We start from the raw sequence: 57671 nt of genomic DNA on the forward strand, positions 1-57671 counted from the left end.
TTTCAATATTGCTAAAAGGAACAACAGCACTTCCGTTTGTTGTCCTTTCATTAACAGTTATGTTTCTTGCCTTTATGCAAGGGTCAGTTGGACCGGTCACATGGCTTGTGCTTTCAGAGATTTTCCCAATGCGTTTACGGGGAGCCGGGATGGGGTTATGCGTATTTTGCCTTTGGATCATGAACTTCATTATTGGTCTTACTTTCCCGGTATTGCTTGCCAGCATTGGGCTGTCCACAACGTTCTTTGTCTTTGTAATTCTTGGAATAGCAGCTATCTTATTTGTAAAAAAATTCATGCCGGAAACCAGAGGTGTAACACTTGAACAGCTGGAGCATCATTTCCGAACCTACAATAGTCAAAGTGCCAGTCAAAATGCAACAATGTTGACAAAATAGAGTACTTATAGGGGAAAATGCTGAACAAGTTTTTCTAATTTGTTCAGCATTTTTATTTATAGTGAAAAGGCTAAGGTTAAGCTTTAAAGACATAGCAAGAGGGGGCGCTGAAGTTATGGCATATTTGCTCTGGCCTCATATTGTATTATATTTAAGGTATCAAGAGTTATAGTGTTAAAGCAATTAAAAGAGGAAAGTATGCTGCCTATTTTTTAAGAAGTTTTACTAATAAATGTGTACATAACTGAGGTTTAAAATTAAACAGGAAAGGAGCGGGAAAATGGAATCAAATATCACAATCGGTGTTGCGGGACATATTGATCATGGCAAAACTGCCTTAACAAAAGCTTTAACTCATATTGAAACAGACCGTTTAAAGGATGAAAAAGAACGCCATATTTCCATTGAGAATGGATTTGCCTATTTGAATTTTGACGCTGACCATCGTGCCGCTGTTATTGACGTACCCGGTCATGAGAAGTTCATTCGGCAAATGATCGCCGGCGTTGCCGGGATCGATATGGTCTTGATCGTTATTGCGGCAGACGAAGGAATAATGCCGCAAACAAAAGAACATATCGATATTTTAACATTACTGGGATTAAAAGATGCGTTTATTATTCTAACAAAAGTTGGTTTGGTCGATGAAGAATGGCTTACCCTTGTTGAGAGTGAAGTCAAAGAGGCTTTCTCTGAAACTCCTTTTTCCGGAGCGCAAATATTTAAGGTAGACAGTTTAACTAGAGAAGGGATTGATTCATTAAGACAAGCGATTACTAGAAAGTGTCAAACATTAAAACCAAAAAATATCAATGAACCATTTCGATTGCCTGTTGACGATGTATTCACCTTACATGGTTTCGGGACGATTGCCAGAGGCACTATTTTTAATGGCAATATCCAAGAAGGAGAAGAACTCATCCTTTTGCCAAAAAGAAAAAAGACAAAAGCAAGAAGCATTCAGGTTCACCATGAAGATAAGAAGATTGCTTTTGCAGGACAAAGGGCTGCTATTAATTTGTTAGGTCTTTCACGGGATGAACTGACAAGAGGAGATGTTCTTGTTTCCGATGAAAAGGTATACACACCGACAGACCGTATTGATGTCGATGTTCAAATACTGAAAGACATAGAATATCCTATTAAACAGCGGATGCCGGTTGTATGTCATATTGGTACGGCTGTTGCCATGGGTAAAGTTATCCTTTTTGACAGAAATAAAGCAGGTGCAGGGGAACGCTTTTACGCACAGCTGCAATTAGATAAGCCTATTGTAGCAAAAAAGGGCGACCGTTTTATATTAAGGCGTCCGACACCAGTTGAAACAATCGGCGGCGGTGTTGTGATTGATGTACAGGTTTCAAAGCATAAATTTGGTGAACAAACAGTCAGGCAGCTTGAACAGAAAGCAAAAGGCACACCTGATGAATTAGTTATCCAAGCGCTTTATGAACAAACGGTCCTTGATAAAGAAGGACTTATTCGAGTGACGGGGCTTACGGCAGATGAATGTGAAAAGGTAATTTATGATCAACTTGAAAAAAACATCATTGTTTCATTGGATAAAGGGCAATATGGATTAAAAGATACGCTTGAAAAAATAAAGACGAAACTCCTTCAAGCATTACAGCGCTACCACGAGACATTCACTATGAGAATGGGGCAGCAAAAAGCAGAATGGCTGAAAACAGTCAATGCGCCAAATTCGTTAGTTCAGAAATCCTTCAAGCAATTAAGGGATGAGCGTAAAATAATTGTTGATCAACATGTGATTCGCATTGCTGAATTTAAGCCTTATTTGCCAAAAGCATGGCGAACCAGAATGTCAAACGCTATCGACAGTCTGAATGAACAAGGATTACAAATTGACACATGGACAGCCATTTGCGAGTCACAGCAAATTCCAGATAACTATCAAAATGAATTAAGGCAATTTTTAATTAACACAGAGCAGGCCGTCTCGCTTGATAAAGACCACCTTGTAAAACATGAAGTTTTTTATAACCATGTTCATTTATTGAAGGACAATACCAATGATTTGTTTACAGTTCAAGAAGCTAAGGAAATTCTGGGTCTATCAAGAAAGTATCTGATACCATTCTTGGAGTGCTGTGACGCAATTGGTTGGACGAAGCGGGAAGGAAACAAAAGAAGTTGGCTAAGGTAAAAGAGGACTGGCTGGTTAGCAGGTCAGACAAACCCTCCATTAAAATAAATATCACGTTTTTTATTAAAAAAACGTGATATTTATAACAAAGAGTAACGCTTATAACCACTCCAAGAACAACTTAACTGCTTGTCTTTATGTTAATTTTTGAATTTGCTTAGTTAAAGAACAACTATTTATCATTTCCTTTAGCCATTTCCTCTAATTTCTGATAATTTGGTTTACCGCTATGAAGCAGCGGGACCTCATCAATATATTCAATTTTTTTAGGATAATATAATGATGATATTTTCTTTTGTTTGATGAATGTTTTAAACGCTTTCTCAGTAATGTCCTTTTCTGTGGTGAACATAATAATCTTTTCACCTTTTCGCTTCTCAGGGGTGCTCACAGTATAAAAGGAAGATGTTCCAAAACACTCTAATGCAAGTTCCTCAATCTTATTTAATGAAATCATTTCGCCGGCAATTTTGGCAAAGCGTTTTAATCTCGAGATAATAAAGATATAGCCTTCGTCATCAATGGTCACTATATCTCCAGTTTCAAACCACTCCCCGCATGGAATGAATCCCTTTCCATGAATAAGATAACCTTTCATGACATTTGGTCCCTTCAGTAACAAGTTACCGCCTTCATTAATCCCTTCAACTTGATCAATCTTACATTTCATTAAGGGGAGCGGTTTTCCGACTGATCCTTCCTTATTAAAATCAGGAGTATTTAATGCAATAATGGGAGATGTCTCAGTCGCCCCATATCCTTGTAAAATTGTAATGCCAAAGTCACGTTGGTATTTATCAAAGACATCCTTTTTAAGCTTTTCTCCTCCTGATACAACAATTCGAAGCGTCTCAAGGTTTTCCCTTGTTGCGTATTTGCCATAATGATCAAAAAAAGTATTGGTCGCTACAAAAATTGTGCTTTTGTCCTTCTGGATCATTTTTGGGATTTCTTTATAATGCAGAGGGGAGGAATATAAAAATGATTTGACATTAGCAACAAAAGGAAGGACAGCGCCCACTGTCAGTCCAAAAGCGTGAAACAATGGCAGCGGATTAAATATGCGGTCTTTTTCATTTATATCAACAACGGATAAAACTTGCCTGATATTTGCATAAATATTCCGATGCGTGAGAATAACACCTTTCGGCTTATTTTCAGTCCCTGAGGTAAATAAAATAATCTCTGTCGATTTTCCTTTTCTTGTTGAGGGCACGTCAACTCGTCTGGCAACTTTATGGCCTGAATCCATCCCTTCTTTTAAATCTTCCAGATAAATGATCTTGACGTTTTTTTGCATTTCTTCAACCACTAACGATAACTGAGCTTTTTCGACAAATTCCCTTGATGTAATAACCGTTTGCAAAGCTGTTGTTTCCATGCAATCAATAATATTTTGCGTTCCCATCGAAAAATTTAATAAACACGGCGTTTGGCCATTTTTAAACAGGGCAAACAAGGCAGTGACTTGGCCGATGACGTTCGGTAAAAATAAACCTACTCTTTCTTCGTGAGAGATGAATTCGTTTATTTTCTTACTTAAAGCATCTACTAAAAACAAAAATTGACTATATGAAAGTGAGCCGCCTTGATCTTCGATAATGATCTTATTTGGATTTAATTTGGATTGTTTTTCTATTTCATCATATAAATTGACTTGTTCTGGTATATTCAAGTTCATATAATATTGACCTCCTATAGTTATTCACTTTATTAATTCCATTGTAATTTTTTTACCCCAACCGATTTTTAAAAGGTATTTCATTATATACGTGTTAATTGTTAATCGATTTTTTTGGCTGGGCATTTATGGTTTGGTTTATCTTGGAGGAAAATTGATATTAACCAGCCCGGATTCAACCCAGGATATTTAATTTAATAACGTATATTTATATTATTATCTAGTCAGTCCAATTATCCTTTAATCATAATAATAAAATAGGAAATTAGTTAATAGTTCAAGAAGAGTAACTGGTTTATAATTGATTAATGAACTTTATAAAAATAAAAACATCGAACAAGACTTACTTCTTACAAAATATTAAATAAAGGTTGACTTATAAATGGGATTAGTATTAATACTTGCGGAGAAACCCAGCCAAGCAAGAGCGTATGCCGATGCCTTTCAGAAAACAGCCAAAAAAGACGGTTACATAGTGGTTACTGACCACCGGTATTTTCAAGACCATGCAATTATCACGTGGGGGTTCGGTCATTTAGTTGAACTTGTAAAACCTGGCGATTATAAAAAGGAATGGGGGAAATGGCGTTTAGATAATCTTCCTATTCTTCCGGATCACTTCAAGTTTGATGTGCCAAGGGATAAGAAAAAGCAATTTAATATTGTTAAAAATTTACTCAATCAGGCTGATGAAATCATTGTTGCAACAGACGCGGATCGGGAAGGGGAAAACATTGCCCGGAGCATTATTCGTCATGCGGGGGCTGAACATAAGCCAACAAAGCGTTTGTGGATTAATTCTTTAGAAGTTGCCGAGATTCAAAAGGGTTTTAAAAATTTGAAACCGGGCCATCAATATCTATCAATCTATGAAGAAGCCCAATCCCGGCAAATAGCAGACTGGCTGGTCGGCATGAACGCTTCTCCTCTGTATTCATTATTGTTACAGAAAAAAGGCATCAGTGCCGCCTTTAGTATAGGGAGAGTTCAGACGCCAACTTTGTATATGATTTATACCCGGCAGCAAGAAATCAACAATTTTAAGCCGGAGCCGTTTTTTGAACTATATGCTGATGTCAACGTTCAGAATGGGGTATTTAAAGCCAGATATAAAGAGCGTTTTACAAAAAAAGAGGATGTTCAAGCACTGTTAGTAAAACACGGCTTACAAGAACAGGAAAATGGGCATATTACTAAACTTACAAAGGAATTAAAACAAACAAAGTCTCCTAAGCTCCACAGTCTTTCAACCCTGCAATCCAAGGCCAATAAAAGATGGAAATATAGTCCGTCATCCGTCTTACAAACGGTGCAACGTTTGTATGAGAAAAAGTTATTGACGTATCCCAGAACGGACGCCAACTATATTACGAACAGCGAATTTGCTTATTTAAAAGGTCATTTGTCAGCTTATCAGTCTGTAGCTAACGTTTCTTTTGAGGTCGCTTATCCAGCAGCACGCAAACGATATGTAGACAGTTCGAAAGTCCAGGAACATTACGCCATTATTCCAACGAAAACAGTGCCATCGCAAAAAACACTGGCAGGCTTAAATGCTAAAGAAAAAAATATATATTTTGAAGTGCTTTTAAATACAATAGCGATGTTTGCGCCTGACTATCAATATGAAGAAACGAATGTTGAAGCAGATGTAAAAGGGATAGTCTTCCAAGCCAGTGGAAAGATTGAAAAAGTCAAGGGTTGGAAATCTCTATTCTTACATGAACATGAAGACAAAGAAAAAGAACAGGAGCCGAAGTTGCCTGCTATGCGTGAAGGTGAACCTGCCCTTGTGAAACCGGCAATCAAAGAGGATGTCACAAAACCGCCCAGACCATATACCGAAGGCCAGCTTATTAACATGATGAAAACGTGCGGCAGGGCAATTGAGGATGAGGACGCGCAGCAGATTCTTAAAGACATTGAAGGGATTGGTACAGAGGCTACCCGGGCAAGTATCATCGAAACGCTAAAAAACAGGGAATACATCGCCATTAAGAAAAATAAAGTCGAAGTCACTAAAAAAGGTGAAATCCTTTGTCAGTCAGTTGAAGGGAATCTATTGTCTAAGCCCGAAATGACAGCACAATGGGAAAAATTTTTACGATTAATTGGGGAAGGGAAAAAGACAAAAGAAGTCTTTTTAAAAAATATCAACAAATTTATCTGTCATTTAATTGAACAAACGCCAAGTCAATTAGCATCTATTTCCATCGAGCACAATATAGAAGAAGCGCAAAATGAAAAGATGATCGGCGCCTGTCCGTCATGTAAAAAAGGTTATATCGTTGACAAAGGGAAATTTTATGGCTGCAGCGGTTATCAAAATGGTTGCCGATTCACTTTGCCAAAGTTATTTTTAGGCAAAAAAATCAGCAAAACGAATTTAAAGAAATTACTATCGGCACAAAAGACAAATCTTATTAAAGGATTTAAAAGCAAAAGCGGGAAAACATTTAATGCTTATCTTCAACTTAAAGATGGCAAGATTGAAATGGATTTCGGGAACAAAAACTAAACGTATAATGAATAGTTGCAACCTTTTTTGTCTGGATAAGGTTTTCAATTGTTGTTATACGTAAAGTGCTCCGGGTACCACAAAAGGGAAAAGCCGAAAAGGCTGTGAATATCACTCAAAGGTGATATTCGCAGCCTTTTTAAAATACTTCAATTATCTTCTCGGATTTGTTTTTGACTTCACCGATAATGGCTGCGTCACTTATACCTTTATCATGCAAATCCATGACATATTGTTCAGCTTCCTGCTTAGGCAAACTAATAAGCAGTCCGCCGGAAGTAACTGCATCAGCTAAAATTAGTTTCCGATGATCAGGTATGTTTTGATCAAATGATGTGTTCAGGTCAAGCCAGGCCAAATTTTTCTTGCTTCCGCCTGGAATAACACCGTCTAAAGCCAATTCTTCGGTCCCATTCAATACAGGGACATTGCCTATATTGATAGACATTGATACATGGCTTCCTGACGCCATTTCGTAAGCATGTCCCAATAGCCCGAATCCGGTCACGTCAGTCACAGCATGAGGATGGTATTTTTTCAATGATTCTGCTGCCGTTTTATTCAGCATGGCCATCACTTGACTGACTTTGTGTATTGCTTCATCAGTCATGCGGTCACGCTTAATAGCAGACGTTTGAATACCGATCCCGATCGGTTTAGTGAGTACGATTGAGTCGCCGGGTTTAGCGCCGACATTTTGATAATATTTTTCCGGGTGGACGAGACCGGTGACTGCTAAGCCGAATTTTGGCTCCTGATCATCAATCGAATGACCGCCGACAGTAACAGCATCAGCTTCAGCAACTTTATCAGCTGCACCCTTTAATATCTCACTTAGCATGTCCGGACCTAAAACTTCCATAGGATAACCGACGATGTTTAATACCGTTTTCGGGGTTCCCCCCATAGCATATACATCGCTTAATGCATTGGCCGCCGCAATTTGGCCAAACATGTATGGATCATCAACAACCGGTGTAAAATAGTCGATTGTTTGAATAAGAGCAATGTCATCAGTTAATTTATAAACCCCGCCGTCATCAGAAGTATCTGTTCCGACAAGGAGGTTTGGATCTTCTTTTTGTTTTGGTAATTGACGCAAAACTTGCGCCAAGTCCTCAGGACCTAATTTGCATCCTCAGCCGCCTTTGGATGACATTTTGGTAAGTCTTCTTAGATCAGCCATAACTTGATCCTCCTGTCCTAGAGGTTGGGTCAGAGCCGGATTTTTTTTATGTACTTAGAGATTCCAGCTTCATTCGCCAACCAGACTTTATTAGGTTAAATAACCTGATATAATATAATAATAACAAATTATTAATAAAAACGTTAAACAGAGGGTTATATGGAAAATCAGCTCCGGCATTTGCCATCTATTAAAAAAATACAAGACAGCCAAGAATACCAATTATTAAGTCAAAAAGGAATTGGCGAAAAATATTTAACGCTGTTAGCTCAAGAAGCTGTTGATGAGGTCAGGCAACAGCTGCGAAATCAAACAGTAACAGGCAGCCAAAATGATATATACAACGAAGTCTGCCAAAGATTCACAAAGAAAGCCTCGATGCTTATAAACTCGCCTATACGGAAGGTGATTAACGGCACTGGCGTCATTTTACATACTAATTTGGGAAGGGCGCGAATGAGCGAGCAGGCCGCCAAACAGGTCTATTCAGCTGCAACAAACTATACCAATCTTGAGTTTAATTTAGAAACCGGCGAACGGGGCAGCCGTCACGATCATATTGAATGGCTGCTCACAAAACTGACAGGGGCTGAAGCAGCCGCAGTCGTTAATAACAATGCTGCAGCAGTCTTTTTGATTTTGCGGGCCTTTGCTAAAAATAAAGAAGTGATTGTCTCCCGCGGTGAACTCGTTGAAATCGGCGGTTCTTTTCGTGTGTCATCGATTATGGAAGAGAGTGATGCCGCGCTTGTTGAGGTAGGGACAACAAATAAGACACACATTGAAGATTTCGAACAAGCGATCACTGATGAGACCGCAATGGTTTTGAAAGTTCATCGCAGCAATTTTAATATCACAGGTTTTACGTCTTCTGTTTCCAGAGAAAGCCTGGCAGGGATTGCAGAAAAGCATGGCATTATTTTTTATGAAGATCTTGGCAGCGGCGCTTTTTTTGATTTTAATCAATACGGTATCGGCCGGGAGCCTGTCGTAGAAAATATTTTACAGGAAGGACCGGATTTAATATCGTGCAGCGGAGACAAGCTGTTTGGAGGTCCGCAGGCCGGAATTATATTAGGTAAGAAAGTTTTAATAGATCGATTAAAAAAGCACCAGCTGATGAGAACATTCCGCGTTGATAAAATGACGCTCGCGGCCCTTTCTGCGGCCATACAGTCATATTTTTCAGGTGACCATGGCGTTTCCGAAAATCCGACATTGAACCGGATTATGGAGAAAAGTTTACTTGTAAAAAGGCGCGCGCTGTTGCTTCTGCAAAAATTACAGAGGATTCACGGTTTTGCATGCCGTTTAGTGCCGCTTCGCTCTCCGATAGGAGGGGGCACAATGCCTGATATTGATTTAGAAAGTTACGGAATCGCTATCAAGCACAAGAAGCTGGCTTCTCAAACCTTAGCCTGGCAATTAAGAAAAGGTGACCCGCCTATTGTCGGCCGTATTCATGAAGACGATTTTCTAATTGATTGTCGAACCGTGACAGATACGGAATGTGAGGATATAGCGGCTGCGATTCGTAAGATAAGTTCCGCTTATGATGAATCATAACCTCATTGAATTTTACTTATGTATCATTTTGATTTATTATAGGAATGTAAGTTTTTCTACGATTTTGTGAAAACTGTCGTAAAAGGAGTGAATGGGATGCCAACTTCTACAAAAGATCAAGCGAAGCAAGATGTCTATCAAGCTCGCGATACGTTTTCTGCAAACGGTAAAACGTATCATTACTATAAGTTGGACGCATTAAAACAATTTGGTGACATTGAGAGACTTCCTTATTCTATTAAGGTTTTACTAGAGTCTGTATTGCGCCAATATGACGGAAGAGTTATTAAAAAAGAACACGTTGAAAACCTGGCAAAATGGGGAACAGAGGGACTAAATAAAGAGATAGATGTTCCTTTTAATCCTTCCCGTATTATCCTTCAAGACTTCACTGGCGTACCAGTTGTTGTTGACTTAGCTTCATTAAGAAAAGCTATGGCGGATATGGGCGGCGATTCTGATAAGATTAATCCTGAGAAACCGGTTGATCTTGTTGTTGACCACTCTGTTCAAGTTGACCGCTTTGCATCAAATGAAGCTTTAAAGTATAACATGGAGAAAGAATTCGAAAGAAATATTGAACGTTATAAATTCTTAAAATGGGCACAAAAATCATTCGAAAATTACCGTGCCGTTCCGCCTGCAACAGGCATCGTTCACCAAGTTAACCTAGAATACTTAGCTTCAGTCGTTCACGCGAATGAAGAAGAAAATGGTGAATATATCGCATTCCCTGATACATTAGTAGGTACAGACTCGCACACGACTATGATTAACGGTCTTGGCGTTCTTGGCTGGGGCGTCGGCGGTATTGAAGCTGAAGCCGGCATGCTTGGTCAGCCTTCTTACTTCCCGGTTCCTGAAGTTATCGGTGTTAAGCTGACTGGCGAACTTCCAGACGGTACAACTGCAACTGACTTAGCGCTAAAAGTGACTCAAGTGCTTCGTGCTGAAAGCGTTGTAGGCAAGTTTGTTGAATTCTTCGGTCCTGGTATGGCGACAATGTCTCTTGCCAACCGTGCGACAATTTCTAACATGTCACCTGAAAACGGTGCCACAGCAACATTCTTCCCTGTGGACGAAGAGACTTTAAATTACATGCGTCTTACTGGCCGCAGCGAAGAACAAATTAAGCTTGTCGAAGCCTACTGTAAAGCAAACGGTTTATTCTATATACCTGACGCAAAAGATCCTAGATTTACAAAAGTGATTGAACTTGATCTTTCAACTGTTGAACCTTCTTTATCAGGTCCTAAGCGTCCGCAAGACCTTATTCCTCTTTCTCAAATGAAAGATGAATTTAACAAAGCGCTTGTCAGTGAAGCAGGTAACCACGGCTTCGGCTTAGGTGAAGATGAAATTAAAAAAGAAGTCACTGTTAAGCATCCTGACGGCAAAGAAATCGCGCTTAAAACCGGTGCGGTTGTTATTGCGGCTATTACAAGCTGTACAAACACTTCAAACCCAAGCGTTATGCTCGGCGCCGGTCTTGTAGCTAAAAAAGCCGTTGAAAAAGGTTTGAAGGTGCCCAGTTATGTAAAAACAAGCTTAGCACCTGGTTCTAAAGTTGTTACAGATTACCTGGAAGATGCAGGATTAACACCTTATTTAAATGATCTTGGATTTAATACAGTCGGATATGGATGTACAACATGTATCGGTAACTCCGGTCCGCTTCCTGAAGAAGTTGAGAAAGCCATTACGGATGGAGACATGACTGTTGCTGCCGTTCTGTCTGGCAACCGTAACTTTGAAGGACGGATTCACCCGTTAGTCAGAGCAAACTATCTTGCTTCTCCGCCGTTAGTCGTTGCCTATGCATTAGCAGGTTCAGTCAACTTTGATTTGCAAAATGATTCATTCGGCAAAGATAAAGACGGCAATGATGTTTACTTCAAAGATATCTGGCCAACACCTGAAGAACTTGAAGAAGTGATGACTAAGTCAGTCAGCCCTGAAATGTTCAAGAAAGAATATGGACGTGTCTTCGAACAAAATAAACGCTGGAATGAAATTGATACGAGCGAAGGCAAGCTTTATGATTTTGATGAAAACTCAACATATATTCAAAATCCGCCATTCTTTGAGAACTTATCAGCTGAACCAGGAAAAATCGAACCCCTTAAAGGCTTGCGTGTCGTAGGCAAATTCGGTGATTCCGTGACAACTGACCACATTTCACCAGCAGGTGCGATTGCGAAAAACAGCCCAGCTGGCAAATACCTTATCGAAAAAGGCGTCAAACCTGCCGACTTTAACTCATACGGTTCACGCCGCGGCAACCATGAAGTCATGATGAGAGGTACTTTTGCAAACGTACGTATCCGCAACCAAATCGCACCGGGTACAGAAGGCGGCTATACGACTTATTGGCCTACTGATGAAGTAATGCCTATTTATGATGCATGCATGAAGTATAAAGAAGACGGCACAGGTCTTGTTGTTCTTGCCGGCAAAGATTACGGTATGGGAAGTTCCCGTGACTGGGCCGCAAAAGGTACAAACCTTCTTGGCATTAAGACAGTTATTGCTGAAAGCTACGAAAGAATTCACCGCAGCAACCTTGTTATGATGGGTGTTCTTCCGCTTCAATTCAAAGAAGGGGAAAATGCTGATAAGCTTGGTTTAAGCGGCAAAGAAACGATTACAGTTGATATTGATGAAAATGTTAAACCGCAGCAGCTTCTTAAAGCCACTGCGACTGATGAAAACGGCAAAACAACCAACTTTGAAGTCGTTGCCCGCTTTGACAGTGAAGTTGAAGTTGATTACTACCGCAACGGCGGTATCCTTCAAATGGTGCTTAGAAGAAAATTACAAGAAAATGCTTAATATAAAAAGCTGTCGAGATCTGATCTCGACAGCTTTTTTAATAGAAAAATTATTGTGCTTGACGATAATAACAGTCTTTTTTTACAGTTTCTTTTTTTTTCTAAAGCGAAACTGATGACTGTGAGTACAAACGATGCTGCAATAAGGACACTAATTAGTCCAACAATACCGCTCCAGCCAAAGATGCTCCAGAAGTAACCGCCAAAAGCGCCAACTAAACTTGATCCTGCGTAATAGAATAGCAAATATAATGATGAAGCTTGTGATTTATTCTGCTTAGCTCTATCGCCCACCCAGCCGCTGGCTACTGAATGGCAGCCAAAGAAGCCAAATGTAAATACAGCCATGGCGATTATTTTTATAATCAAGCTTGGAACTAAGGTTAGTAAAATTCCGGCCAACATGATAACGGCAGATATCATAATAACTTTTGCCCGTCCTTTTGTATCTGCCAAATGACCCATCCATGTTGAGCTGAATGTCCCCATGATATAGACAATAAATAATGAACCGATAACAGACTGGCTTAATGAATAAGGTTTTTCCGATAAAAGATAACCAATATAGTTAAACATGGTGACAAAACCGCCCATCAGCAAGAAAGCAATCGCAAAAATACAAACTAGTCCCGGATTTTTAAGATGTCCGCCAAGTGATTGCAAGAAAGAACTTACAGATACGCGTTTTGCAGTAAAATGGCGGGAATCGGGAAGGAATTTCCAAAACAAAAAGCTAATAATTAGACTAGTTATTCCAATAAACAAAAAAGCGATTTGCCAAGAAAAGAAATCAGTGATACCGCCAATAACGATACGTCCGTACATACCGCCGATTGAAGTACCGCTAACATAGAGTCCCATCACGTGCCCAAGACTTTTCGGGTGATATTCTTCATTAACATAAGTCATGGCAAGCGACGGGACACCGGCCGCAACGACCCCAAGCAGCGCTCTTAGTAAGAGTATGGTCGTAAAATTAGGACTGAAAGCTGTGATTATCGTTAAAATTGAAGAAGCAACCATTGAAAATATCATGATATGTTTTCTTCCTACAGCATCGGAAATAGCTGCAGCAATCAGCATAAAAATGGCTAATACGCCTGTCGAAAAAGAAAGACTAAGACTGGCAACAGATGGTGAAATACCGAAATGCTTAGAAAAAATCGGCATTAATGGCTGGGTTGTATAAAGAATCGAAAAAGTTACAAACCCGCCAAAGAATAAAGCCAGATTGGATTTCCAATAGTGCTTTGTTCCTCGTTCAATATAAGTCAATGTTCTTCACCTTCTAATATAGGGTTTCCACTTTTATGGTATCCCTATATTTTGCATAAGTCCAATTTATTATTTGCATTGTTTTAATGCATATACGTTATAATTAATATATGACGTGAAAATTAATTAAAGGGAGGGAATGTAGGGTGGAATGGTACCAGTTAGAGTATTTCAGAACAGTGGCTGACCTGGAACATATGACAAAGGCAGCTGACAAATTATCGGTCTCCCAGCCGGCACTCAGCCGGGCTATTTCTAAATTAGAAGTGGAATTAGGTGCTCCGTTATTTGACAGACAGGGCCGTTCAATTAAGCTGAATCGTTATGGGCAATTGTTTCGGGAAAAAGTCGAAAAAGCGATGGATGTTATTATAGAAGGAAAGCAAGAGGTACAAGATATGATATCGCCGGATAAAGGGGAAATTTCGGTTGGATTTTTACATACTCTTGGGAATGAATTAATCCCGGAATTATTGGCGGTTTATCGCAAAAAGTATCCGGACATACGTTTTCAGTTATTTCAAAATGCGCCGGAGATTTTACTGAAGAAATTATTAAAAGGAGAAGTTGATCTTTGCTTAACTTCACCGCCGATTCATCATCCGGACGTCAATTGGGACCACCTTTTGTTAGAGTCTCTTTATATATGTGTACCCAAAGGTCACCCATACGCTGATCAAGAATCAGTTTCTTTTTTTCAGCTTCAGGGAGAAGATTTTATCTGTATGAAAAAAGGATTTAGTTTGCGCTCTATTTTTGACAGGCTTTCTGATAAAGCTGGTTTTGATCCGGATATTGTATTTGAAGGCGAAGAGGTGGCAACATTAGCCGGACTGGTTGCCGCAGGTCTAGGGATTGCTCTGATTCCAAAAACTAAAGACATAGACCCGAACCGGATGGCACTGATTGAAATCAATGATTTAACGTGTCAAAGGAAAATTGGGTTAGCTTCAAGAAAAGCAAAATATATATCACCAGCTGTAGAGGGGTTTAAGAAGTTTGTGATTGACTATTGCAAAGCTGCTACTTGAGTCTTCCAATTTACAGCTTTACAATAAGAAGCGGCCATTTATATAGAATAGTTTCGGGCGCAGGAGAACATAGCTAATCATTACAAATAAATAAAACTTTAAACTAAATGATATAAAAATTAAGCTGCTGACGTATTTGTCAACAGCTTTAAATTTTTACTCCGCATATTCAAGTTCAAATAGGAAGTCAACAAGCGCCATTAAACCTTTATCAAAGTTTTCAAGATGAAAGTGCTCGTTTGGCGCATGGAAGTTTTCCTCATCAAGACCAAAGCCCATAAGTACAGCCGGCAGGCCGAGTTTTGTATTGAACGTTTCTACAATTGGAACAGATCCGCCCATACGAGCATATGTAGGATCAACATGATAAGCTTCTTTTAAAGCTTTTCCTGCAGCTTCAATGGCAGGGTGGTCATATGGTGTGATAAACGGCTTGGCTTGGTCAAACAAGGTTGTTTCAACAGTAACACCAGGCGGCAAATGTTTATCGATATGTTTAACGATAGCATCGGCGATTTCCTTAGGATCTTGGTCTGGAACGAGACGGCAAGTGATTTTAGCGTGTGCCTCAGAAGGAATAACGGTTTTAATGCCTTCACCTTGGAAGCCGCCGTAAATGCCATTGATTTCTAATGTCGGTCTGCCCCAAGTACGAGCAATTGATGAATATCCTTCTTCACCGAACAATTCCTTAACACCGAGCTGTTTTTTCATTTTTTCGTCGTTCGATAATTCTTCATAAGTTTGCATTTCTTCATCGGTTAATGGACGAACTTTGTCATAAAATCCTTCAACAGTAACTTGTCCTTTGTCATTATGCATTGTTGCTAACAGCTCAACGAGGGCATGAATAGAGTTTTGGACAGCGCCGCCGAATATACCCGAGTGAAGGTCGCCCTTTGCTCCTTTTAAATCGATTTGCAGGCCGCATAGACCTCTCAGTCCGTAACAAACAGACGGTTTTCCTTTTTCAAGCATACTTGTATCGGAAACAAGTAAGACGTCGGCAGATAATAAGTCATGGTGCTCGTCCACAAATGGGTCTAGATTAGGGCTGCCGATTTCTTCTTCGCCTTCAATGCAGAATTTTACATTAACAGGAAGTTCACCTTTAGTTTTTAGAATTGCCTCGATCATTTTAATATGCATAAATACTTGGCCTTTATCATCACTTGCACCGCGGGCATAGATTTTGTCATCACGGATCGCCGGTTCAAACGGCGGTGTTTCCCAAAGTTCGATTGGATCAACCGGCTGTACATCATAGTGGCCGTAAATTAAGACAGTAGGCTTTCCTTCTGCTTTAAGCCAATCACCGTAGACGACAGGGTGCCGTTTCGTTTCCATCACCTTAACGTTTTCAACACCTGCTTCTTTTAAGGCCATTGCCAGCCATTCAGCTGCCTTTTTAACATCTTCCTTGTGTTCAGAAAGAGAGCTGATGCTTGGAATTGATAATAATTCTTTCATTTGTTCCAGATGCGCATCACGATTTTCTTGCAAGTATTTTTTGACATCTTCATTCATTTGTAACGCCTCCTCACATGTTTATCCCGGAGCAACCATAAGCGGGGAAAAAGACCCCGCTTATGGAAGTCTTACTTTATTGTATATAGAAAACCAGACATTAGCAAAGTTTGCACGCTAATGTCTGGCGTATTTTTTAAAAGTTGAAGAAAGTATAAGTTTAAAGATTGCCAATCGGCCGGTTTTTTATGGTTTAAATTTTCGCTGCCTGAATTTAACAATGAGGAAGATGACAAACACAGCGATTATAACAATGGCAAATACGTCAATATAAGGTGCTGTGATCTCTTTAATTTTTCCCCAGTTTTGGCCAAGCTGTTCACCGATATAAATAAATAGAATCGACCAAGGGATAAGCGCTAAAATTGTAAAAACCATAAATTTATTAAGCGACATTTTAGAAATGCCGGCCGGAATGGAGATAGCTTGGCGGACGACCGGAACAAAACGGGCAAAAAATATCACGCCAACACCATACTTTCTGAACCACATTTCTGATATCTCGAGGTGTTTTTTATGTATTAATAAGTATTTTCCGTACCTTTCCAGGAAAGGCCTGCCGCCATAATAACCGATCCAGTAAAGGAAGAGTTGTTGAAAAGCGCCGCCAATGGTTCCGGCAATCACGGCACCAACAAAATTCAGGTGACCGGTCGAAACCATAAAACCGCCATAGGCTAATACGAGTTCACTAGGAATAATTTCTATCATCAAGGCTAAGGCGACGCCGAAATAGCCTAGACTGATGATATAATTCAATAATTCCATAATCAATTCTTTCATAATAGGTTACCTACTTTTCATTTATTGTTTTGCTTTCAACTAAACAACTGGATTTGCATTTGTTATAAACCATTTCCATTATAACGGAACTTGTCTATTCTATAAATATGACAAGCTAACAAAAGAAATGTTAAAAATAAAAAGTTATAATATTGACACAAGAAAAACGTAGAGTTATAATTTTATAAAAATAATGAATTTACCAGATACACTGAAAGATCTGAATGTGATACCTGCCAGTATCAATAACTCAGACATAGATGCCAGTGACTGTGCATACTGCAATTATGCCGGTTTCTGGCATTTTCAATTTTTAAACGCCGATATAAAGGAGGCGATTCATTTGAATGGCCCATTATCAGGTATTCGAGTCGTAGATTTATCAAGAGTGTTAGCCGGACCTTATTGCACAATGATATTAGGCGATTTGGGAGCCGAAGTGATCAAGATTGAAGCGCCTGGCGGCAATGATGATACACGAGGGTGGGGCCCGCCGTATGTTAAAGGCGAAAGCGCTTACTACTTGTGTACAAATCGTAATAAAAAAGGTTTAACACTCAATTTAAAATCTGAAAAGGGCAAAGATATTTTAAGAAGGTTAATTAAAGGAAGTGATGTATTAATACACAACTTTAAAACGGGAACAATGGAAAAATGGGGTCTTGACTATGAATCTCTTAAATCGGATCATCCTGAGCTGGTCTATTGCCATATCAGCGGATTTGGAGAAACCGGACCTTTAAGCAAACTTGCGGGATATGATTTTGCGATTCAAGCGATGAGCGGCTTTATGAGTATCACGGGTTCCGAGGATTCCGGCCCGACCAAAGTCGGAGTAGCCATAACCGATGTCCTGACGGGGTTATACGCAAACATTGCTGTACAATCCGCTTTATTAGAAAGGGCTAAATCAGGTCTGGGGCAGGCCATTGATATTTCCTTATATGATGCAGCCATCAGCGGTCTTGTGAATACTGCAAGTAATTATTTAGTATCTGGAAAAATTCCTAAAAGATTAGGAAACTATCATCCTAATATTACTCCGTATCAAACTTTTAAAACAAAAGACGGAGAAATGGTCGTTGCGGTTGGCAATGACCGCCAGTTTCAATTGTTTGCCGATTGTATTAATGCACCGGAGCTTAAAGAGGATCCGCGGTTTATCAAAAATTCCGATCGCATGTCTTATCGGGAAGAACTGGAAGCATTGATCCTTGAAAAGCTGACACAGGAAAATACAGATAAGTGGATCCGTTTATGCCGGGAAAAAGGCATCCCGTGCGCGCCGATCCAAGAGATTGATGAAGTCTTTCAAGATCCTCATGTCAGAGCGCGCGAGATGGTCATCGAGATGGATCATACAAACGGTGAAAAAATCTCTATGGTTGGAAGTCCATTGAAAATGTCAAGAACTAAAGTTTCATATGAACTGCCGCCGCCAATGGTCGGTGAGCATACAGATGAAATATTAAAACAATTAGGGATAACTGAGGAAGAATGTGAAATCTTAAAAAATCAAAAAATCATATAGGAGTTGATCTGAATGGATTTTAAATTATCTGAAGAACAAGAAATGTTAAGGAAAATGGTTAGACAATTTGTTGATAAAGAGATTATGCCGTACATAGGGGATTGGGATGCCAATCATCATGTGGAGAAAAATATTTATAAAAGACTGGCCGAATTGAATTTAATGGGCGTTTGTATTCCAGAAGAATACGGCGGCAGCGGCATGGATTACAATTCATTAGCCATTGTCTGTGAAGAGCTGGAGAGAGGCGACACAGCCTTCCGGACAGCTGTATCTGTTCATACAGGACTGAATAGTATGACCCTCTTACAATGGGGCAATGAACAACAAAAGCAAAAATATCTAGTACCGCAAGCAAAAGGCGAAAAGCTTGCCGCCTATGGATTAACAGAGCCGAATGCAGGATCTGACGTTAAAGCAATGCAAACGACTGCTGTTCGCGATGGCGACGATTATATCTTAAATGGTGAGAAAACATGGATTTCCCTTTGTGATATGGCTGATCATTTTATTGTGTTTGCATATACAGATAAAGAAAAGGTTCATAAAGGTATTTCAGCGTTTATTGTTGAACGGACGATGCCTGGCTTCTCTTCAAAAGCGATTAAGGGAAAACTTGGCATTCGTGCAGGCAACACCGGTCAAATTTTCTTTGATAATGTCAGGGTCCCTAAGGAAAATCTATTAGGGGAAGAAGGGGAAGGCTTTAAAATTGCCATGTCAGCATTAGATAACGGACGGTTTACCGTGGCTGCAGGCGCTTGCGGCATCATTATGGCCTGCTTGGAAGCCAGCATCGATTATTGCCATGAACGGAAAACATTCGGTCAAGAAATCGGTAAGCACCAACTCGTCCAACAAATGATAGCTAACATGGAAGCGAAATTGCAAATGGCGCGCTTACTTGTATACCGTGCCGGTGAGTTAAAAAATGAAGGGGTTCGCAACACCAGGGAAACTTCTCTCGCTAAATGGCAAGCTTGTAACTTCGCTAATGAATCCGCTAATGATGCTGTGCAAATTCATGGCGCTTACGGTTATTCTAATGAATATCCTGTTGAAAGACATTTGCGTAATTCTAAAGCACCTGTTATTTATGAAGGCACAAGAGAAATTCATACAATTATGCAGGCAGAATATGCGCTTGGCTATCGCAAAGATAAGCCTTTAAGAAAAATGCTTCCAAAATGGCCCAGCAGCAAAGAATATGAAAAATTAAATAAATAAATCTATAAAATCAAAGGAGACACTATTCAAGTGTCTCCTTTGATTTTAAACCCTAGTGCCTGTGAAATAGCTTCCGCCGTTTTCTTTGTTTCTTCCTGAATCCGTTGACCGCGTTCTCCGAAAAAACGTATAGTCGGGCCGCTGACCGCAAGTGACGCACAAACTTGACCCGTATGATCCCGTACCGGATAAGATATCCCGATCGTTTCAGCATCTTGTTCACCGTGGCTGACAGCATAACCATTCAGTAAAATATCTTCAAGCTCTTTTTTAATCTCAGTTTTTGTTGTCATGGAGAATGGCTCAGTCACTTCGGAAAAATGTGAGGTTTCCAGATAAGCATCTATAAAAGCTTGGTCTTGATAAGCTAAAAGCAATTTGGGGCCGGAGCCGACATGCAAAGGTGACCGCTTGCCGACTCTTGTATGAAGACGAAGTGTCTGATTGCTTTCAACTTTTTCAATGTAAACACCTTCGAATTGGTCGATGATAACAAGATGGACGACTTCATTAGTTTTTTTACAAAGACTCTCCATATAAGGATAGGCAATTTTTCTAGTTTCTAATTCTTCACTGACGATATTCCCCAGTTCTAACAGCTTCAATCCCAGAGTATAGCGGATATCGTGTTCGGAATGTTTCTGTTTAGAAAGAACCCCGCGTGACTCCAAAGCGCTGATCAGTCGATATGCAGTAGGTTTTGGCATGTCCAATTTTTTTGAAATATCGCTGAGAGAAAGATCATGCTGACCTATAAATAAATCTAAAATATCAAGTGCTTTAAGGACACTTTGATTCATGATAAGGAATCCTTTCTGAAAGTAGCTTCAATATAGAATAAGACACCTCACCAAGTAAACCCTGGTGAGGACTTAGGAGTTAAAATATCAGCCATTCGGTATCTGATATTAATGATAAGCCTTTTGTTGAGCCGCCGATTTCTTCTCGACAGATTCTTTAATAATAACCCCGCGTTTTTTCATTTCTTCAATATAATGGTCGCCAGGTACAATTTGTTCAGGCGGATAAACACCTTTTTTGGTAATCGTGCCGTTTGCGATCATTTGCGCTGCAACAGATATAGTGTATGCTGTAGAACGCGCCATAGCTGTTACATGATTTATTTTATCATTAAATGTCGTCATTTCATATGAATAGGTGCATTGTTCGCCGGCCTTTGTGCCTGAGACGCTGACACGGAGAAGAACAACGTCGTCTTTGTCTTTGAGGTCCACGATAGGATCGAGTACCTTAAGCATAACTTCCCGGGGTTTTACTTTAACACCGTTCACTTCAACCTCATAATCCCGCTGCGTTAAGTTAAGATCGACAAGCAGCTGGAACTTTTCCGCATGTCCCGGATAACGGATTGTTTTATATTCAAGATTTTTCAGGTCAGGGTAGCTTTGCGAAAGTGTTGAAGTACCGCCGGCGGTATGAAAAGCTTCTAATGGACCAAAATGATCAAAGTAAACCGTTTCAATTTCGGAAAGTGAAGGAACCAACATTTTTTTGCCATCACGAATAACAAGGGATTCATCTGTATAATGATCAAACACGCCTTCCATTGAGAAAACATGGTTGTATTCAAATGGAGGCTCAGGTTTTACTGGAATGCCGCCGACCATAATTTTAATAGAGTCTGTTTCATCAAGTTTGCTGACACCATAACCTGATAAAATATTGATCATTCCCGGAGCGACGCCTAAATCAGGAATCAGTGTCACGCCGGCATCCTGGGCTTTATCTTTTAATGCCAAAACTTTATCTGTTGCGTGACCGATATGACCGCCAAGATCGCATAAATTAACGCCAACCTTTACAGCCGTTTTGGCCACTGTTTCATTAAAAGTATAAAAGAGGGCATTTATGACAACATCGAAATCCTTCATAAAGTTCGCTAATTGGTCTTCGTCTTTAGCATTAATATAGGCTGAAGAGATTTTTGAACTGTTAAGCAATTGAACAATGTCTTCAGCTTTTTGTACATCAACATCAGCAATAACAACCTCTTTGACACCGCTGGAATTAACGAGATCTCTCGCTGCCTCTTTACCCATTAATCCAGCACCTAATACAGCTACTTTCATGATAGATTCCTCCCCGTTATTTTTTTACAGGCAGCCCAAAAAACTCTTTTTGAACTGCCTTTTTATCATTTTAATTGTTGTCGATTTGGGCTCTTTGCAAGCTGCCGCTGTAATCGACATAGACCGCACGCCATTCTGTGAAAACATCTAAAGCAGCAGTACCGGAATCACGGTGTCCATTGCCCGTTTGTTTCGTTCCGCCAAACGGCAAATGAATTTCTGCACCGGTCGTACCGGCATTAATATAGACAATGCCCGTATCAAGGTCGCGCATGGCAGTAAATGTTTTATTCGTATCATTAGTGTAGATAGCACTTGAAAGACCAAAGTTTGTTTCATTATTGACCTCAATCGCTTCTTCAAGACTGGAGACAGGAATTAAGGAAAGGACAGGGCCAAATATTTCTTCTTTCGCAATTCTCATGTTTCGGTTAACATCGCTGAAAAGGGTTGGCTGATAGTAATGACCTTTAGCTAATTCTCCATCGTCAACGATTTTACCGCCGCAAAGAAGGGTTGCGCCTTCTTCTTTGCCGATTTGTACATATTCATCAATCTGCTTAAGCGCACGCTTCGAAATAACAGGTCCGACATCAACTTCTTCATCAAGGCCATTGCCTAATTTAAGTTCTTCAATTCTTTTTACAAGAAGGGATTCCAATTTTTCTTTAACGTCCTCATGTACAATAAGACGGCTGCAAGCTGTACAGCGCTGTCCGGCTGTACCGAAGGCACTCCAAACGATTCCGTCAACCGCTAAATCAAGGTCGGCATCATCCATGACGATAATGGCATTTTTGCCCCCCATTTCAAGAGATACACGCTTTAACAATTCGCTTGCTCTGCCGGAGACCTTGCTTCCGGTTTCGGTTGAACCGGTAAATGAAATGATATCTATATCAGGATGCTCAACCATTGCTTGGCCAACGGTGCTGCCGGAACCATAGACGAGGTTGACAACCCCTTTTGGCAAGCCGGCTTCTTCAAATATTTTAACGAATTCATGGGCGAGAGCAGGGGTGTCAGTAGCCGGTTTCCAAACAACGGTATTACCGCCTACCAAGGCCGGGAATATCTTCCAACTGGCGATGGCAATCGGAAAATTCCAAGGTGTGATGAGCCCGGCAACGCCAACGGGAACGCGCATGCTCAACGCATATTTATTAGGAAGCTCGGAAGGTACTGTTTGACCGAAGAGACGGCGCCCTTCACCAGCCATATAATATGCCATATCAATAGCCTCTTGGACTTCGCCGCGGGCTTCGTCGATAACTTTACCCATCTCTGAAGTTAAAAGTCGTGCAAGCATTTCTTTTTTTTGTTTCAATAAATCGCCGATTCGGAATAAGTATTCTCCACGGGCAGGTGCTGGAACTAATTTCCAGGTTTTTTGAGCCTTTTTTGCTGCTTTGACCGCTTCATTTACTTCTTTTTCAGATGATACGGTTACGAGACCAATCACCTCTCCGTTTGCTGGATTAACATTTTCTACGGATTCACCGCTGATTGACGGCTGCCACTCTCCGTCAATAAAATTAAGGTAAGCTGTTTTCGTTGATGTGACCATTATAAAACCCTCCTTAAAAGTAACCGTTTTCAATTATTTAATCCTTGTTTCACAAAATGAAACATTTACACCGACAATCACATTATATGATGTAAAAACATAACGTTCAAGTATATTTTTAAGATTCGTAATAATTATACCAATTTAGACAAAAGGCGACATCAGATCATTTTAAGTCATTAAAAATTGACTTAACTAAAGGGTAAAAGCGCTAAAGGAGGCGTTCTTATATCATATTGACTGTGTTACGTCATAAATTAATAATTGGAAACAGGTGCAAAATAAGGTTGAAATATTTAAAATATTAAATTAAAATGAAATTGTATTTTATTTATAGGAATAACATTTCATTAAATGAAACGAAATATATAAGGGAGGTTATCCTGTGAAGGCAGTTGCATCCCAAATCGTTCAGCAAATGCCGCCTTATTTATTTTCAAATTTAAACCGCAAAAAAGAAACTTTAAAAAAACAAGGCGTCGATATAATTGACTTAGGCATCGGTGATCCTGATTTACCGACGCCGACATTCATTATTGATCAGTTAATTAAGGAATTAGAGCATCCTGAGAATTTCAGATACTCTGCTTTTAACGGCTGTCCGGAATTTCGTCAGGCGGTTAGTGATTTCTATTTTAAGCATTTTCAGGTGGAAATTGATGAAAATAAAGAAGTTCAAACATTGATTGGCTCAAAAGAGGGCATTGCCCATTTAATTCAGGCAATGATAGATCCGGGAGATTTTGTTTTAATACCGGATCCATGTTATCCGGTTTATAAAATGGCTGTACATTTAGCGGGCGGCAAAATTTTTCCAATGCCGCTTAAGGCTGAAAACGGCTTCAAACCTGTTTTTGAATCGATTCCGATTGATGTTTTAAAAAAAGCTAAACTTGCTTTCTTAAATTATCCTAGCAATCCGACTGGTGCAACCGTCGATATTGAATTCTTTGAGAAAGCTGTCGCCTTTTTTAAAAAACATGGCATTTATATTGCGCATGATTCTGCGTATAATCTGGTGACTTATGGCGACTACCAGGCGCCAAGTATTTTGCAAGTGGACGGCGCTAAGGAAATGGCTGTCGAATTTGGATCACTTTCAAAAGCATTTAATATGACGGGCTGGCGGATAGGATATCTTGTCGGACATAAGGAGATTATTAATACTTTGCTAACGGTTAAAAGCAATCTCGATTCAAGTCAGTTTCTTCCTATTCAAAAAGCAGCTGCGATTGCATTGGAGAGCGATTTATCATTTTTGAAAGAAAGAAATGCTGTATATGAAAAAAGAGGGAAGGTCATGTGTCAAGCACTTCAAGATATCGGCATTGAGACCGGTCCGCTTAAAGGCAGCATTTTTCTTTGGGTCAAAGTGCCTGAATCAATGACCAGCGCCTCATTTTGTGAGAGATTACTCGAAGAAGCCGGTGTGGTTGTGACACCTGGCACCGCCTTTGGCGATCACGGAGAAGGCTATTTTCGGATATCACTATCCGTTCCTGATGAAAGGCTGCGGGAAGCAGCAGGACGCATCAAACAATTTCTAATGAAATAAGGAGAGAGCATATACATGACTACATATATGACAAGTGCTGAAGCTTTGATTAAATGTCTGGAAATTGAAAAAATCAATCATGTATTTTGTGTACCTGGGGAAAGCTATTTGCCGGTGCTGGATGGTCTTTTTGAACATCCAAGCATTGAACTGATTTCAGGACGCCATGAAGGCGGCGTGTCATTTATGGCTGAAGGATACGCTAAAGCAACCGGGAAACCGGGAATCGTATTTGCAACCCGCGGTGTCGGTGCCGGCAATTTATCGATCGGTGTCCATACAGCGTATCAAGATTCAACGCCAATGGTCGTCTTTTTAGGCCAAGTCCATAGTAAATTCAGAGGGCGTGAAGGTTTCCAGGAAGTCGACCTTGATCAGTTTTTTGCGCCGATTGCTAAATGGACTGTTGAAATTCGAGATGCCGAACGGACGCCTGAGCTTGTCCAAAGAGCCTTAAGGGTAGCCCAGTCCGGCAGACCCGGACCGGTTGTCGTTTCGTTGCCGGAAGATGTTTTAAAAGAAAAAGCGGATATGGTATTTGCCAAGAAATTTGAAAAATCACGCCCGCTTGCCGATCCGTCCTTGATTGAGAATTGCCTCTCTTTACTTGAAAAGGCAAAAAAACCGGTGATTCTCGCAGGGGGAGGTATTAAATCTTCAGGTGCTGAAGCAGATTTAACCGCTTTTGCTGAAAAAATGGATTTACCCGTTTTATCGGCTTTCCGACGTCATGATGTCATCGCGAATCATAACGGACATTATGCCGGTCATTTAGGGTTAGGCGCCTTTAACTGCGTCCTTGAAACTGTTAAACAGGCAGACGTCATACTTGCAATAGGAACAAGACTCTCGGAAGTGACAACACAAGATTATTCAATCATTTCACCTCATCAGAAATTAATCCATATTGATATCAGCGACCAAACAGTAGGCAGAAATTTCCCTGCGGAAATCGCTGTTGTTGCCGATGCTAAAATGGCTTTGCAGCAATTATTAGATAGTGCTCATGAGAAAGAATTGTCTCCAGAACAGACGACTTGGCGAAAAGATCGCCGTAATGCCTATGTACTGGCGTCTTCCCTATCGCCAGTATTAGAACAAGATCACGAAAATGGCTGCAATTTAAAAAACATCTTTCATATTATTCAGAAACTAATGCCTGAAAATACAATTATAACAAATGATGCCGGTAATTTTGCCGGTTGGCTGCATAGCTTTTACCAATTTAAAGAGCCAAAAACATATATCGGTCCAACTTCGGGTGCAATGGGATACGGCATGCCGGCCGCACTCGGGGCAAAATTAGCTGACCCGGAAAGGCATGTCGTTTCGTTTTCCGGTGACGGCGGATTTATGATGACAATTCAAGAATTGGAAACGGCTGCAAGATACAACATTCCTATCATCGCCATTGTTTTTAACAATGGTATGTATGGTACAATCCGGATGCATCAGGAAAAGAACTATCCGCACCGTGTTGTCGGTACTTCTCTTGGTCAGGTAAACTTTAATAAAATTGCTGAAGCAGTCAATATCGAAAGCTACCACATTAGTAACACAATTCAATTTGAAGATGTACTTAATCAACTGTTAAGCGGTCAAATCGAGCAGCCTGTTTTGATAGAAGTTTTGATGGATCCTGAACAAATCTCGGTTTCAGCGACGATTGATTCCATTAGAGAAAAAGCGCAAGCGAAAAACCAGTCAGCCAAAATATAAAATAATGAACGTATAAAAGAGGATTTAACTTTTTAGTTATAGAAAAAAGATATATCAATATATGATGGAATAAAACAGCAATAGAGGAGGAAATATATGTCACAAACTATGATGATCGCCGGCCATGCTAAGCTGCCCCGGGGTATGGCAGCAAGAGATGTATATGAGACATTGACCGTTACTGCTGAAATTGATCCGCATTTTGGTGTGATCATTGAGGCTTCTTGCACGTTAGCCACCGATCACGCTCAAAATTTTATTAATGACTTGTTAAAAGGTTATAGTCTCCGGGAAGGCTTGGATGCGATCCTTGATGTCATTAATAATGGCTATCATGGTAAAGCTAAAGACGCTTTAATGGCAGCCTGTAAGGATATGTATTATTATTACACGGAACTTAATAAAGAGAAATCTTTCGCAGAATAATTTGAAAAAAGCTCTTATGCATATGCATAAGGGCTTTTTTTATAGGTTGATATCGTTCCTTTTAGCCCCGTTCATCAATATCTTATAGAAAGGGGTATAAATGGGGGGAGATTGATGGTCAACCAATCGTTTCCGGAATTTACGACCAAACGTCTTAGATTTCGCCAGCTTAATAAAAATGATATATATGATGTTTATAATTTATTTTCTGATTCAGATACAATGATGTTTGACGGCGGGCTAACCATGGGTAATATAGAAGAGGCAAAAACTTTTATCGAAACATTCTCATCAATGAATCAGCCGGCTATCCGGTGGGCAATTACATCAAAAAAAACTAATGAATTTTTTGGTACGGCCGGTTTCCATCATATTGATTATTTTTCAAAGAAAGCGGAAATCGGAGGAGAGATACTGAAAAAATACTGGAGAAATGGCATTGGTAAAGAAAGCATACAAGCTCTCTTGACAGTCGGGTTTTATCCATTGCGCTTAAATAGAATTGAAGCGCTAATATCTCCTGAAAACAAAAAGGCACAAGGGTTAGTCAAACTTGTTCCTTTTAAAAAAGAAGGTTATTTACGGCAATATCAACGGTGGGGTGATAAATTAGTTGATTTAGAAATATATAGTCTGCTAAAAAGTGAATGGATTGAGTTTAAGGCTTCACACCGCTAAATTTTCAAACATTTGTAATAATTTAATCAAAAATTGACCATACTGTTGTTATAAAATAAAAGTGGAAGGTGATAATATGAAAAAGAAAATATCTTTTAAAGATCTCGTATCTAAAAATAAATCAGAAATTTTAAGAGATCATTCTGCCATTGAAAAAATTGAATTAAGAATTGAAAAAAAACGCTCAATTCGTTAAAGCGACGGTATCCCGTTGCTTTATTTATTTTAACTTTAAGAATGTCACTCGGCGGTTTGCTTTTCTTTTTTGAATACTTAATAATGTGTTAAAATAAATGATGGTTTGGCTTTAAATGATATTTAGGAGAAGAGAAGTATGTATATTTCGGAAACAAAAATAACGGTAAGATATGCGGAAACCGATCAAATGGGTGTTGTCTACCATGCAAACTATCTTGTCTGGCTTGAAGTTGGACGGACACAGCTTGTTGAAGAACTCGGTTTTCGTTATGCATCAATGGAAGAACAGGGCGTTTTATCACCAGTTGTTGATGCGCATTTAAGTTATCAGAAACCGGCAAAGTATGGCGAACAAGTAATAGTTAAAACATGGGTAGAAGCTTATGACGGGATTCGTGTCACATATGGTTATGAAGTCGTCAACAGTCAGGGTGAATGCTGTGTTAAAGCAAATACCCAACATGTTTGTGTTAAAAAAGAAAGCTTCAGGCCGATTATATTGAAAAAACATTTCCCGGAATGGGATCAGGCCTATCGTCGAGCAATGGAGTAAGGAAGTTATAGATATGGCTTTTGGTTTAAAAAGGCAGGAATTAAATGAATGGAAAAGAAAAGTTTCAGACGGCGAAATTGCGTTCATTACTCATTACTGGTATGATCCCCGCTTCCCCGATTGCCAAACAGTTACTAAAGTTGGTTGTATTAACCTCCAAAAGTTAACCGTTTGGGGTGAAAAGTATGGTCTGAAACCCGAATGGATTGATTTTAGAAAAGATTATCCACATTACGATTTATTAGGTGAGAAGCAGATTATTATTTTAAAACAGGAAGGATATACGGATCATATCAGGCGATTTCATTTAACGAAGGAATTTTGCTGATTGGCAACTCTAAAAGACGGGAACAGAGCAAGTTAAGTTAGCTTCCTCTAATCTTAAATAAGCTGCCAGGAAGCATGATTGTATTATTAAAAAGTTAACCTGTTTTGAAAAGTGCTTGGGGGTGGTCACTTTAAAACGGAAAATGATTTATATTACCGCCGCTGTTTTATTATGTATTGGTGTTGTTATGACTGTTGCTGCTTATCCTTTTAGAACAGAGCAAGTTCAAAAAGTCCAGCCTTCTCATAAAGACATTATTAAGAAGTCGCCTGTTCATATTGTAGGGATAGGAGATTCGCTGACAAAAGGCGTTGGTGATCCGAAAAATGGAGGTTATTTTGGAGATTTTACAAACCATCTGAAAACTTTAGATACTGTCTCTAAAGTGACTGTCAATAATTTTGGCATTACCGGTGATACAACATCCGATCTGTTAAAAGTCCTGGATAGGGAAGATGTAAAAAAGCAAATAAAAAATGCCAATATCATTTGTTTAACAATAGGCGGTAACGATTTGGTAAATGTTTTAAAATCTAATTTTTTAAATCTTAAACAAGGTGATTTTGTATCCGAACGCAATCAATTCCAAAAGAATTTTAACAATATTATCCAAAAAATTCGTCAAGAAAATACATCGGCAACCATTTATTATTTCGGCCTGTACAATCCTTTTCAAGATTATTTGGATAAAGATTTAAACAAAGAGTTTTTTGATATCCTTCATGAGTGGAATAATGCAAGTCAACATATTTTAAGTATGTACAGCCATACTGTTTTTATTCCTACAGAAGATATATTTAAAGGAAAAACAAATGCATTGCTTTACAAAGATCATTTTCATCCTAATCCTAAAGGTTATCAGTTAATGACAAAGAGATTGCTGTCTTATTATGAAGCTTATAAAGTTAAGAATGCATCATAATGATTCTTTTTTGGTCAATAATAAGATTAATCCTTTCTGGAAAGGAGTCTTATGATGCAATTAAAAGATAAGAGATCACGCGGCGGGGGACAGCCGAGGCCGCTTAGCGGATCAAAGAAAGCTAAAAAAAGGCAGATGTCCCGACAAAATCATGGTGAAGGCAGCTAATTTAAACGGCCGTTTCGAACGGCCGTTTTTTAAATAATGATAAGTAAAAGAACATTGCTTAACATGTTCTGAATATTTTATAATGAAAGCATCTTGGGAAAGGATAATAAATGAGCAAGAATAAAGGGGATTTTTTATGATTTTGTATAACGGCCAGTTTGTTGAAAGAGAAGAGGTCTCTATTGACATTGAAGACAGGGGCTATCAATTTGGAGACGGCGTATATGAAGTAATCAGAGTATATCAAGGCCAATGTTTTGCTATGAAGGAACATCTTGACCGGCTGGAGAGAAGCTCGAAGGAAATCAAATTAGATTGCCCGATAAGCCGAATGAAATTAGAAGATAATATTAATCAGTTAATTAAGAAAGACCGTTTAACTAATGGGATTGTGTATCTTCAAATAACAAGAGGTGCAGCAAAAAGAACCCATCAATTCCCGGAACATGCCAAAAGCGTATTAACGGCTTATACCAGTGAAATGGAACGGCCATTAGCCAATCTTCAAAACGGGATTAATACAAAATTAGTTGACGATTTTAGATGGCTGCGCTGTGATATTAAAAGTCTTAACCTGCTCGGCAATGTTCTGGCAAAGCAAGAGGCGCAAGAAAATCAATGTTACGAAGCCATTTTACATCGTCAAGGTACAGTGACAGAAGGCAGTTCATCAAATGTTTTTATTGTGAAAAATGGAAAACTCTACACTCATCCTGCCAATAATTTTATATTAAATGGTATTACGAGACAATACGTCCTCAGATTTGCGAAAGAAGAACATTTTGAAGTGATTGAAAACACTTTCTCAACAGAAGAATTACTTAAAGCTGATGAAGTTTTTATTACAAGTACAACATCTGAAATTTCGCCTGTTGTTAAAATAGATGACCAAATAATTGGAGAGGGGCGGCCGGGAATTGTAACGGCGGCATTGCAGAAAAAGTTTGAAGAGGAAATCAATAAATTAGTTTCCCATGTCTCTTAAATAAGATAACACCGACTATTTATTGGAGTCGGTGTTTTTTTGTGCAACTTGCCAACAAAAATGGCAGGGTTCGTTCCTTATTCATGATGAAGTTTTACTATTATAATCAGTGCTGTTTGCTTGCATGAGTTGTTGCTGTGCTTGTTGCAGCTGCTGTTGTGCGTTTTCGATGAGCTGCTGCTCTTCAGGTGTTTGATTTGAACTTATACTTTGAGATAACGTTTGCTGGGCCTGCTGCATTGTTTGCTGGGTTTGTATCATAGCTTGATTATTTTCCATTGCTGTAGCCTGGTTAATTGATTCTAATGCATTTTGAAGAAGTTGTTGTGTTTCTTTTAAAGGTTTAAGTTTTGATTTAGCTTGTGTTTGATCTGATTGAGCCATTTTACAATCCTCCAATCATTCCTATTTTGTACGAACGGCGATGATTTATGAATTAAATATTTTCATGCCGAGTTAACGGTAAACTATTTTTTCCATCCGCCCATTTGTTACCCTTTCGCATAATTTTCATTTTTTCATTTCAAACTAATAACAAATATGACTCGTGGAGGATGCTTTATGGAAGAAGAAAAAAAAACACTTGACCTTTTATCGTTAGCTTCCATTCCGCTAATGATGACGCTAGGAAATTCAATGTTAATTCCAGTACTGCCTACAATAGAAAAGAAACTTGATGTTAGCGCCTTCCAAACAAGTCTAATTATTACTGTTTATTCCATTATGGCTATTATCTTTATTCCTATTGCGGGTTACTTATCAGATAGAATAGGCAGGAAAAAGGTCATTATTCCCAGTCTTATTCTTACAGGGATAGGAGGTGCCATCTCAGGATTAGCTCCTTTATTTTTAAATCAACCTTATTGGATCATTTTAGTCGGCCGATTTTTGCAAGGGATTGGAGCTTCTGGTGCATTTCCGGTTGTTATTCCATTAGTCGGTGATATGTTTGAAAAAGAAGAAGATATCAGCAGCGGGCTCGGTGTTATTGAAACATCAAATACTTTCGGTAAGGTTTTAAGCCCGATTGTTGGCGCATTACTGGCTGTCATAACGTGGTATACACCGTTTTTAACAATTCCTATTTTATGTTTAATTTCAATTCTTTTAGTTGCTTTTTTTGTCAAAGCGCCAAAATCGCAAGAAGAACCGCCGTCTTTCCAAAAATTTTTTCATGATACAAAAAAAACTCTAAAAGAAAACCTTAAATGGCTGATGGCTATTTTTGTTATTGGATGTATCGTCATGTTTGTGTTATTCGGAACGCTTTTTTATTTATCCGAGTTACTGGAATCGACGTATCATATAAAATCTGTTCGAAAAGGTATCGTTATTGCTATCCCGCTGTTTGCACTATCTGCTGCTTCTTTAATCGCCGGTAAGAAAATTGGGCAGAATAAAATGTTAATGAAATGGTTAACTTTTATTGGCATGCTAATAGCTGCGATTATGATGGTATGTCTTAGCTTCGAGCCAAATATCCGCCTTTTTTTATTGTTTTTATTTATTTCCGGGATTGGTATTGGCATTGTTTTACCTTGTCTGGATGCTTTTATTACAGAGGGCATCCAAAAGGAAAATAGAGGAACTATAACAAGTTTATATAGCAGTATGCGCTTTATCGGAGTTGCTGCGGGACCGCCGATTTATGCTGTTATCATGGAAAACTCCGTTAAAATGATGTTTTTGATAGCTGCAGGGGTAACGGTTGTTGCGGTTATTATGATAATATTTTCCATAAAACCGAACCAAGCATCTAATGAGGGTAATTTGAAAACAATATGATACAATAAATGACGAGGATTTTTGAAAGGAGATCTTGAAATGAAATTAGGTTTAATTGGACTAGGAAAAATGGGTATGAACCTTGGTCTTAACATGCTTGACCATGGTCATGAATTAGTAGCATTTGATATTAATCAAAACGCTGTTAAAGAAATCGCTGAAAAAGGGGCAAAAGGCGCCGGCTCATATCAAGAGCTTATAAATTCTCTTGAAACCCCCCGAGTTGTTTGGTTAATGATTCCTGCCGGCCATCTTATTGATGATGTTATTAGTGAGATCAGTCCGCTTCTGGGCGAAGGAGATATTGTAATAGATGCAGGTAATTCGAATTATAAAGACTCCCTCCGCCGCTACAATCAATTAAAAGAAAAAGGTATTTACTTTATTGATGCTGGTACATCCGGCGGTGTGTCAGGTGCAAGAAACGGCGCTTGTTATATGATTGGCGGCGATCAAAAGGCTTTCTCACTTGTTGAACCATTATTTAAAGATACAGCTGTAGAAAATGGTTATCATTTTACAAATGAACCGGCTGGCGGTCATTACCTAAAAATGGTTCATAATGGTATTGAATATGGAATGATGGCTTCCATTGCTGAAGGATTTGAAGTTCTTGAGAAAAGTCATTTCAATTTCGACTACGAACAAGTAGCACGCGTTTGGAATCATGGTTCCGTTATCCGCAGCTGGCTTATGGAATTAACACAAAACGCATTTTCTAAAGATCCTAAGCTCGAAAAAATTCGCGGTGTCATGAATTCATCCGGTGAAGGAAAATGGACAGTTGAAGAAGCATTAGAACTTGAAGTCCCTACGCCGTTGATTTACTTATCACTTATGATGCGTTACCGTTCACAAGAAGATGATACATTTACAGGTAAAGTCGTTGCCGCATTAAGAAATGAATTCGGCGGTCATGAGGTAGTAAAAAAATAAATTTAAAAAAGAAACAGCGGTTAAATAAAGACCGCTGTTTCTTTCATTATTAAAAAGTTTATTTTTTGGCAATAAAAAACTATGCTGTATTCCCGCACCACCGGAAAAATAAAGCCAAAATCAGCAATGAGTAAATAATAGAAAAACCCGTCATGGTGGTGACGGGTTTTTCTAATTACTTTTCAGTCGTTTTCGTTAAAGGCCACCAATGATGACCGTCTTTAGCTAAAAGTTCATGTGCTGAGGCTGGACCCATTGTGCCTGCTTCATAGCGGTCAAGAGGTATATTTCTTTCTTTCCATGCTTCGGCAATATAGTCAACGAATTGCCATGATAGAGCAACCTCGTCCCACCGGGTGAAGTTTGTTGAATCACCATGAATACAATCTTGAATTAAACGTTCATAAGCGCTTGAACCGTCATCGTTATTGCTGTTGCTAAAGTTCATCGTGATTGGTATAGAACCCCCGCCTGTGCTAAATTTCTTAGCATTTAATTTTAGCGATAACCCTTCATCAGGCTGTACATGAATAACAAGCAAGTTAGGCTGAAGGTCGTTAAAATTGTTAAAATACGGGCGCTTTGGAGCGTCTTTGAATTGAACAACAATTTCTGTTGATTTCGCTGTCATACGTTTACCTGTTCTAATATAGAACGGAACGCCGGCCCAACGGAAGTTGTCAATATGCAATTTAGCCGCAACAAAAGTATCGGTCATTGACTGCTCTTTAATATTTTCTTCCTCACGATAGCCTTTAACGACATCTCCGTTTGGCATTGTTCCGCGGGTGTATTGTCCTCTGACAACGCTGTTAGCAACAGTACTGTCCGTAAGAGGACGAATTGAGCGAAGAACTTTTACTTTTTCATCGCGAATATCTTCAGTAACAAAACGGCTTGGCGGTTCCATAGCGGTAAGGGCAACCATTTGCAGCATATGGTTTTGAATCATATCCATCAATGCCCCGGTATGATCGTAATAGCTAGCGCGTTCACCAACACCTAAAGTTTCACTTGATGTGATTTGGATATTCGAAATATAACGGTTGTTCCAGATACCTTCAAAGATAGGATTGGCAAAACGGATTACTTGAATATTTTGGACCATTTCTTTTCCGAGGTAATGGTCAATACGATATATCTCGCTTTCTTCAAAAACTTCATGTATTGAATTATTTAATTCAGCGGCAGATTCCAAATCCCTGCCGAACGGTTTTTCGATAACAAGACGTTTCCAGCCAGTATTGGTGGTAAGTCCCGCTTGTTTAAGATTTAAAGTAACCGGTGCAAAGAATTCTGGTGCCAATGATAAATAGAACATACGGTTTCCTTGAAGATCAAATTGATCATTAAGCTGATCGGCAAGTTCTTTTAAACCATCATAGGCTTTTGTATCTTTAACATCTAAAGGATAATAATAAAATCTTTTAATAAAATCTTCTGCATCATTTTCAGGATTTGAATGATTTTTAAGCGATTCATAAACATTTTGGCGGAAAACTTCGTGGTCATAATCTCTTCTTGCAACACCGATGACCGCAAAGTTATTTTTTTTCTTATAAAGTGAGTACAAAGCAGGATAAAGCTTTCTTCTTGCTAAATCACCTGTTGCACCAAATAAAATAATTGTTGTTGCGTTACTGTTTACTTCTGACATAACCATAGCCTCACTTCTGTTATTTATCTTACGTGCATTATTTTAACAAAATAAATTAAGAAAGTTAAAAGAGAGGTACTCAATATTTATAAAAACCTTTAAAATATCTTATATGCGCGTTCAAAATGATACAGTTTTTTACCCTTTTTGAACGTCTAAACAGGTTTAACGATAACGGAGGTAGCATCATGACTTGGGAAATTCTTAGCATCATTGGTACAATCGCTTTTGCTGCCAGTGGCGCAATTGTTGCAATGGAGGAAGATTACGATATTTTGGGCGTAGCAGTACTTGCATTAGTGACCGCTTTTGGCGGAGGTATTATACGTAACCTTTTAATCGGAATTCCTATTCAAGAAATATGGACTCAAACCCTCCTTTTTAAATTGGCCCTTCTTACTGTTATCATTATTTTCATTATACCCAGCAGCTGGATCTTTTATTGGGAAAAACCAGGGACTTTCTTTGATGCCATTGGGTTATCAGCCTTTGCAGTACAAGGTGCATTAGCAACAGTTGATGCTCATTATTCAATGGGAGCAGCAGTCGTTGCTGCAACATTGACAGGCTGCGGGGGAGGAATTATTCGTGATATTCTTGCCGGGAGAAAACCGCTTGTTTTTAGAACGGAAATATATGCAATTTGGGCGATGATAGCAGGTTTTATTTTAGGAATGGGATGGATGAGAGACGTTTGGGGAGAATATATATTAACAGCGTGTATTACCGTACTTCGACTGTTGTCAGTACGTTATCATTGGCATTTACCTAAAAGAAATCATACAAAGCCAAGAGATTTTTACCGCTGATGTTTAAAGTTGGATTGCATTTCATTCCTTTACATGATAAGGTTATTTTATGTCTGTTTGGGATTCACATGGTGATGGATGTAATTTTTGTTATAATCAGAGCTGTAAGCTTGATTGTGAGTAAGAGGCATTTTCCGTCCATCAGCGGGGAATGCCTTATTCTTTGACATAAACCTTGTAATTGAAAAAGGAGACTAAACTTATTAATGAAATTTTCTGAGCTAACAATCAATAACACGATTCTTCAAGCAATTGAAAAAATGGGTTTTAAAGAAATGTCGCCAATCCAGGAAAAAGCGATTCCAGTCGCTTTAAAGGGTAGCGATCTTATCGGGCAGGCCCAAACGGGTACTGGGAAAACGGCCGCTTTTGGTGTACCGCTGACGGAATTTGCCGACCCATTAAACAAAGCTGTTCAAAGCATCATTATAACGCCTACCAGAGAGCTTGCTATTCAAGTTTCTGAGGAATTAAATAACATAGGCCGTTTCAAAAAGGTTGTGACAGTACCGGTATATGGCGGGCAAGATATCCAAAAGCAAATCAGAGCTCTTAAAAAACGTCCAAGTATTATTTCTGCAACCCCGGGACGCCTCTTGGATCATATAAAGAGAAAGACCATTCGTTTAAATGAAGTCAGCCATGTTGTCTTAGATGAAGCGGATGAAATGCTGAATATGGGATTCATTGATGATATTCGCGCTATCTTAGAACAAACGCCGCAAGAACATCAAACGCTGTTATTCTCGGCAACAATGCCAAAACCTATAAGGCTGTTAGCAGAGCAATTTATGAAAAATCCGGAAACGGTTAAGATTCAAGCAAAAACATTAACCGTATCTCAGATCGAACAAAAGTATTTAGTCATGAAAGAGCGTCAAAAATTCGATGTATTAACAAGAATTCTCGACATTCACGTTCCAGAGCGCGCAATTATATTTGGCCGGACAAAACGCCGGGTCGATGAACTGTCAAGCGCATTACAAAAACGCGGATACAGGGCAGAAGGGATTCATGGCGATCTTACTCAGGCAAGAAGGGATCATGTTCTAAGACGTTTTAAAAATAACAATGCCAATATTCTTGTTGCGACTGATGTCGCGGCCAGAGGGCTTGATATTAGTAATGTGACGCACGTCTATAATTTCGATTTACCGCAAGATCCTGAGAGTTATGTCCACCGCATTGGGCGAACCGGCCGTGCCGGCAAAAAAGGGCTGGCAGTAACTTTTGTTACACCAAGTGAAATACCTCACTTAAATGAAATTGAAAAAGTAACAAAACAAAGCATGGAGGAAGTACAGCCGCCTTCATATGAAGAAGCGCTTCACGGTCAGCAAAAGGCAGCATTGCAATCCATTATGGAAACAATGGAATCCGGGGATATTGAAAATTATAAGGGGTTAGCTAAAAACCTTTTAAATGAGAATGATTCAATTCCAGTTATCGCTGCAGCATTGAAATTAATTACAAAAGAGCCGGATACAACACCGGTTAAACTGACTGCAGAATCACCGCTGCAAGTTAAGAAAGACAGAAAAAGAAGACCGCAAAGAAATCAAAGAAATAGAGGAAAGAATGTACGCCGCAACCACCATCAGCAGCATGGATCTAAACCTTACAAAAAACGCGTGCATCAACATTAAGAGTGATCGCCTTAAAGGCGATCGCTCTTTTTTTATAAAAAGTAATCAAAATGGTTGAAATTATCGGAAATATCGCATAAAATATTGAAAAGGGCAAAGGGGGCCTGCAAAATGAATAACGACTATCAACAAAAAGTAAAGTCATTGGCCATGTTAAGAGAAAAACAACCGAAAATGTCACTTGCTGAATTGTATGCCCAGATGATTTTAGATGAATGCCTGATTAATCGAAGAATTGATCAATTGCGAAAGCTTATTGATCAAAGCTTGGATCAAGGTGATAAAGAGTTATTTATAAAATTAAGTAAAGAATATAAAAATTTATGCCGTTAAGAACTTTTGCTTAAGCTAAAATAGTAAAGCCTTCGCAAGTGCGAAGGCTTTCATTATATTTGTGCTTGCTGAAGAACTTTTTGTAACTTTTCATCAACTGAAATGAATTTATCAGGTTCGATATCACGGTTATCGATCATTTGACATTGGTATGAGACCGTTTCTTCCCATTCTTCAAGACATTCATTTTTTATATTCGTTAATAAATCGTTAAATAAATCAAGATAATATAACGATGTCTCAGCTTGATTAGTTTTTAACAAATTATTTATCGGTTCTTCCAGCTGCTGCTGAAGATTTTCCTTCATTTGTTCCTTTCCGGTTTTTTCAAAGAAATGTTTTCGGTTTTTAAAAAACTTAAAGACACTTTGCAGAGGTTCCTGATCGCATTGATTTAGATGTTCGGTAATTTCCGGTGTTTCTAATTCCGGATCAATGTTAATATTTTTTTCAAATAAAGTCCCGTATTCAGAAACAGAATGATTAATATCACTGATAAAAGCTTTAAGCTGCTTTTTAATCAATGTTTCAATTCTTACAAAGGTAGCCCGGAGCTCTTGGTCGATGTCATAAGAAAGAAAATTAATACATTCATTTAATCCTTCAGTTAATACTGTTTTAGGAGATTTGCCGTTATCAGTAAATGATGCCGGGTTAAAAAAGACATTAAATTCATCAAGATAGCGTTGCAAGACGCGTTTTTTAACATAGAAGAACCATTCATCAATATTTTGTTTTAAAAGGGATACCGGTCCATCAAAAGACCTTGACTCAATAGCTTGTTTGGCATTTGCAAATGATTGCCGCAGCTGCTTTTTCTTATCTTCTTTTGCCGAGTCATCAAGTTGTATGTTCTCAATAATCTTCTCGATGTCGTTTTTCGCCTTTTGGATGTCATAAACACCGATTTGAATCGTATGATTAAGGAGCTCATTAACAGAGAAGACTGACCAATCCTTCATAAATTGTTCCATACCTGATTGTATATATAATGCTTGGTCTCTATTGTCTGTTTTTTGACTGGATAATGCCATCTTGCTTGATATACCGTAAAGCCTTGGATTTCGAATGCCAAAGGCCGTTAAATGATCATTAACATATTTAATAACCGTTGTTTTTTCCTGTTCAGACTGTGCTAAATCAATGGCATTTACAATAAAGAACATTTTATCCAAATCAAAATTATCCTTTACGCGGCCAAGTTGAATGAGAAATTCCTTATCAGCCCGTGAAAAGGCGTGATTGTAATAGGTGACAAACAGTATGGCATCGGCATTTCTAATATATTGAAAAGCAACATTTGTATGTCTGGCATTGATTGAATCAGCTCCCGGCGTATCGACAAGAACCACACCTTGCCGGGTAAATGGACAATCATAATAAATTGAAACCGATTCGATATAGCATGATTTTTCTTCGTTGGCAATGACTTCATGAGCTTCAGAGAGATCTAAAAATAACGTTTCTCCAAGCTGCTTGTTAAAATGTTTTTCACCATTTATAACAGCTTTTAAGAAGGTGTAATGAAGTTTTTCTTTTGGTTTTAAGCCGTGGCTTTTAATATTTGTTATTTGTTCGTTAAGCTCTTCCAGCCGTTCTATTTTTTTCCCAAAGGCGGATAACGAATAATTAATATCATCAATTAACATCGGCTCCGTCTTAATGTTGACCTCAACGGTGCGATGCGGATGCTCAATTGTCGCCGGTTTAATCTTATTAATGACTGCTGTTGTCGGGTTTGGGGAAACCGGCAGGACATCTTCTCCTAAAAGGGCGTTTGCAAATGATGTTTTACCCGCACTAAAAGCCCCAAATAAAGCAATTGTAAAGGCATTTTTCTCAATTCTGCCGGCGCGTTCCTTTAACTGTGAAACGGTCCTTTTAAAACTGTCCAAAGAGGCTAAGGCAGCGGATGCATCATGCAATAATGTTGACCACCGCTTCCGGTAGGCATCAGTATCAAAAAAGTTAACATTGTCTTGATTATCATCCTTATTTTTAACAATATTTATTTGATCCGTTTCTTTTTTTAGTTTGATAGAAGTTTCTTTAACGGGCTGATCAGCAGTCTTAAAATGTATATTTTGAAATTCACGTGCCATCATTTCACGTGCTTGGCTCACAAGCTTTTCGTTGAAGGATGTTCCTCTTAAAACATTGCTAATTTCAATTGTTTTTTCTTTGAAATTCTCCTGTTCACGATATGCTGCAAGCATTCGCCCGTATTTATCAACCATTTGCTCAAGGTTGCTTTTAGCTTCTTGTGCTTCATCTTGAAAATTTCTATGCACTTTCACAGAAATACTATCTAATTTCTGAAAGGCTATTCTTTTCATTGCCTTTTTGGCTTGATCAGAGACATCATCCGCATAATGTAAAATAAATTGGCCGGATGTATTGGCACCGTTTCTAACAGGATCGGTTAATACATCTTTTGTTAGATCAATAGATAATTGATAGATCTCTCCGAACTCCGATTCATCAAAGCGGGGGATGCTTTTACAAGCTTTTATAAATACATCTCTGGCTGCCCATTCCATTGTTTGTACGTTTTTAGCGAAATTTTCATAAAGAGCTTCAAGCCGTTCGTTTTGTATCTTAACACGCTTTTTCTGGCTGTTAAACAAACCGGCTTTGAAATCTTTCTGGCAGGATTCTATATAATCTTTTGCCTTTTCTCTTGTTTCATACGGCATTAGAATCGCTGAATTTATTGCCTTTGATAGAGATTGCTTTGTTGATTCAATCCATTCTGCTTCCCGGTCAGTAAAGGCTTTATACCTTTTTTCCGCTTCTTGTTTCTCTTCTTTAATATTCTCGAGTACCGACTTCGTTGGCATTTCATCAATTGCCAATTCATCGAGTTGTTCATCCAATGTATCTTTTAAATAATTTTGATGCTCTTGAACAAGATAATCCAATGTGGCATATAGACTTTCTTTGCTCGCTTCTCTGTCCCCGTTCAGAAGGTCATTGATTTTTGTTAAAAATGGTTCTATTTGATTGTTGGGATTTGTCTTATCAAAAAGAGAAATATAATAAATGCCGGCAGGGGAAAGATCCCAGTCGGACAGGGCATCCTCAACACGTTCTTGAAATCGGCTGAAAGGCAGCTCTTCATCACGGTGCTTATCAATTTGACTGACGACCAAATAAAAAGGCTTACCGATTTTCTTTATTTGCTCGAGAAACTGAAAATTAACGGTTGATTGAACATGGTTGTAATCGCTGACAAAAATAACGACATCAGCGAGGTGCAGTGCGCTTTCGGTGGATTCCTGGTGCGCTTCAACCGTTGAATCAACGCCCGGTGTATCGTATAATTCGACCGTTTCCGGAAGGTGATTGCCGACCTGGATGTCAATTTTTTTTACTTTTTCACTGTCTCTGCAGTAGTCTTGAATCTCATCCATGTCATAAGGATAAGAGAATTTAATAACCCCTCCATCGGCAGTATAAATGTTAACTGAAGGTTCACCGCTCATTAATCTGACAAGGTTGCCGCTTGTTGGAATTGGGCTTGCGGGAAGAATGCTTTCTTCAATAATATAATTTAACAGACTCGATTTTCCGGCTGAAAAATGACCGCAAAAACTGATAGAGAACCTGTTTTTTTCAGCTTTTTTATATAAATCGAGAAACTTGCCCGCATTTATCCCGTCTCCATTTGTTTTTGCTTGAGCGTATAAAAGGGCAAGCTTCGATTGAATTAATGAATTTTCTTTTAGAAGTTGCACGGCTGGTTCCACCTTACTTTATAGTATTGTTTTCTCAATAGGATGACGTTTTATGAGATTTTTTATGTTTTTTAGGCCGCCATTCACTAAGTCCCATACCTAATAATATTAAAAGACAGCCGATTGCGCCAGTGTAGCTCATATATTCATGTTCCCAAACAGCGGAAGTAATAGCAGCAAATACCGGCTCCATAATAAAAATCAAGCCGACATGGGATGGCGTTGTGAATTTTTGCAAGGCTGTCTGCAGTAAAAACGCCATAGATGTTGCAAAAAAAGCAGTAAACAGACAAGAAAAAAGAACGTCGGGACGGCCTAACGCATGAAAATTAAATATTTTCTCCGGTCCATTAATAAAAGTGCCTGATATAAAACTGAGTATTGAAACAGTCAGTAATTGAACGATTGTTAATAACAGCGTTGAATACTGATTGGTTACTTTAGCTGTAAAAATAATATGAAGTCCAAATGCTGCTGCGCAAATAAAAACAAGACCATCTCCGGCATTTAATTTTAAAGGTCCCGTCATTGTCAGTAAATACAACCCGATCGCAGCCAAGCAAGCACCGCTGGCAACAGAAGCTGCCGGCTTAATTTTAAGTATAAAATATGAAAACAGCGGAACGAGTATCACGCTTAAACCGGTAATAAAAGCCGCTTTTGAAGAAGTTGTATAAAGCAATCCAACGGTTTGGAAAGTATAGCCTACAAATAAAAAGACACCTAATAAGGCACCTGATAAAACCAAAGGTATTGAAAATTTAGCATCTTTTTTAAAGATGACAACCCATAGAATTAAAAAAATTGCTCCAAATAAAAAACGCCAGGCATTATAGGCTAACGGAACTAAAGTTGAAATGGCGTTTTGTACCACAATAAAAGTCGATCCCCAAATAAATGCGACAAACAGCAATCCGCCATCAGCGGCAAAAGACTTTTTCATGTTTTCTTTAACTCACTGTCTTTGGATAATCGTATGGCTTTTTTTGCCAATTCATCAGCGTTTTTATTTTGCTTAGAGGGGATCCACTTTAAGAAAAATAACTGAAAGCCGCTAATTAAATCCAACGCTTGATTTAAATAATCGGAAAATGCTTTGTTTTTAACATAAGATTTTTGTACAGCCCGGTCAACCAATTGAGAGTCTGTACGAAATGACACAGTTAAATAGTCTTTATCAATACAAAATTTAAGTGCATAGAGAAAGGCTTGGAATTCAGCTTCATGATTTGTCATGATACCAAGAGGTATTGCGTGTTTCTCTTCAATGCCGTTTCCCTGGTTGATGTAAATACCGGCTCCTGAATGGCCGGGGTTTCCAGCACTTGCACCATCAAAATAAACTTCGATCAATCATGACCCTCCTTTTTGCTTAAAATTATCCTATAATAAGGATACAATAACGATGCCAATGAAAAAAGCAATTTTAAATGAATTATAAAGAAAACTGTCCAATACATTATCCCGGTGCAAAGCACAGGAAGCTTATTCAGGCAGCAGCTTCACTAACCATCAGGTGAATAAAACCCCGCTGATGAAAGTTTCACTATATTAGCTGCAGCCTTAAAAGGATAATTTAAGAAATACTATAAAAAATGAATGGGCGAAAACCGTTTAATTATTTTTTTTGATAACTTATGTTAATATAAACCTTGTTAGAGATAGTTTTACTTTATAATGGAGAGCTTTTTAGGAGGTTGGAAACCATTGATTGAACAACGTGTAAAATCAGATATTGAAATCGCTCAAGAAGCAACCCTTAAGCCTATTCAAGAGATAGCAGATCAACTCGGCTTAACTGAAGATGATTGGGAACCTTATGGAAGATATAAGGCAAAAGTTTCTGCTCATACATTAAAGCGCTTACAAAATAATCCGGACGGCAAGGTTGTTTTGGTCACTTCGATTAATCCAACGCCTGCCGGTGAGGGAAAATCAACAGTGACCGTCGGATTAGGTCAAGCACTTAACCGCATTGGAAAGAAGACTGTTATCGCATTGCGCGAACCTTCTCTTGGACCAAGTATGGGTATGAAAGGCGGCGCAGCAGGCGGCGGCTATTCACAGGTTGTGCCAATGGAGGATATTAACCTTCATTTTACAGGTGATATCCATGCGATAACAACAGCTAATAATGCGCTTTCAGCAATGATTGATAACCATATTCACCAGGGGAATGCTTTAGATATTGATCAAAGGCGCATCGTTTGGAAGCGGGTGCTTGATATGAACGACCGCGCTTTAAGAAATATTGTCGTTGGACTTGGCGGGCCGGCAAATGGCGTTCCTCGTGAAGACAGCTTTGATATCACTGTGGCATCAGAAATCATGGCTATTTTATGTTTATCAACGGATATTGATGATTTAAAAAGTCGATTAAGCAAAATGGTTATTGCTTATAACCATAGTAAGGAGCCGATTACAGTCAGCGACTTAGGTGTTCAAGGGGCGCTAGCTTTACTATTAAAGGATGCTATTCATCCCAACCTAGTGCAAACGCTTGAAAATACGCCGGCTTTTGTCCACGGCGGCCCGTTTGCGAATATCGCACATGGATGCAACAGTGTCATTGCTACGAAAATGGCTAGTAAATTAGGAGATTATGTAGTTACAGAAGCCGGATTTGGTGCAGATCTCGGGGCGGAAAAATTTTTGGATATAAAAACACGAGCCGGCGGTATCGACCCTAGCGCTGTTGTCATTGTGGTGACTGTCCGTGCTCTGAAAATGCACGGCGGCTTAGCTAAAGATGAGCTGAAAAATGAAGATTTAGAGGCTCTAAAGCGCGGTATGGTTAACGTTGAAAAGCATATTGAGACAATAAAAACTTTTGGACTCCCTTATGTTGTTGCCATTAATCATTTTGTCCATGACACCGATGCTGAGGTTCAGTATGTGCAAGATTGGTGTAATAAAAATGATCACCCTGTTGCAGTTGCTAAAGTGTGGGCAGATGGCGGCGCCGGTGGTGAAGCGCTCGCAAAGGAAGTTGTCGAAGCTATAGAAAATGGTAAAAAAGATTTTAAACATATTTACGACCTGGATACAACGATTGAAGAAAAAATCCAAACGATTGTGAAAAAGGTTTATGGCGGCAGCGGCGTTGAATTTTCCTCTAAAGCCTTAAAACAATTAAGGGAATTTAAAGAACAAGGATGGGGAAATCTGCCGGTCTGTATGGCTAAAACGCAGTATTCATTGTCCGATGATCCGAAGAAAACCGGACGGCCTTCAGATTTTACAATCCATGTGCGTGAGTTAAAAGCTTCGATAGGCGCCGGATTCATTGTTGCTATAACAGGAACTGTCATGACGATGCCAGGCTTGCCTAAAAAGCCTGCTGCGCTTAATATGGATGTTGATAATGATGGTTTAGTATCGGGATTATTCTAAATATGAGGAGCAATCGGCAGCCTTGCTTCTTGTTATCTTGACATGTTATTTTAAGTATACGATAAACCTTATAAACGGAGTGATTAATCAATGTCAATGGCCTATGAGGAATATATGAGGCAAGTCGCTAAGCCAATGAGGGAAGAGTTAACTGGTGCTGGATTTAAGGAATTAACAACTCCTGAAGAAGTTGATAACTTTATGGAAAATGCTTCAGGGACATCGGTGGTCGTCGTCAATTCGGTTTGCGGCTGTGCTGCGGGACTGGCGCGCCCTGCCGTTGTTGAATCTTTAAATAATGATGTGAAACCTGATCATCTTGTCACCGTTTTTGCCGGTCAAGACCGGGAAGCAACGGCAAAAATGCGTGAATATTTTACAGGTTATGAACCGTCGTCTCCATCAGTAGCTATTTTAAAAGGTAATGAAGTTGTCCATTTTATTCCGCGTGAAGATATAGAAGATGAAGATATAGAAACGATTGTGAATAATTTAAAGGGTGCTTACGATAAATACTGTTCTTAAAGAGGCTGTCCAAAAAGTCCGGCCCTCCTTTTTGAACACTTACTAAAAAACCAAGCGAATGCTTGGTTTTAATTATTGAGGGGGAACATTTATGAATACAGTTGCTTTAACCCAGTCCCAAAAAGAACTTTTAATCAATAAATTACAGGGGTATTTTTTCAGTGAACGTCATGAGGAACTAGGATTAATCGGTGCGGAAAATTTATTGGATTTCTTTTTAAAAGAATGTGCTCCATTAGTCTATAATACTGCATTGAAAGATGCCAAACACGTCATCGATCAACAATTTGCCTCATTAGAAGAAGAAATATATATTTTGGAAAAAAGGTGATATTGACCTTTTTTCACTGATATGTATAATATTTTATGTGCATTTGTCAATATTATTTGGTATGATAATATTTGTCTGTTAAAGAAGGTGTTCAAAAAGTCCGGGAAAAATAGCTGTCGATACTGTGGGTTAAGTGCTCCTGCGCCGAAGATTACACATGGGAGTATTTCCACTTCTCGTCGCAGCTCGCAGCAGTTCGAGAAGCTTTGCTCGGTGCTCCTCCGCTCCTCACGTATTAAAGGCATACGTTCCGGTGCTCGGAGGCGGCGCTTCCTTGAACTTCCGACGCACAGGACGTGCTAGTACTGGCGTTGTCACATGGACGTGACGTTTTTAGCCAGTGTCGGCTCTTTTTGTCCTCCTTTTTGAACTTATATTTAAAAGAAGATAAGGAAAAGGTGGTGTTATTAATGTCAGAGAACAAACCTTATCGCGTTCTGCTATATTACAAATATGTTCCAATTGAGGATCCCGAAACGTTTACAGAAGAACATTTAGCTTTTTGTAAAGAGTTAGGTGTTAAAGGACGTATACTTGTTGCTTCGGAAGGAATTAACGGCACACTTTCGGGAACAGTTGAACAAACTCAAATATATATGGATACTTTGAGAAGTGATCCGCGCTTTAGTGATATTGAATTTAAAATTGACGAAGCGGATGGACATGCATTCAAGAAAATTTTTGTAAGGCATCGCAAAGAGATCGTTTCACTTAAATTAGATGACGATATCAATCCGAATGAGTTAACCGGCAATCATTTGTCTCCAAAAGAATTCTACGAAAATCTCCAAAGAGATGATGTTATTGTGATTGATGCGCGTAATGATTATGAGCATCAGATTGGACATTTCCGAAATGCTATTTTACCGGATGTTGAAGCATTTCGTGACTTGCCTAAGTGGATTGAAGAGAATTTAAGTGAACACAAAGATAAAAAGATCCTTACTTATTGTACAGGCGGTATCCGCTGTGAAAAGTTCTCCGGGTATTTAAAGAAACAAGGGTTTAAAGATGTTAACCAGCTCCATGGCGGTATTGTTGAATACGGGAAGGATCCGGAAGTTCAAGGACGTCTCTATGATGGAAAATGTTATGTTTTTGACGAAAGAATTTCCGTTCCTATCAATCGTACCGAAGAAGACGTTGTCATCAGTAAATGCTATTACTGCGGCAAACCAGAAGACCGGTTAGTTAATTGCGCTAACCCTGAATGCAATCGTCAGCATGTTTGCTGCGAAGAATGTGAAGAAAAATATAAACGCTCTTGTTCAAAAGAATGCCGTGAACATCCACGAAATCGTTATGAAAAAGAAAAGAAATTAGCTGTGCAAAACTAGTTTTGCATTCTAAGCTTAAAGGGAGACAATGGTCTCCCTTTTATATTATCATTAAAAGATAACATGGCAGGTTTTTTACCTTAATTATTTGTGTAAAGGCAGTATTGGAGGGGAGTAAGTTGTTACATAAAGGAAATTTTTTTATTAAAACAAAACAGCAGAAAGAATTATATGATTTAGCGTATCAACACGCTGAGAAATTTCGAGAACGTGCAGCTTATTATGATGAAACCGGCGAATTCCCGTTTGAAAACTTCAAAGAATTAAAAGCTTCGGATTTCCCCGCTTTAACAGTACCGACAGAATACAATGGAAGAGGAATATCGCTATATGAGTTAGTGCTTGTTCAAGAAACACTTGGTCAAGGCGATGCAGCAACGACTCTGGGTATGGGTTGGCATTTAGGTATATTAATGGATTTAAGCATTCGCAGAGAATGGGATGAATCAATATTTCAAAAGCTGTGTGAAGAGGTTGTCAGCGGGAAAAAGCTGATAAACAGGGCAGCAACAGAACCGAAAACCGGAAGTCCAACCAGGGGCGGGAAACCATATACAACCGCTGTCAGGCAGGCGGATGGCTGGTTAGTTAATGGTCACAAGAGCTTTGCATCACTTGCGCCCATTGCCGATTATTTTGTCATATCGGCTTCGATTGAAGACAGCGATCAAGTCGGCGGTTTTTTAATTGATACACATCGCTCAGGCATTCAAATTAAAGAAACTTGGGATACCATGAGTATGCGCGCGACCGGCAGCGATGACCTTATTTTAAAGAATATTAAAGTGCCGGTTGAAGCACATGTTGAAACCATTAGAGGGGGTCATGCCAATGATAAATTGCCTCCTGGCTGGCTGCTTCATATTCCCGCATGTTATCTTGGTATCGCATTGGCCGCCAGACGTGATGTTATCGCATTTGCCGAAAACTATCAGCCGAATAGTTTGCCTCACCCTATTAAGGAAGTTCCTCATGTACAGCAAAAAATTGGTGAGATTGACTTGGAATTAATGAAGGCCAGATATTTAATGTATGGTGTTGCCGAGAAATGGGATGAAGATGAAGAGATGCGTCCCTATCTTGGTCCAGAGTTATCAGCAGTAAAATACGCCGCAACAAATGCAGCCGTTAAGGTTGTTGATTTGGCAATGAGGATTGTCGGGGGAACGAGTATTTTTCGGTCTAAGCCTTTTGAAAGATATTACCGGGATGTCAGAGCCGGTATTCATAACCCGCCAAATGATGATGCAGTCTTGGGGATATTGGGAAAACGGGTTTTCAATGATTGAAAAAGCTTCCATTTGGAAGCTTTTATTTCGCAATATTAAACGGCAGAAGATGGTTCCGTTTCCATATATCTCTGCCTGCTGTACCTAAATAGAAAAGCAAAATAAGGCCGATTGGCATCATTCATCAAATAAGCTGAACGCGTTGCACCGACGCGTCTATTTTCATTAAGTTCCTCAATCATTTGTTCGGCTCTTAAAACGCCAAGGCCATGGCCGTAATAATATCCGTTAGGTAATTCTATCGCATTTTCTCCTTGCCATTGCGGCGTTCTCGGATTAACATCAGGGTTTTTAAAATAACGGATATCGCCAATAATTCCATGGCCGTCAACATTTTCTGTTATAATGGGGAAATTTGAATCCCTATTCCAATCCCATAAATACACATCCGGGTAGAGGCGATCAAAGACTGAAGCTGATACTGTATCAATAAATGCTTTATATAAAATAATGACCATAGCTGTTGCACATTCAAACGCGTATTTGTCACCGTTTTGGAAAATATCATTAATGGCTTGGCTTGGGCGGACGCCTGATTTCAATTCAAACCCGCCTTCATTTGTTAACCGCCAATAGCGTTCGTTGCAACGTGAATAATAAAAAGTCGCAAAGCTTGCCTTGCTCTGATATAAATTTAGCGCTGCGACAACAATATAATTTCTCATCGTAACCTCAAAATTTAATTCTTCATATGAACTATAATTAAAAACAGCAGGATGATTATGTAGCTGTTGCAGAATGCTGTCACTATATTGACCATGAAATTGCGATGAAGACAATTGGCTGCTTGAAATGGGTTGATGATGAATGGTAATCACATTAATATCCTCCTTTCATTTAACAATTAGTTTATCGATGCGACTTGCTGTTGCACCGGACTTTTTATCCAGCTCATCCACTGGGGGCGATGACGCCTGCGCAAATATAATGAGTATGAAGAGAGGCGCTGCTGCATTTCATGAGAAAGCTTATTAAAATTGATGTTTAGCTGTTTCTCATAAGGGGAGAGCTGCTGTATCGTTTCCCCTGTTTTCGATGAAACGGCTTTACCAAGGTATTTAGCGTTTAACAATGGTTTAAACGGGACAGGATTTGGACTCATATCGTTTGTTTGCCCTGTATAAAATAAATATTTGCTGTTTTCTTCAAACCATTCTTCAAAAATAATTAACGCCTGCTGATTAGTCTTTGCGCTTGATAACCCTGGAATAAAGCTAAGAAGTTTCCTTGCCAACGAACTTTCCATATGATTTGATGAGTTTAAATAATTTGAAATAAAAATGAGGCACAAAGGGTTTGCGGATTCAAATATCGCCCAAATAAGATAGTGGTTCTGAGATTGGTGGCGGTAACGATAGAAAACTAAATCTACCGTTTCCTTCAAAACATTTTCTTGGTAAGAAATCAGCATTTGTATGGCTGCGCTGTCAATAATCTGCAGGTAGCCCGGTATAATAAATTCTTTGGCCCCAGTCACCAATATCCATCGAAAAGTTGTGATGATGAGATCGTGCTGATCTGTAAAGTGTTTAACTTTATGAATACCGAGGTCTGCACCATGTAAAACATTTTCAATGTGCGATAGAGCCATTTTATTGCGATCGTTAAGCTGATGCTTACATTTTTTTTCAATAATTTGTTTTGATAGTGTAAAAAGGGTTGGGAATTCCAGAGCATCTTTGTTAATAAGGCTAATTGCCTTTTTTTGATTCTCATTAAACATCTTTTTCCACTTTTTAATAAGTTCGGCAGTATCATGTTTTCTCAATTGGTTAAGCGGGTGTTCGTTCCGTTTATCTTCATAACTGATTGTCATTGCAAGCCCTCCAATATTTGAGAACATCGATAAATATATATGTGAAAAAAGAGTATTCATGTCAAGTGAAATAAGAGAATAATTAAGGGTAAAGTAACTTAAAAAGGGACAAAAAAATAGGACCGCTCTATTAAAACGGCGGTACCAATCATTTATTATGGTGAATCCGACTTTAAAAATTCATTTACTCGATCTACGAATTGTTTTCGATTATACTTATTGTAAAGGTTTGTTGCCAGTCTGACGGGATCTCCGAAGAAAAAACGTTCATATAGAATTTGCCTTGACCCGAAAGCACTCATGCATGCATCCCATGCAAGACGGAACAGCTTCACCTTATCTTCTCCTTTAGACATTGATGATTGCAAATAAAGATCAAGATCAGGTTTGAGTTCTGATTTAAAATCGGCCTCTGTCGGAATCGATACAAGACCGCTTGCACCAATAAGCTGGATAATTTCTGAGAATCGAGGGTATATCTTAGGGTAAAATTGTGTTGCGGCAAGCAATGGATCCGGATCGGGGGAGAAAACGCCCCATTGATTCATTTTTGCTTGTTTTTCGGATGAATAAATAAACCCTTTTAACGCCTCAATGCCAACGATAACCTCAGAAATTTTTTCATGAATATGCTGGTATTCGCTAATATTAATTTCATCAATCAACTTTTGCATAATCCCTAATAAAAATTCGGATTTAACAATACTTTTGCAAACGATTTGATGGGTTGTGTGAGGGAAAAAACCGCTGTCATTATATAGACGGTTATTAGCGAAAATGTTGCCGTGAATAAATACCCGATCCCAAGGAACTGTGACATGATCAAATACGACAATTGTATCCATTTCTTCAAAACGGGAGCCGAGCGGATGGTCAAAAGTTGATTTGCCGTAATCAAATGACTCCCTGGTGATAAATTTAAGGCCAGGTGTATTATTCGGAATGGCAAAGGCATAAGCATACGGCACTGTTCCATCGATTTGCGGCAGTTGTGCACCTGAGGGAAAAACAATGATTTCGTCTGTTGTTCCGCCTTGTGTAGCGAGAAGTCTGGCACCATGTATGACAATACCATCATCATTTTGATCGATCATTTTGGCAGCAATGATTTCCGACGAATCTTCGATGTAAAAGCTCCCCCGGTTTACTTGGGGCTGAATAAAGGTGTGTGTCAGAGCCAAATCATTTTCTCTTACATATTCATAGTATTTTTCCATGTTTTGTGCACATTGCTTACTTTGAACTTCTAACATTTTGGCCGAAGTCCCAAAGGTCATTAAAGCGGTATTTAAATAATCGGGTGAGCGCCCAAGCATGCCGCAGGATAGTTTAGCCCATTCTTGGATGGATAATCGTCTTTTTTCTAAATCTTCACTGTTTCTGGGAGGCAAATAAGATGTACCGATACGTTCACCGGTTGTGTCTGACTTCCAAGTCATTAAATCTTTAAGATCCGGGCGATGCTGGAGATCATAAAGCTTGGCCTGACTTTGAATAACCCCTTTAAATGCGGGGTGTTCAGAAATTTTTCCGGTAATTTTTTTACCTTCATGCCAAATATTTGTCTTTAATTGATCAATCCGATCGATATATTGTTGTCCATTGACCGCTGGCATGGCTGTCACCTCATTTTGTCTTTTCATATTTATAGTAAGAGGTTAGGCGTGTCTGAGTGACTATATTTTACAATACTCAGCGGATTGAAAGTTGTTAAATAAGGAGAGATAGAAATGAAACCAAATGATATTGTTACAACCCGTTACAAAACAGGGGAATATATTGCCAAAATTATTGAGGAACGTGATGAAAAACGGGCTGTTGTTGAGATACAAGCGGTTCTTAGACATCCGACCCAAGGGGATTTGCATCACCCCAATCAAGTCGATGTACCGCTGTTTCATCAACGGAAAGCGCTTGCTTACAGGGAAAAAGCGGTGGTTCAAACCCATTCCTTAAAGGCTTATCATCAAGAAGTTCCTGAATACAAAGAGTCTTTAAGACAATCATTAGATAAAGCTTACGAACAACTCAACAAACGAAATGACCCTTGGGCCGATAAAGCCAAGGAAAAATTAAAGGATCTTGAAAAAGATTACTTTAAATAAGGTGAAGCTTGTCTTATACTATAAGGTTGAATGAAAAGATAGAGGTGAACCTTTTTGGAACAATACTTAAATTTATGTCGGGAAATTTTAAAAGAAGGGTCAAAAAAAGAAGACCGTACCGGAACCGGGACAATCAGCCGGTTTGGTTATCAAATGCGATTTCCCTTACAAGACGGATTTCCTTTGTTAACAACAAAAAAGTTGCATATTAAATCAATCATCTATGAATTGCTCTGGTTTTTAAAAGGGGATACGAATGTTCGTTACTTGCAAGAACACGGTGTAAGAATTTGGAACGAATGGGCGGACGAGCATGGCGAACTTGGTCCGGTTTATGGGTATCAATGGCGTTCTTGGCCAGGTAAGAATGGTGAGACTATTGACCAAATCAGCCGGGTAGTTGAAATGATTAAACACAATCCTGATTCCCGGCGTTTGATTGTGACTGCCTGGAATCCGGCAGATATTGAAGAAATGGCTTTACCTCCTTGTCATTGCCTCTTTCAATTCTATGTGAATGACGGCCGGCTATCTTGTCAGCTTTACCAACGAAGCGGTGACGTTTTTCTGGGCGTCCCGTTCAACATTGCTTCATATGCATTGTTAACACATATGATTGCCCATGTCACCGGATTGGAACCTGGCGACTTTATTCATACGATTGGCGATGCTCATATTTATTTAAATCACCTTGACCAAGTGCAGGAACAATTAACAAGAGAGCCAAGACAGCTGCCTCAGTTAAAAATAAACCGTCATGTGTATTCAATATTTGATTTCAAGTTTGAAGATTTTACAATTGAAGGATACGACCCTCATCCTCATATCAAAGGCAAGGTGTCAGTATGATTTCATTTCTTCTCGCAATGGATAAAAAAAAACTGATTGGTAAGAATAATGATTTACCATGGTATTTGCCGGCTGATTTGAAATATTTTAAAAAGATCACAATGGGCCATACCATTGTGATGGGCAGAAAGACTTTTGAGTCGATTGGAAAACCTCTTCCCGGCCGTGACAATGTCGTTATAACGAGGGATACATCTTACCGCCATGAAGGTATCACTGTGTTTCACAATCCGGAAGACTTTTTAAGACAATATGATCATGACGGGGAAATCTTTGTTATAGGCGGAGCAAAGTTGTTCGAAGCCTTCTTTCCCTATGCGGACCGGCTGTATATCACCTTAATCGAAGAAACATTTGAGGGTGACACATATTTTAAAGGCTTTCATGAAGAGGATTGGCATCTTATTTCCGAAAAACAAGGCACAGTCGATGAAAAAAATAAATATCAACATCGTTTTCTCGTATATGAAAAAAAGAACAAGTAAAAAAGGGTGTGGCCGGACCACACTCTTTTTAAATAATTCAAGTAATATTATGGTAAAACATTATTTATTTGTTAAATGATGAATTATAAAAAGGCTATTAAATGGACATAAATTGTAGTAATTTAAAGCATTATACCGAAATGTTTATTATTTTACCGAATTTCTGTTTAAATGGTGAAAATTCGCGACTTTAAAGCGCTATTTAAAAAAACAAAAAAAAACTATAAAAAACTAGTATGAAAGCCTTTAAATAATGAAACTCAAGGATTATACTTGTGTATGAAAAAAAGAATATGCTAATTTGAAGCGCTATTCTTTGTTTGCTAAAATATGCTATGGAATAATTGATACCATGATTGGCGAAAAGGGAGGCGAATTCATCAATATCATGGATTGGTGATTTTCGACACCAATAAAAGGGATAAATTGTCAAGACAATTTATCAAACTAAAAATTGGTTTTGAAAGTGTTATTAAGAAAAGTGTTCAAAAATGAGGACAAATGTCCTAAGGTTTTTGAACAATTAACTAAAGGTTAGGTAATGTCACTATTAATCGCAGTTAGGAGTGTCGTAAAAAAATGGCTATTGATAAGACACTAAGCCAACAGCCATGGCAAGGATTTTTTGGTCCTAACCTCGGCTATGTTCAGGAATTATATGAAGAATATCAAAAAGATCCAGATTCTGTAGACCCTGAATTAAGAAATCTATTCGATCAATGGGGACAGCCTCCTGAAACCATTGATGAAAATGTTAATGAACCAACAAATGCAAAAGACAACCTTGATCAAGTTGGAAATTTGGCAAATGTTATCGCGGCTGTTAAATTAGCCGATAAAATTCGCACATACGGTCATTTAGGAGCACAAATACATCCTTTAGGCAGAGAAAAAGACGCTGATTTGTCGATTCTTGATCCTGCAAAGTATCAATTAACTGACGTTAGTTTGAGAGCTATTCCTGCTAAGGTCGTATGGCATAATGCACCTGACCATCTTCAAAATGGTCTTGAAGCAATCAATGAGCTAAGAAGAATGTATACAAAATCCTTAGCTTATGAATTTAGCCATGTTCATAATGTTGAGGAACGAGAATGGTTAAATAATATGGTTGAAAGCGGTTCATTGCATCATAACTTATCTGACGAAGAACGCATTGAATTGTTAAACGAATTGACTGAAGTAGAAGGCTTTGAAAAGTTTCTTCATCGCACATTTGTCGGTCAAAAGCGTTTTTCAATTGAAGGTGTCGATTTGCTGGTACCGATGCTTAACCGTGTTGTCAAAGAAAGCATTCATGATGGGGCGCATAATGTCATGATTGGTATGGCGCACCGCGGACGTTTAAATGTTCTCGCTCATGTATTAGGCAAACCATATGAAATGATTCTTTCTGAATTCCACCATTCTCCTAATAAAGAGCTTGTTCCATCTGAGGGTTCAAGAGGCATCAACTATGGATGGACTGGAGATGTTAAATATCATTTAGGCGCTGACCGTGATATAGAAGATAACGAAGTCCGCGCCCACGTTACTTTGGCAAACAACCCGAGTCATTTAGAATTTGTAAATCCTGTTGTTGAAGGCTATGCGCGTGCAACACAAGATAATCGTGAAACAGCCGGTTATCCAAGCCAAAATACAGCCGAATCTTTACCGATTTTAATTCACGGCGATTCCGCTTTTCCGGGTGAAGGCATTGTTGCTGAAACCTTAAATTTAAGCCAGTTGCCGGGCTATCAAACGGGCGGTACCATTCATATTATCGCTAACAATATGATCGGGTTTACAACAGAAAGCAGTGATTCAAGGTCTACGAAATATGCAAGTGACCTTGCCAAGGGCTATGAAATCCCAATTGTTCACGTTAATGCAGATGACCCTGAAGCCTGTCTTGATGCTATTAACCTAGCCTATGAGTATCGTAAGCGATTCCATAAGGACTTCCTTGTCGATTTAATTGGCTATCGCCGCTTCGGTCACAATGAAATGGATGATCCTGCAGCTACACAACCGCTGCTTTATGAAAAAATAAATCGTCACCCGACCGTTCGGACATTGTATGCTGAAACACTGAAGTCTGCCGGTACGATAACAGACGATAAGGTTAAACAATTAGAAAATGATGTTCTGGAACAATTGCAATCAATTTATGATGAAATTAAAAATAATAAATCCGGTGAAATAGAGGAGCAGGAATTACCTCAAAAAATTGCCTGTAAACTTCCGGAAATGAATACAGCTGTTCCATTTGACACTTTACGTGAAATTAATCAGCAATTGTTAGAATGGCCGGAGGGATTTACAGTCTATCCGAAGCTTGCGAGAATCTTAAAACGCAGGGAAAATGCATTTGATGAAAATGGTAAGGTAGACTGGGCATTGGCAGAAGAATTAGCTTTTGCAACCATCTTAAAAGAAGGTCATCCAATTAGATTTACAGGTCAGGATACTCAGCGCGGAACGTTTGCTCATCGTCATTTAGTTCTTCATGACAGTAAGACTGGAGAAACGTTCTCGCCATTGCATAAATTGCCTGGTGTTAATAAATCTTTTGCGATTCATAACAGTCCGCTGTCTGAAGCGTCAGTTTTAGGTTTTGAATACGGATATAATGTCATTGCACCGGAAACATTGACAATTTGGGAAGCGCAATTTGGGGATTTCGCAAATGCCGGACAGGTTATTTTTGACCAATTTATTGCTGCCGGACGTGCAAAATGGGGTCAAAAATCAGGTTTAGTCATGCTGCTTCCTCATGGATATGAAGGGCAAGGTCCTGAACACTCCAGCGGCCGTTGGGAACGGTTTTTACAATTATCTGCTGAAAATAACTGGTTTGTTGCTAATTTATCAAGCGCGGCACAATATTTCCATATTTTACGCCGTCAAGCTGCATTGCTTGAAAAAGATGAGGTTCGTCCGCTTGTGATTATGACACCAAAAAGTCTTCTTCGTCATTCTTTAGCAGCATCATCCAGCAAAGAATTAAGTGAAGGGCATTTCCAAGCAGTCGTTGAGCAACAAGGTCTTGGTGAAAAACAAGAACAGGTTGAACGTTTAGTTTTATGCAGCGGTAAAATTGCTATTGATCTGGCTTCAGAAGTTAGCGGATTAGAGAATAAAGATTGGTTGCATATTGTTCGTGTTGAACAGCTATATCCATTCCCTAAGGAAGAAATCAAGCAATTTATTGAACGCTTTACCAACTTAAAAGAAATTGTCTGGGTGCAAGAAGAACCTAAAAATATGGGGGCCTGGACATTTGTGGAACCAAGACTTAAGGGTATCGCGCCTGCAGGAATAACAGTCGATTATATTGGCCGTCCGGATCGTTCCAGTCCGGCTGTTGGTGAACCGGATATTCATAAAAAAGAACAAAACAGGATTATCACTACAACTTTAAAAATTAATAAATAAAAAAATATGATATGTGTCGGATTAAGGAGGTAACGTCCGTGATCGAAATTAAGGTACCGGAGCTTGCGGAATCTATTACAGAAGGAACTATTTCAGAGTGGTTAGTAAATGTAGGACAAAAAGTCAACAAAGGTGACGATATTGTTGAACTTGAAACAGATAAAGTTAATATTCAAATCAGCGCTGAAGACAGCGGTATTCTTCAAGAAGTTAAAAGAGAACCCGGCGACACCGTAGAAGTCGGCGAAGTCATTGCTGTCTTAAATGAAAATGGTGAAGAAGGGGCGGCGCCTGCTCCTTCAGAAAAT

General features: G+C 39.0%; 49 protein-coding genes (2 of these 49 cut by a window edge). 33 read left to right on the forward strand and 16 right to left on the reverse strand.

Annotated elements, in window-relative coordinates; all coding sequences use genetic code 11:
• Both ACFQRG_RS07165 and selB read left to right on the forward strand, forming a co-directional pair.
• Positions 1–398, forward strand: partial view of a sugar porter family MFS transporter gene (locus ACFQRG_RS07165; protein ID WP_380965174.1) — the end only. Its footprint begins 1078 nt before the window's first position; 398 of the gene's 1476 nt are visible here — the last part of the coding sequence; its start codon lies off the left edge, out of view; the stop codon is at positions 396–398.
• Positions 399–678: 280 nt separating this feature from the next.
• The gene (gene selB / locus ACFQRG_RS07170) at positions 679–2565 is read left to right on the forward strand and encodes a selenocysteine-specific translation elongation factor (RefSeq protein ID WP_380965175.1); all 1887 of its coding nucleotides are present in this window, start codon (positions 679–681) and stop codon (positions 2563–2565) included.
• Positions 2566–2737: 172 nt separating this feature from the next.
• Here selB and ACFQRG_RS07175 read toward each other — a convergent pair whose 3' ends face one another.
• Positions 2738–4246, reverse strand: a complete 1509-nt coding sequence (locus ACFQRG_RS07175; RefSeq protein WP_380965176.1) for an AMP-binding protein — start codon at positions 4244–4246, stop codon at positions 2738–2740.
• 382 nt (positions 4247–4628) lie between these two features.
• Here ACFQRG_RS07175 and ACFQRG_RS07180 point away from each other — a divergent pair, with 382 nt between their 5' ends.
• On the forward strand, positions 4629–6764 hold the full coding sequence (locus ACFQRG_RS07180; RefSeq protein WP_380965177.1) for a type IA DNA topoisomerase: 2136 nt from the start codon (positions 4629–4631) through the stop codon (positions 6762–6764).
• 139 nt (positions 6765–6903) lie between these two features.
• On the opposite strand, the gene selD is transcribed toward ACFQRG_RS07180, so the two are convergent.
• A complete protein-coding gene (selD, locus tag ACFQRG_RS07185) occupies positions 6904–7950 on the reverse strand; it encodes a selenide, water dikinase SelD (RefSeq protein ID WP_380965178.1) in 1047 nt (348 codons plus the stop codon).
• 159 nt (positions 7951–8109) lie between these two features.
• Here selD and selA point away from each other — a divergent pair, with 159 nt between their 5' ends.
• Both selA and acnA read left to right on the forward strand, forming a co-directional pair.
• Positions 8110–9516: an L-seryl-tRNA(Sec) selenium transferase gene (gene selA / locus ACFQRG_RS07190; RefSeq protein WP_380965179.1), complete on the forward strand. Its 1407-nt coding sequence runs from the start codon at positions 8110–8112 to the stop codon at positions 9514–9516.
• A gap of 96 nt (positions 9517–9612) precedes the next feature.
• Positions 9613–12348 carry an aconitate hydratase AcnA gene (acnA, locus tag ACFQRG_RS07195; RefSeq protein WP_380965180.1) on the forward strand — a complete coding sequence of 912 codons (2736 nt, stop codon included), beginning with the start codon at positions 9613–9615 and terminating at the stop codon, positions 12346–12348.
• On the opposite strand, the gene ACFQRG_RS07200 is transcribed toward acnA, so the two are convergent.
• Positions 12345–13622: an MFS transporter gene (locus ACFQRG_RS07200; RefSeq protein ID WP_380965181.1), complete on the reverse strand. Its 1278-nt coding sequence runs from the start codon at positions 13620–13622 to the stop codon at positions 12345–12347. The genes acnA and ACFQRG_RS07200 overlap by 4 nt on opposite strands.
• 146 nt (positions 13623–13768) lie before the next feature.
• Here ACFQRG_RS07200 and ACFQRG_RS07205 point away from each other — a divergent pair, with 146 nt between their 5' ends.
• The gene (locus tag ACFQRG_RS07205; RefSeq protein WP_380965182.1) at positions 13769–14653 is read left to right on the forward strand and encodes a LysR family transcriptional regulator; all 885 of its coding nucleotides are present in this window, start codon (positions 13769–13771) and stop codon (positions 14651–14653) included.
• A 156-nt stretch (positions 14654–14809) separates the two neighbouring features.
• Here the strand turns inward: ACFQRG_RS07205 and ACFQRG_RS07210 are convergent, their stop codons facing one another.
• Both ACFQRG_RS07210 and uptA read right to left on the reverse strand, forming a co-directional pair.
• A complete protein-coding gene (locus ACFQRG_RS07210; protein WP_380965183.1) occupies positions 14810–16180 on the reverse strand; it encodes a dipeptidase in 1371 nt (456 codons plus the stop codon).
• Positions 16181–16366: 186 nt separating this feature from the next.
• A complete protein-coding gene (uptA, locus tag ACFQRG_RS07215) occupies positions 16367–16963 on the reverse strand; it encodes an undecaprenyl phosphate transporter UptA (RefSeq protein WP_380965184.1) in 597 nt (198 codons plus the stop codon).
• A gap of 343 nt (positions 16964–17306) precedes the next feature.
• On the opposite strand from uptA, the gene ACFQRG_RS07220 reads away from it, so the two are divergent.
• Together ACFQRG_RS07220 and ACFQRG_RS07225 are read left to right on the forward strand one after the other, a co-directional pair.
• Positions 17307–18494 (forward strand): CaiB/BaiF CoA transferase family protein, encoded by a 1188-nt coding sequence (locus ACFQRG_RS07220; protein WP_380965185.1) that lies wholly within the window; start codon positions 17307–17309, stop codon positions 18492–18494.
• A gap of 12 nt (positions 18495–18506) precedes the next feature.
• Positions 18507–19721 (forward strand): acyl-CoA dehydrogenase family protein, encoded by a 1215-nt coding sequence (locus tag ACFQRG_RS07225; RefSeq protein WP_380965186.1) that lies wholly within the window; start codon positions 18507–18509, stop codon positions 19719–19721.
• A 26-nt stretch (positions 19722–19747) separates the two neighbouring features.
• Here ACFQRG_RS07225 and ACFQRG_RS07230 read toward each other — a convergent pair whose 3' ends face one another.
• From ACFQRG_RS07230 to ACFQRG_RS07240, 3 genes are all read right to left on the reverse strand, one after another.
• Positions 19748–20521: an IclR family transcriptional regulator gene (locus ACFQRG_RS07230; RefSeq protein WP_380965187.1), complete on the reverse strand. Its 774-nt coding sequence runs from the start codon at positions 20519–20521 to the stop codon at positions 19748–19750.
• Between the two features lie 108 nt (positions 20522–20629).
• Entirely contained in the window at positions 20630–21811 is a 1182-nt protein-coding gene (locus ACFQRG_RS07235; RefSeq protein WP_380965188.1) for a saccharopine dehydrogenase family protein, read from the reverse strand.
• Positions 21812–21881: 70 nt separating this feature from the next.
• The gene (locus ACFQRG_RS07240) at positions 21882–23378 is read right to left on the reverse strand and encodes an aldehyde dehydrogenase family protein (RefSeq protein WP_380965189.1); all 1497 of its coding nucleotides are present in this window, start codon (positions 23376–23378) and stop codon (positions 21882–21884) included.
• 385 nt (positions 23379–23763) lie between these two features.
• On the opposite strand from ACFQRG_RS07240, the gene ACFQRG_RS07245 reads away from it, so the two are divergent.
• The 10 genes from ACFQRG_RS07245 to dat all read left to right on the forward strand — a co-directional run bounded on the left by ACFQRG_RS07245 (position 23764) and on the right by dat (position 30910).
• Complete coding sequence (locus ACFQRG_RS07245) at positions 23764–24933, forward strand: LL-diaminopimelate aminotransferase (protein ID WP_380965190.1); 1170 nt, start codon at positions 23764–23766, stop codon at positions 24931–24933.
• A gap of 15 nt (positions 24934–24948) precedes the next feature.
• Positions 24949–26652, forward strand: coding sequence for a thiamine pyrophosphate-dependent enzyme (locus ACFQRG_RS07250; RefSeq protein WP_380965191.1), 1704 nt, complete (start codon positions 24949–24951; stop codon positions 26650–26652).
• Positions 26653–26748: 96 nt separating this feature from the next.
• Positions 26749–27078, forward strand: coding sequence for a DUF3870 domain-containing protein (locus tag ACFQRG_RS07255; protein ID WP_380965192.1), 330 nt, complete (start codon positions 26749–26751; stop codon positions 27076–27078).
• A gap of 114 nt (positions 27079–27192) precedes the next feature.
• Positions 27193–27756 carry a GNAT family N-acetyltransferase gene (locus tag ACFQRG_RS07260; protein WP_380965193.1) on the forward strand — a complete coding sequence of 188 codons (564 nt, stop codon included), beginning with the start codon at positions 27193–27195 and terminating at the stop codon, positions 27754–27756.
• Positions 27757–27832: 76 nt separating this feature from the next.
• On the forward strand, positions 27833–27952 hold the full coding sequence (locus tag ACFQRG_RS07265; protein ID WP_380965194.1) for an FbpB family small basic protein: 120 nt from the start codon (positions 27833–27835) through the stop codon (positions 27950–27952).
• A 138-nt stretch (positions 27953–28090) separates the two neighbouring features.
• Positions 28091–28507 carry an acyl-CoA thioesterase gene (locus ACFQRG_RS07270; RefSeq protein ID WP_380965195.1) on the forward strand — a complete coding sequence of 139 codons (417 nt, stop codon included), beginning with the start codon at positions 28091–28093 and terminating at the stop codon, positions 28505–28507.
• Between the two features lie 13 nt (positions 28508–28520).
• Positions 28521–28835: a hypothetical protein gene (locus ACFQRG_RS07275; RefSeq protein ID WP_380965196.1), complete on the forward strand. Its 315-nt coding sequence runs from the start codon at positions 28521–28523 to the stop codon at positions 28833–28835.
• A gap of 121 nt (positions 28836–28956) precedes the next feature.
• Positions 28957–29757 carry an SGNH/GDSL hydrolase family protein gene (locus ACFQRG_RS07280; RefSeq protein ID WP_380965197.1) on the forward strand — a complete coding sequence of 267 codons (801 nt, stop codon included), beginning with the start codon at positions 28957–28959 and terminating at the stop codon, positions 29755–29757.
• Between the two features lie 51 nt (positions 29758–29808).
• On the forward strand, positions 29809–29925 hold the full coding sequence (locus ACFQRG_RS07285) for a small acid-soluble spore protein P (RefSeq protein WP_380965198.1): 117 nt from the start codon (positions 29809–29811) through the stop codon (positions 29923–29925).
• Positions 29926–30061: 136 nt separating this feature from the next.
• On the forward strand, positions 30062–30910 hold the full coding sequence (dat, locus tag ACFQRG_RS07290) for a D-amino-acid transaminase (RefSeq protein WP_380965199.1): 849 nt from the start codon (positions 30062–30064) through the stop codon (positions 30908–30910).
• An 81-nt stretch (positions 30911–30991) separates the two neighbouring features.
• On the opposite strand, the gene ACFQRG_RS07295 is transcribed toward dat, so the two are convergent.
• A complete protein-coding gene (locus tag ACFQRG_RS07295; RefSeq protein ID WP_380965200.1) occupies positions 30992–31294 on the reverse strand; it encodes a hypothetical protein in 303 nt (100 codons plus the stop codon).
• 177 nt (positions 31295–31471) lie between these two features.
• On the opposite strand from ACFQRG_RS07295, the gene ACFQRG_RS07300 reads away from it, so the two are divergent.
• Positions 31472–32695 (forward strand): MFS transporter, encoded by a 1224-nt coding sequence (locus tag ACFQRG_RS07300; RefSeq protein WP_380965201.1) that lies wholly within the window; start codon positions 31472–31474, stop codon positions 32693–32695.
• A 39-nt stretch (positions 32696–32734) separates the two neighbouring features.
• On the forward strand, positions 32735–33631 hold the full coding sequence (gene gnd, locus ACFQRG_RS07305) for a phosphogluconate dehydrogenase (NAD(+)-dependent, decarboxylating) (RefSeq protein ID WP_380965202.1): 897 nt from the start codon (positions 32735–32737) through the stop codon (positions 33629–33631).
• A 175-nt stretch (positions 33632–33806) separates the two neighbouring features.
• Here the strand turns inward: gnd and zwf are convergent, their stop codons facing one another.
• On the reverse strand, positions 33807–35288 hold the full coding sequence (gene zwf / locus ACFQRG_RS07310; protein WP_380965203.1) for a glucose-6-phosphate dehydrogenase: 1482 nt from the start codon (positions 35286–35288) through the stop codon (positions 33807–33809).
• 188 nt (positions 35289–35476) lie between these two features.
• On the opposite strand from zwf, the gene ACFQRG_RS07315 reads away from it, so the two are divergent.
• The 3 genes from ACFQRG_RS07315 to ACFQRG_RS07325 all read left to right on the forward strand — a co-directional run bounded on the left by ACFQRG_RS07315 (position 35477) and on the right by ACFQRG_RS07325 (position 38076).
• Positions 35477–36097 carry a trimeric intracellular cation channel family protein gene (locus ACFQRG_RS07315; protein WP_380965204.1) on the forward strand — a complete coding sequence of 207 codons (621 nt, stop codon included), beginning with the start codon at positions 35477–35479 and terminating at the stop codon, positions 36095–36097.
• 206 nt (positions 36098–36303) lie between these two features.
• Positions 36304–37743, forward strand: a complete 1440-nt coding sequence (gene cshA, locus ACFQRG_RS07320; protein ID WP_380965205.1) for a degradosome RNA helicase CshA — start codon at positions 36304–36306, stop codon at positions 37741–37743.
• A gap of 111 nt (positions 37744–37854) precedes the next feature.
• Positions 37855–38076, forward strand: a complete 222-nt coding sequence (locus tag ACFQRG_RS07325) for an IDEAL domain-containing protein (protein WP_380965206.1) — start codon at positions 37855–37857, stop codon at positions 38074–38076.
• A gap of 53 nt (positions 38077–38129) precedes the next feature.
• Here the strand turns inward: ACFQRG_RS07325 and ACFQRG_RS07330 are convergent, their stop codons facing one another.
• From ACFQRG_RS07330 to ACFQRG_RS07340, 3 genes are read right to left on the reverse strand one after another with little or no spacing between them, the layout of a single operon-like run.
• The gene (locus tag ACFQRG_RS07330) at positions 38130–41813 is read right to left on the reverse strand and encodes a dynamin family protein (RefSeq protein ID WP_380965207.1); all 3684 of its coding nucleotides are present in this window, start codon (positions 41811–41813) and stop codon (positions 38130–38132) included.
• Between the two features lie 34 nt (positions 41814–41847).
• Positions 41848–42756: a DMT family transporter gene (locus ACFQRG_RS07335; protein ID WP_380965208.1), complete on the reverse strand. Its 909-nt coding sequence runs from the start codon at positions 42754–42756 to the stop codon at positions 41848–41850.
• Entirely contained in the window at positions 42753–43166 is a 414-nt protein-coding gene (locus ACFQRG_RS07340; protein ID WP_380965209.1) for a reverse transcriptase-like protein, read from the reverse strand. Before ACFQRG_RS07340 ends, ACFQRG_RS07335 begins: the two co-directional genes overlap by 4 nt.
• Positions 43167–43490: 324 nt before the next feature.
• On the opposite strand from ACFQRG_RS07340, the gene ACFQRG_RS07345 reads away from it, so the two are divergent.
• The 5 genes from ACFQRG_RS07345 to ACFQRG_RS07365 all read left to right on the forward strand — a co-directional run bounded on the left by ACFQRG_RS07345 (position 43491) and on the right by ACFQRG_RS07365 (position 48688).
• Positions 43491–45206 carry a formate--tetrahydrofolate ligase gene (locus tag ACFQRG_RS07345; protein WP_380965210.1) on the forward strand — a complete coding sequence of 572 codons (1716 nt, stop codon included), beginning with the start codon at positions 43491–43493 and terminating at the stop codon, positions 45204–45206.
• 90 nt (positions 45207–45296) lie between these two features.
• Complete coding sequence (locus ACFQRG_RS07350) at positions 45297–45731, forward strand: BrxA/BrxB family bacilliredoxin (RefSeq protein WP_380965211.1); 435 nt, start codon at positions 45297–45299, stop codon at positions 45729–45731.
• Positions 45732–45822: 91 nt separating this feature from the next.
• Positions 45823–46062: a DUF2164 domain-containing protein gene (locus ACFQRG_RS07355; RefSeq protein ID WP_380965212.1), complete on the forward strand. Its 240-nt coding sequence runs from the start codon at positions 45823–45825 to the stop codon at positions 46060–46062.
• A 410-nt stretch (positions 46063–46472) separates the two neighbouring features.
• The gene (trhO, locus tag ACFQRG_RS07360; protein ID WP_380965213.1) at positions 46473–47399 is read left to right on the forward strand and encodes an oxygen-dependent tRNA uridine(34) hydroxylase TrhO; all 927 of its coding nucleotides are present in this window, start codon (positions 46473–46475) and stop codon (positions 47397–47399) included.
• A 119-nt stretch (positions 47400–47518) separates the two neighbouring features.
• Positions 47519–48688 carry an acyl-CoA dehydrogenase family protein gene (locus tag ACFQRG_RS07365; RefSeq protein WP_380965214.1) on the forward strand — a complete coding sequence of 390 codons (1170 nt, stop codon included), beginning with the start codon at positions 47519–47521 and terminating at the stop codon, positions 48686–48688.
• A gap of 35 nt (positions 48689–48723) precedes the next feature.
• Here ACFQRG_RS07365 and ACFQRG_RS07370 read toward each other — a convergent pair whose 3' ends face one another.
• The 3 genes from ACFQRG_RS07370 to hpaB all read right to left on the reverse strand — a co-directional run bounded on the left by ACFQRG_RS07370 (position 48724) and on the right by hpaB (position 52120).
• Complete coding sequence (locus ACFQRG_RS07370) at positions 48724–49506, reverse strand: protein-glutamine gamma-glutamyltransferase (RefSeq protein ID WP_380965215.1); 783 nt, start codon at positions 49504–49506, stop codon at positions 48724–48726.
• Positions 49507–49532: 26 nt separating this feature from the next.
• Entirely contained in the window at positions 49533–50504 is a 972-nt protein-coding gene (locus ACFQRG_RS07375) for an exocyst complex component Sec10 (RefSeq protein ID WP_380965216.1), read from the reverse strand.
• Positions 50505–50659: 155 nt separating this feature from the next.
• Positions 50660–52120, reverse strand: coding sequence for a 4-hydroxyphenylacetate 3-monooxygenase, oxygenase component (hpaB, locus tag ACFQRG_RS07380; protein ID WP_380965217.1), 1461 nt, complete (start codon positions 52118–52120; stop codon positions 50660–50662).
• Positions 52121–52234: 114 nt separating this feature from the next.
• On the opposite strand from hpaB, the gene kapB reads away from it, so the two are divergent.
• The 5 genes from kapB to odhB form a co-directional block, all read left to right on the forward strand.
• Positions 52235–52609, forward strand: coding sequence for a kinase-associated lipoprotein KapB (gene kapB, locus ACFQRG_RS07385; RefSeq protein WP_380965218.1), 375 nt, complete (start codon positions 52235–52237; stop codon positions 52607–52609).
• A gap of 54 nt (positions 52610–52663) precedes the next feature.
• Positions 52664–53458 (forward strand): thymidylate synthase, encoded by a 795-nt coding sequence (locus tag ACFQRG_RS07390; protein ID WP_380965219.1) that lies wholly within the window; start codon positions 52664–52666, stop codon positions 53456–53458.
• Positions 53455–53943 (forward strand): dihydrofolate reductase, encoded by a 489-nt coding sequence (locus ACFQRG_RS07395; protein WP_380965220.1) that lies wholly within the window; start codon positions 53455–53457, stop codon positions 53941–53943. Before ACFQRG_RS07390 ends, ACFQRG_RS07395 begins: the two co-directional genes overlap by 4 nt.
• 579 nt (positions 53944–54522) lie before the next feature.
• On the forward strand, positions 54523–57363 hold the full coding sequence (locus ACFQRG_RS07400; RefSeq protein ID WP_380965221.1) for a 2-oxoglutarate dehydrogenase E1 component: 2841 nt from the start codon (positions 54523–54525) through the stop codon (positions 57361–57363).
• 38 nt (positions 57364–57401) lie between these two features.
• Positions 57402–57671: the beginning of a 2-oxoglutarate dehydrogenase complex dihydrolipoyllysine-residue succinyltransferase gene (gene odhB, locus ACFQRG_RS07405; protein WP_380965222.1), read on the forward strand. 981 nt of this gene lie beyond the right edge of the window; only the first 270 of its 1251 coding nucleotides appear in the window; the start codon lies at positions 57402–57404; its stop codon lies off the right edge, out of view.

This window comes from Scopulibacillus cellulosilyticus (assembly GCF_042665295.1).
In the GTDB taxonomy this organism is placed as follows: domain Bacteria; phylum Bacillota; class Bacilli; order Bacillales; family Sporolactobacillaceae; genus Scopulibacillus_A; species Scopulibacillus_A cellulosilyticus.

Excerpts from the sequence above, each read along its gene's own strand:
- selB (WP_380965175.1), top strand. The coding sequence starts at position 679 with ATGGAATCAAATATCACAATCGGTGTTGCGGGACATATTGATCATGGC.
- ACFQRG_RS07175 (WP_380965176.1), bottom strand. The coding sequence starts at position 4,246 with ATGAACTTGAATATACCAGAACAAGTCAATTTATATGATGAAATAGAA.
- ACFQRG_RS07180 (WP_380965177.1), top strand. The coding sequence starts at position 4,629 with ATGGGATTAGTATTAATACTTGCGGAGAAACCCAGCCAAGCAAGAGCG.
- selA (WP_380965179.1), top strand. The coding sequence starts at position 8,110 with ATGGAAAATCAGCTCCGGCATTTGCCATCTATTAAAAAAATACAAGAC.
- acnA (WP_380965180.1), top strand. The coding sequence starts at position 9,613 with ATGCCAACTTCTACAAAAGATCAAGCGAAGCAAGATGTCTATCAAGCT.
- ACFQRG_RS07210 (WP_380965183.1), bottom strand. The coding sequence starts at position 16,180 with ATGAATGAAGATGTCAAAAAATACTTGCAAGAAAATCGTGATGCGCAT.
- uptA (WP_380965184.1), bottom strand. The coding sequence starts at position 16,963 with ATGAAAGAATTGATTATGGAATTATTGAATTATATCATCAGTCTAGGC.
- ACFQRG_RS07225 (WP_380965186.1), top strand. The coding sequence starts at position 18,507 with ATGGATTTTAAATTATCTGAAGAACAAGAAATGTTAAGGAAAATGGTT.
- ACFQRG_RS07230 (WP_380965187.1), bottom strand. The coding sequence starts at position 20,521 with ATGAATCAAAGTGTCCTTAAAGCACTTGATATTTTAGATTTATTTATA.
- ACFQRG_RS07235 (WP_380965188.1), bottom strand. The coding sequence starts at position 21,811 with ATGAAAGTAGCTGTATTAGGTGCTGGATTAATGGGTAAAGAGGCAGCG.
- ACFQRG_RS07240 (WP_380965189.1), bottom strand. The coding sequence starts at position 23,378 with ATGGTCACATCAACGAAAACAGCTTACCTTAATTTTATTGACGGAGAG.
- ACFQRG_RS07250 (WP_380965191.1), top strand. The coding sequence starts at position 24,949 with ATGACTACATATATGACAAGTGCTGAAGCTTTGATTAAATGTCTGGAA.
- ACFQRG_RS07255 (WP_380965192.1), top strand. The coding sequence starts at position 26,749 with ATGTCACAAACTATGATGATCGCCGGCCATGCTAAGCTGCCCCGGGGT.
- ACFQRG_RS07260 (WP_380965193.1), top strand. The coding sequence starts at position 27,193 with ATGGTCAACCAATCGTTTCCGGAATTTACGACCAAACGTCTTAGATTT.
- ACFQRG_RS07265 (WP_380965194.1), top strand. The coding sequence starts at position 27,833 with ATGAAAAAGAAAATATCTTTTAAAGATCTCGTATCTAAAAATAAATCA.
- ACFQRG_RS07270 (WP_380965195.1), top strand. The coding sequence starts at position 28,091 with ATGTATATTTCGGAAACAAAAATAACGGTAAGATATGCGGAAACCGAT.
- ACFQRG_RS07275 (WP_380965196.1), top strand. The coding sequence starts at position 28,521 with ATGGCTTTTGGTTTAAAAAGGCAGGAATTAAATGAATGGAAAAGAAAA.
- ACFQRG_RS07285 (WP_380965198.1), top strand. The coding sequence starts at position 29,809 with ATGATGCAATTAAAAGATAAGAGATCACGCGGCGGGGGACAGCCGAGG.
- dat (WP_380965199.1), top strand. The coding sequence starts at position 30,062 with ATGATTTTGTATAACGGCCAGTTTGTTGAAAGAGAAGAGGTCTCTATT.
- ACFQRG_RS07295 (WP_380965200.1), bottom strand. The coding sequence starts at position 31,294 with ATGGCTCAATCAGATCAAACACAAGCTAAATCAAAACTTAAACCTTTA.
- ACFQRG_RS07300 (WP_380965201.1), top strand. The coding sequence starts at position 31,472 with ATGGAAGAAGAAAAAAAAACACTTGACCTTTTATCGTTAGCTTCCATT.
- gnd (WP_380965202.1), top strand. The coding sequence starts at position 32,735 with ATGAAATTAGGTTTAATTGGACTAGGAAAAATGGGTATGAACCTTGGT.
- zwf (WP_380965203.1), bottom strand. The coding sequence starts at position 35,288 with ATGTCAGAAGTAAACAGTAACGCAACAACAATTATTTTATTTGGTGCA.
- ACFQRG_RS07315 (WP_380965204.1), top strand. The coding sequence starts at position 35,477 with ATGACTTGGGAAATTCTTAGCATCATTGGTACAATCGCTTTTGCTGCC.
- cshA (WP_380965205.1), top strand. The coding sequence starts at position 36,304 with ATGAAATTTTCTGAGCTAACAATCAATAACACGATTCTTCAAGCAATT.
- ACFQRG_RS07325 (WP_380965206.1), top strand. The coding sequence starts at position 37,855 with ATGAATAACGACTATCAACAAAAAGTAAAGTCATTGGCCATGTTAAGA.
- ACFQRG_RS07335 (WP_380965208.1), bottom strand. The coding sequence starts at position 42,756 with ATGAAAAAGTCTTTTGCCGCTGATGGCGGATTGCTGTTTGTCGCATTT.
- ACFQRG_RS07345 (WP_380965210.1), top strand. The coding sequence starts at position 43,491 with ATGGAGAGCTTTTTAGGAGGTTGGAAACCATTGATTGAACAACGTGTA.
- ACFQRG_RS07350 (WP_380965211.1), top strand. The coding sequence starts at position 45,297 with ATGTCAATGGCCTATGAGGAATATATGAGGCAAGTCGCTAAGCCAATG.
- ACFQRG_RS07355 (WP_380965212.1), top strand. The coding sequence starts at position 45,823 with ATGAATACAGTTGCTTTAACCCAGTCCCAAAAAGAACTTTTAATCAAT.
- trhO (WP_380965213.1), top strand. The coding sequence starts at position 46,473 with ATGTCAGAGAACAAACCTTATCGCGTTCTGCTATATTACAAATATGTT.
- ACFQRG_RS07375 (WP_380965216.1), bottom strand. The coding sequence starts at position 50,504 with ATGACAATCAGTTATGAAGATAAACGGAACGAACACCCGCTTAACCAA.
- hpaB (WP_380965217.1), bottom strand. The coding sequence starts at position 52,120 with ATGCCAGCGGTCAATGGACAACAATATATCGATCGGATTGATCAATTA.
- kapB (WP_380965218.1), top strand. The coding sequence starts at position 52,235 with ATGAAACCAAATGATATTGTTACAACCCGTTACAAAACAGGGGAATAT.
- ACFQRG_RS07395 (WP_380965220.1), top strand. The coding sequence starts at position 53,455 with ATGATTTCATTTCTTCTCGCAATGGATAAAAAAAAACTGATTGGTAAG.
- ACFQRG_RS07400 (WP_380965221.1), top strand. The coding sequence starts at position 54,523 with ATGGCTATTGATAAGACACTAAGCCAACAGCCATGGCAAGGATTTTTT.